Source organism: Snodgrassella sp. B3088 (assembly GCF_026535815.1).
GTDB classification, from domain to species: domain Bacteria; phylum Pseudomonadota; class Gammaproteobacteria; order Burkholderiales; family Neisseriaceae; genus Snodgrassella; species Snodgrassella alvi_E.
This window is the reverse complement of record NZ_JAFNPG010000035.1, coordinates 1-43,731: the sequence shown is the minus strand read 5'-3', so window position 1 is coordinate 43,731 and position 43,731 is coordinate 1. Positions and strand designations below refer to the sequence as shown.

Sequence of the window (43,731 nt, the reverse complement as noted above, 5' to 3'; positions counted from 1 at the left end):
TGCTGTTGGTGCGGGTATTGGGCGAGCCGGTTTTGATTTTGCCATCTTCGGAGGGCGGAAAAAGGCTACTGACCCAGTTGGAGAGGTTGGATACGATGGTATCACCACCTGAAATGGCCATGAGTACGCCGACAAGGACACTTAGGAGTAGTCCGCCGGTGGTGATGGTGCCGAAAATGGCAAAACCTACGGCGGCAGTGATGGCTGCATAGCATGCTATTTCTACAGCCGCACCAACGATGTCTGCGAGCATGGAGGTGTGTAAAAGGATGTCCTCTTCGCGGGCGGCCCAATACGCATTGCCCATTCGTTAAACCCCTTGATGAAAATATAGATGTGTATTGCTATGTTTGTTTTTTGAGTTCGATGCTTTGTTTGTTGTTTACAATAAACTGTAAAATACACTGTTAAATTAACATTACATTACATTTTATCATGTTTGATATTATGTATAAATAAGAATGGTGTTGGTATATGGCTGGTTTGCTGTTCTTATGTTGTTTTTTCTTTATTTGTGATGTTGTGGAGGTGAAGGTAATCAATTTACTTTTTCAGGTATGGCTGCTTGTTTTAGGGTTATGGTTACCAGTATTGGTGGTCTAAGGTCTGAGATTGATATTTCATTAATTAATAGATAAATTTTAAGATTTGGTTGTATGCGAAATGAGGAAGTTTTGAAGTCTGAATTTGCTCCGCGGTTGGTGCAATGGCAGCGGCAACATGGCCGGCATGGTTTACCGTGGCAGACGCAGGAGCCGTATCGGGTATGGCTCTCGGAAATTATGTTGCAACAGACTCAGGTGGCGACGGTGCTGGATTATTACCCGCGGTTTGTGACTACTTTTCCAGATGTGCAGGCACTGGCAGCTGCAGAAGAAGACGCGGTGCTGGGTCTATGGCAGGGACTTGGCTATTACAGCCGTGCCCGCAATTTGCACAAAGCTGCGCAACAGGTGGTAAATGAGTTTGGTGGTGTGTTTCCGTCTGAGCGAAAAGAGCTGCAAAGGCTTTGTGGAGTGGGGCGCAGTACTGCAGCAGCAATTGCTGCGTTCTGTTTTAATGCACGGGAAACTATTTTAGATGGCAATGTAAAGCGGGTGTTGTGCCGTTTGTTTGCGTTGGATGGTGATCCGGCCAATAAAGCTTTTGAGGCAAAACTGTGGACAACGGCTGAAGCTCTGCTGCCACGGAATGCTGCAGATATGCCGGCTTATACTCAGGGGTTGATGGATTTAGGTGCTACTGTATGTAAACGATTGAAACCGGTATGTGCTGTTTGCCCGATGAATGATATTTGTCTGGCACATCTGCAAGGCCGCACGGCTGAGTTGCCACGTAGGAAAGCGGCAGTAGCAGTTAAGGATGTGGCGCTTTACTGGCTAGTATTGCGTAATCGTGCTGGAGCGGTGTTTTTAACTAAGCGGCCGGCTAAAGGGATCTGGGGTGGTTTATGGTGTGTACCCTGTAGCGAGAGTCTGGATGATTTGTATGCACTTGCCTGTGATTTCGGTATACAGGCGGAAGATTTGACTGAAGGCACAGAAATTAAGCATCGTCTGACGCACCGGCAGTTGATGATTCTGCCGTTCGCAGCTGTGGCTGGTGAGCAAGCGCCGGTATCGGCAAGGATAGCAGGTGAGTGGGTGGCACCAGAAAATCTGGCTGTTTATGGTATTCCTAAACCATTGCACAGCTATCTGAATGCGGTGCAAAACAGTCTTTTTTAATCTGATGGTTTTAGGTTTTCTCTGTAATAATGGGTGGTCATACTTATTTTATGTATGTTTGGATTGGGTGAATATACTGTAATGAATTTTGTGTAGTGTGAATAATATTGTTTTTTGTTTTGAATAGCGTAAATTTTGTTGACGCTATCATTGCAAATCCGTATAAACGCTATCTTGCTGAAATATTTCTGTCTTTTAAGTAATTATACGCAAAAGGCATAATGCTTAAGAGATGGATGTTTTAGTATTTGCTGAGCTTAATGCGATGCATTGAGTTTCTGATTATTTAACCGGGAATAAAACAATGGAAGAAGATTCGAGTCGACCGTTTATTTTATTGATACCACAACTGCAACTAGGCCGTTGAGGTTTCCGGGTTAGTCTACAGTATCTACCGACCGGGAAACTGCATGGCCGGTGAGGTACTGTTTATGAAAAAATTAAAAAAAATCATTTCTCAACCAGTGGATATTAAGGCTGTGCTGGAGTCGCGCAACAGTCTTGATGGTACGCTGTCTAATTTACAGACCAGTCTGAGTGGTTTGACCGAGCATGACGTTAAGGAACGGCTGGCCAATTTTGGTCGCAATGATGTGGTGCACGATAAAGCTCCGTCTGCGTATCTGCAATTGTTGCTGGCATTTAAAAATCCTTTTATCTTCGTCTTGCTGGCGCTGGCTGGTGTAAGCTTTTTTACTGATTATCTGATTCCTTTGCGTCATGGTGAAGAAACCAGTTTAAGTGGCCTTTTTATTATTGTGGTGATGGTGCTGCTGAGTGGTTTGCTGAGCTTTTGGCAAGAATATCGTTCTAATAAGGCTGCGCAGGCGCTGAAATCCATGATCAGTACTACTGCCACGGTATTGCGCCGTAGCCACCGTGATATCAGTACTGAGCAGCTAGAAGTACCTATTAAGGAAGTGGTGCCAGGGGATATTATCTTGCTTTCTGCTGGGGATATGGTACCTGCCGATGTGCGCTTAATTGAGTCTCGCGATTTGTTTATTAGTCAAGCTGTGCTGACAGGTGAATCTATTCCGGTAGAAAAATCCGATACGGTGAATATGCATGGCACGGTGGCAGCCGACAAGCCTGTCTCTGCTAATCCGCTGGATGCAGAAAATATCTGCTTTATGGGAACCAATATTGTCAGTGGTAACGCTAAAGCTGTGGTGGTTGCCACGGGCAGTGATACTTATTTTGGCTCACTGGCTAAATCGATTGTGGGTACTCGCAGCCAGACTGCTTTTGACCGCGGTGTAAACAGTGTCAGCCATTTGCTGATTCGTTTTATGCTGATTCTGGTACCGGTGGTGCTGTTGATTAATGGTTTTACCAAAGGTGACTGGGGTGATGCTGCTTTGTTTGCTCTGGCTGTGGCTGTGGGGCTGACACCGGAAATGTTACCAATGATTGTCAGCGCCAATCTGGCCAAGGGGGCGATGGCAATGGCACGGCGTAAAGTGGTGGTGAAGCGTCTGAGTGCCATTCAGAATTTTGGCTCTATGGACGTATTATGTACTGATAAAACCGGTACGTTGACTCAAGATAAAATCATCCTCGAACATTACACTGATATTAACGGTAATAATGATAATGAAGTATTGCAGTTGGCATGGCTGAACAGCTCCTATCAGAGTGGTATGAAAAATCTGATGGATAAGGCCATTGTGCGCTTTGCGCAGGAACCGGAAAACAGCGCAGTGATTAACGATGGTGGTTATCGTAAGATTGATGAGTTGCCGTTTGATTTTGTACGCCGGCGTCTGTCTGTGGTGCTACGTGATGATAAGCAGCGTCATGTGCTGATTTGCAAGGGTGCAGTGGAAGAGATGTTGTCTATTTCCAGCTGTGTGTATGAACAGGGCAAACATCTGACATTGAATGCTGCACGACGTGAACAGTTGCTGGCACTGGCTGAAAGCTACAATAAGGAAGGTTTTCGCGTACTGGCTATTGGTAAAAAGTATATTCCAGAAGGGGAACAGAAGGCACAGTATGCGGTGGCAGATGAAACTGAACTAACTTTATACGGCTTTCTGACTTTCCTTGATCCACCAAAAGACAGTGCGGCACAGGCGATTGCTGCTTTAAGTGAAAATGGCGTAGCGGTGAAAGTGCTGACGGGTGACAATGCTATTGTGACGCGCAAAATCTGTCATGAGGTGGGTATTGAAGCTGGCCAGCCACTACTGGGTAATGAAATAGAAGCTTTGAGCGATGAGGCTCTGAAACCGCTGCTGGAACGGCATACTGTGTTTGCTAAGCTAACGCCGTTGCAGAAGTCGCGTATTATTCGTTTGTTGCAGGAAAATGGGCATACGGTTGGTTTTCTGGGCGATGGTATTAATGATGCGCCGGCTTTGCGTGATGCCGATGTGGGTATTTCTGTGGATACGGCTACTGATATTGCTAAGGAATCTGCGGATATTATTCTGCTGGAAAAAAGTTTGATGGTGCTGGAAGAAGGGGTTATTAAAGGGCGCGAGACCTTCGGCAATATTATTAAATACCTGAATATGACGGCGAGCTCCAATTTCGGTAATGTATTTTCAGTATTGTTTGCCAGTGCTTTCTTACCGTTTCTGCCGATGCTGGCAATTCAATTGCTGATACAGAATCTGCTGTATGATTTTTCTCAGCTTTCCCTGCCATGGGACAAAATGGATGAGGAATTTCTACGCAAACCGCGCAAATGGGATGTTTCTAATATTAGCCGTTTTATGCTGTTTATTGGTCCGATTTCCTCTATTTTTGATATCAGTACGTTTGCATTGATGTGGTTTGTGTTTCATGCCAATGCACCGGAAGTGCAGAATTTGTTTCATTCTGGCTGGTTTGTGGAAGGTCTGCTCTCACAGACGCTAGTGGTGCATATGCTGCGTACGCGTAAAATACCGTTTGTGCAAAGTACCGCTGCTTTACCGGTATTGTTGATGACAGTGCTGATTATGGCTGTAGGTATTTATATCCCATTTTCACCAATTAGTGGCTGGATTGGTTTGACGCCATTGCCATGGCAATATTTCCCATGGCTGGTGTTGACTCTGGGGTGTTACTGTGTAGTGACGCAGACGGTGAAGCGCTGGTATATTCGCCGTTTCGGGCAATGGTTCTAACTATCGGTGTGAATAAGAGCGGGTGAATAACTCGCTCTTTTACTTAGTTGCTATTGGAAAAAAATCGCTGGCTAAGTTTGCCATCCATTTGGCGATGCAGTGTGCACAAAAGTGAATTCAGAAAAAATTAGATTGCTAAGGTCTGGAGAATTTAGTGTATACACAGGTATGTGGTTTTTGCTTTTAGTATTTATCTAACTTTTTAGGCCATACTATTTCATACAGTATGGCCTGATAAATTAGCGGCAGGTGTTAATAATTAAAAAACACTGTTGCCGTTGACCGATTTTATTTTTTCGATATTTTCTTCTATTACGTCCCAGTGTTCGGCTATCTGGCCGTTTTCTAACCGGTAAATATCACAGGTTTTGCTTTGATGACCTTCTTCATCAGTGGTTTTATAGAATACATATACCATATCGCCATCGGCGCTGATGTTTTTAGTGTCATATTGCAGTTTTTGCTGCAACAAGGTATGTAGAAATTTGACGAAGCCTTCACGGCCATTTGCTACTTCCGGGTTGTGCTGAATGTAGTCTTCTTTGACAAATTTATTTATGTTGGATAAATCACCATTTACGAATACCTGTTGGTGAAACGCTGTGACAATTTCTTTATTGGTTTGCATCATTTACTCCAGAAAAATTCGGCATATACCGATAATTCATTGTAGCGAGTAATTTTTTATATAAATAACTGATTTATAATAATTAACTTTTTGTATTGCTAGATTGATTATTAATTAATTATTATTAAATCGATGCTGGAGCGGGCTAAATTTTGTCTGGATTTATTTTTAGAGTATGAGTATGGCGCGGAAGTCGTTGATGTTGGTGCGGGTAGGGGTGGTAATCAGTAATTGTTTGGTGGCGGCAAAAAAATTATAAGCTCGGTGCTGTTGCAACAATTCATTGGGATTGAGGCCGATTTTTCGCGCATGGTGCAGACTCTCAGGAGTGAGCCATGCGCCGGCATTGTCCTCGCTGCCATCAATTCCATCGGTATCAGCGGCCAATGCGTAGATACCGGAGGCGCCATTCAGTGCAATAGCCAGTGCAAGGAGGAATTCGCTGTTGCGTCCGCCGCGTCCTTGATGTTTGAGGGTTACAGTGGTTTCTCCGCCACTGAGAATTAACAGCGGTTTTCTATGTGGCTGCTGGTGATGATACTGGGCAATGCCAGCCATTACCTGAGCTACTTCGCGTGCTTCACCTCCTATGCGGTCGCCCAGATAGAGTACGTCGATACCCTGATTCTGTGCCTGTTTTTGTGCTGCGCTAAATGCCTGATGCGGGGTGATGATGATATGAGCGCTACTGTTGTCCAGCTTTTTGGGGGTTTCTGCTGTGGGTGAATTTAGATAGGTGGCTACGCTTGGCGGCAGTTCGAGCTGATATTGGGTGACGATTTGTTTTATGTCGGCAACTGTGGTGGGATCGGCTACGGCGGCACCAGAGCCGATGGTGCTGATGTCGTCGCCAACCACATCGGAAATAGCCAGTGTGGTGATGTGAGCTGGTGCGGCAGCTTCTGCAAGGCGCCCGCCCTTTATGCGTGACAGATGTTTGCGCAGGGTATTCATGGCTTCGATAGGAACGCCGTGAGTAAGCAGTTGGCGGTTAATGTTTTGTTTGTCTTTCAGTGAGATACCGGCAATCGGTAATGTGGTCAACGCGGAAGCACCACCTGATACTAAATAATAGACCTGATCTTTTGGGTTTAGTCCGCTTACAGCTTGCAGTAATGCTTCGGCAGCCGCCTGCCCTGCGGAATCAGGTAGAGGATGGCTGGCTTCCAGTACTCGAATGTGTTTGGTAGGTACACTATGGCCATAACGGGTTACAACCACTCCGGATAGGGGTGGATAGTTTTCTGGCCAGATTCTTTCCCACTCGGCAGCCATGGCGGCGGCAGCTTTGCCGGCACCGACTACTATTACTTTGCCCGTAGGTTTTTGTGCTGGTAACCATGCTTTCATTTTATTTATTGGGCTGGCTTCTTGCACGGTGTACTGAAAAAGCTGCTGTAGAAAGCTGATGGCCTGGTCGTTTTTAATCATATTATTTCCCCTTTGTATATAAATGTTAGTGGTTTTTTTCATTTGCAAATTTCTGTGCCAGAAAATCGATAAAGCTGCGTACTTTGGCACTGAGAAATTCACGATTCATGTAGGCGGCATAGAGGGTGTGGCTTTCAGGGCAGGCGATGTGATCGATGGTTTGGAGGCGCTGATTTTCGATATCTTCTTTAACCATCCACTCTGGTAAATAGGCTAGTCCCATATGATTGAGTGCCATTTGATGGATCAGCAGGGCACTGTTGCTGGTACAGGCCGGTATCAGGGGTAGATCGAGATGTACGTATTGGGGAAGTAGCCCATAGTGCTGTTTGAGGTCGGCCATGGTATGCGGCATACCATATTTTTTCAGGTATTGCGGGCTGGCAACCCATAGGAAATCGATTTTGGTGATGGGTTTGACTATTAGATTAGGTTCAGGATTATTGGTTACTCGCAGTGCAAGGTCTATTCCTTCAGCTACTAAATCGGCGCGGCGGCTGTCGAGATTAATAGACAGGCTGACTTCAGGATATTGGCGCCGATATTCTGCTAGCAGTTCTCCGAAATGGCGAGAGGCACACCAGTTCGGAGCGGTGATTTTGAGTAGCCCCTGAGGTTTGATGGTGCCAGCCTGAGCGATGTGTTTTGCTTCGGAAAGGGTATCTAGTGCTTCTACACAACGATGATAGTATTCTTGACCGGCTTCAGTGAGGCTGATGCGGCGGCTGGTGCGGTTGAGCAGTTTGGCCTGAATGCTTTTTTCAAGATGATGTAGGTGCTTACTCGCCATGGCTGTGGAAATATCCATGAATTCAGCCGCTTTGGTAAAGCTGCCGAGTTCGACAACATAGCGAAATACCCACATGCTTTGTAAGGTGTCCATTTAGTTTCTTTACAGGAAATAATTATTCTATAAAAATGATATCGTTTCTCAATGGTAAATTCAATACACTGTCGTTATCTTTTCAATAGAGTAATGGAGTGGCCATGATTAATACGAAAACAATTGATACTGATTTCAATGGTTATGCTTTGACTGTGTTGCGTCTGGTTACGGCTTTTTTATATATTCAGCATGCTACAGCAAAATTTTGGCAGTGGCCGTTATCCATGACTGACGGTCATGGGTCTGTGGCACTGTTTTCGCTGATGGGAGCGGCCGGTGTTCTGGAATTAACGGGCAGTGTTTTGTTGCTATTGGGTTTGTTTGTGAGGCCAGCTGCTTTTGTTCTGAGTGGACAGATGGCGGTAGCTTATTTGTTTTTTCATACGCGGTCTGCTGGTTTGCATACTTTACTTACTCCTCAGTTAAATAATGGGGAGCAGGCAGTATTATATTGTTTTATTTTTTTGTTTCTCTTTATGGCTGGTGGCGGGCGACTGGCGCTAGATAACCGGTTTAAATCACTTTTAAAGTAGGTGGCTTTTTGACTATCTGGCTATGATTGGTTCATAAATATTCTGTTTGGCTAGTAGGTTTGGCTTAGACAGAATATTTAATTAGACAGAATATTTAACTAGTATATAAATACGTAATTATGAACTATGGTGATTTTTGTAAATATTTGAGATAATTTTATATTTCAATAGGATATTTTATTTAATCTTGCTCTTGCTTATAGAGTGGCTTTTAAAAATTTAATATTTTAGTGATCTGGGATTAAAGTTTTTTCATACTGGTGTTTACTGAGGCTTAGTGTCTATATTTGAATGTTTGTAGAAACTAATTATGTTTTTGTTTGTTTTCCCTGTATACAGATGCAGTGCAGCAACTCAATAAAATTGCGCTAACAAAATACACCCAAAAATTTATTTTAGTTAGATTGTTGTCTTTAATATCTGCAATTTCAGGAGAATATCTATTATAAAGAATTTTGATTTTCTCTCCTTCGTGAACATTTATCCCGGTTGTAATATCTTTGCTAATAACAACGTTATTGTTTTTATCGAGATATTTGGCTGTTAATTCATAATAATCTGTCCCCTTTTTTTGATATTTATAAACGGTTTCTACAGTGGCTGAGGTTTCTATGCCATGTATATGAACTCTGTAATAATAAGTAGCATAATATATGGCTAGTATACTCAACATAGCGCTTATTAAGGTCCCAATCCAAAAATTTTTATCTTGATTATGTAAATCTAGTTTCTTTAACATAATTAATAATGTGCCCTTGAAATCAAATTTAAAGGTTATATTAATAATATACTATAATTTTTGATGGATACAGCAGTTCGATGCTAAATAAGCAGATTAATTTTCGACATAAATTTAACTTTAATTCAAGTTAATAATTAATCAAAACGTCGTGTATATCGGATTTCGCCACCTGCAGAGCCTGTTCCTACACGTATGATGCTTTGCAGAGCTCGGCTGATCTGATAGGTAATGCTAACTGTTTGCGTAGCACTTTCGATTCCGTAAAGGTAACTAATATACAGGTTGTTGGAAAGATGTTTGCCAATGGTAATGGCTTGTTCGGCCGGATTCATTTCGCCAGTTTGGCTATTGCGGGTTTGCTGGCTGGTTAGGCCAATTTCATCCAGCAGGCCAAGTTTATCGTTGAGACCGCCAGCCAGCCATGCGCTGGCAGCTGCGGCAATGGCTGCTTCATCGCCGGCGCTGCCGCTGCTGGGACGGTTGAGTATCAGCCATGAAAGTTTGTCTTTTTCGCTCATGGCTTCGTTGGCGATAAGGTTGATACGTGGGCTGTCGAGGCGACCCAGTGCTTCAACTCCTGCTCCTACCTGAGAATATCGGCGTTTGGCACGGATTTTCAGGTTGGGGTTGTCCATCGGACCGACGAAGGAAATGGTACTGCCATGCTGAATGACCAGATCTTGTCCGTAGGCTTTGTACTGTCCGCGCACGACATTCACAGTGCCGACAATCTGGATGGTGCTACCGGGATTGGCGCTGGCGTTGAGCTGACCACCTAGTAAAACATCTAATCCTTCGCCGCTGAATCTGAAGGCATTGTTCATATCTAAATCCAGATTGAGACGGATGGATGTGGCGCGCTGCTGTTCGGTGGTTTTTTCACGGCCTAGAACAACTACGTCGTCATCAAGCTGTGGCATGCCGGATTTCTGCATGCCGAATAAACCTTTGTCTACTTTGAGTTTGCCATTCAGGACGATGCCATGGGCGATGGTATACAGCAGCTGCGTATTGCCGCTGAGGGTAAGACGGCGGTTAATCTGGTCAAAGATGTTGTAGTGGTCAAAATGGGCGGTAACGTTAATATCTGGAGTAAGTTTGGTCATGTCAACGACACCATTAAGTTTAATAGTACCGTCGCGGCGGGCGAAGGTGAGGCTGTCTATAAGCCAGCGACGACCCTGAAAATGACTTCTAAGACTGCCATTTTCGAGAATAGTGCCATTAGACTGATCACGATAATAAAGGTTGTTGCCGATGAGTGTGCCGTTTAGTAATGGTTCGTTCAGATGGCCGCTGATGGTTGCGTTGGTGTGCATGCTACCATTGAGTTGCATGCCAATGGGCAGTAGATTGCGTACGCTGCTGAGATCAGGACTGTCTATTTTAATATGGCCGCTGATGGGCGCATTACTAATTTGTCCGTTGGCGGCAGGGGTAATGATGAGTAGGGCATCGGTGGTGCCATAGCGGGTGAGGCCGCTGAGGTGGTTATCGATGTGACCATTCTGGAAACGGGTATCGAGTCGGACATTTTGCAGACCCAGTTTCTGCTGGTGCTGCGGTAGAATGATATCGCCGCCCTGCTGATACAGTTTCAGATAGCCCTGCATGTTGCGGCTATAGCTGAAATTCCAGTCGCCACCAATTATCAGGTTTTGTTCGACGGGCAATTCGACAATGCTGTGTAACTCGCGCAAAGCAAGATTGCTGGCTGTGCCGCGGGTAATCAGTCCTTTGTTTTTGTCCCAATTGAGGTTGTTAAGACTGAGGCTGCCACCAAGTGCTGCCCAACGTGCGTTCTGCATATTGACGCGTTCAGCTCCGGCTTCAAGTTGAATGGGGCTGAGCAGTTTGAGATTGAGGGCACCGTTGATATCTAGTGCGTTGACACGGCCTCGCCACTGATAATTTTTATCCATTCCGCCATAGGCATTAATGCTCAGATGATAGGATTTGCCATCGAGTGACAGACTGCTGTTGCCTTGTAGCTGATGCTGGTTGCCGCGGCCGTTAATTTTGATGCCGGTGTTGTTGATTATAGTTGGTTTGCTGCCGTTGCCACCGGCTATGTATATGTGGTCTGCAGCCATGTTTAGCTGTAATGGCTGGGTAATATCGGGAGAACCAATAATTTTGAAATCCAGCTGGCTGATGTTAAGCAGTTTTGCGATTTGTAGGTTACGGGCTGCACCGCTAAGGTTGGCGGTAATTTTTTTCGGTTCACCGGCAATAAAGCCTTTGGTGTTGAGTAGTCCTTTGAGGCCGAATCCAAAAAGACCGATATCAGGAGCGTTGATATCGAGATTGAGTTTATCGCCGGTTTTGCCGAAGCTGCCATTGGTAAGTATACGGTTGCGGCCAGCGTTGAGATTGATGTTGGCTTGCTCCAGATGCTGGTTGCGATAGCGGATTATGGCTTTGCCGGAAAGTGCTGCACCGGAGAGTATGCTGTTGTGCCACAGCATGTCTGCTTGAATGTCCGGTTGCTGTGCCAGCTGACCGCTGACGTTGATATGGCCATTGATGCTGCCGGCAGGAAAGCTGGAGTTGACTTTGGACGGATTGAAATTATTGCTGTTTATAGCCAGTTGCAGGGCTTGATTTTGATACAGTGCTAGGCTGCCTTTGGCACTAAAGCTACCACCTTTATTCGGGGTGAGGTTCAGTTTGTCGAGTATCAAGGTCTGTTGATGTTTTTGTTCATCGGTAATGATTTGAATGGAACCATCGCTGCTGCCTTTTTCGCTGGACAGCAGCCATTGGGTGTTTAAGCCGTTAAAGCTGCCAGATACGCGGATGTGTCCATTGAGCGAACCAGGCAATGGTGTAGTCAAGACGTCATCTGCGTAGATTCGTAACAACTGGCTATTGATGTCCAGCTGCTTTGCAGCGCTGTCTATGCTGCCGCGGGTAATGATTTGCCCTTGCCGAAGCAGGCGTGTGGTCAGGGCAGGTAACTGAAGCTTGCCATTACTGTCGATGTTGATATCGCCTTCAATATTGCGGATAGGTAAACCGGAGCTTTTAGCATCATTATAGGCACGTGGCTGTTCGTTACCTAGTTTGATGTGGCCGGCCAGTTGGTTCTGGCTGTTTTTAACGGGAGTGAGGTCTAAGTTGAGATTAAGATCAGCAAAAGGAAGGCTGCTGCTAAAGGCAGCAGGATTGATATGGCGGCTTTGTAGGTTGAAGCTGACTATTTTGCGGTTGAGTTGTAAGGCGTAAGGTCTGAGAATGGCATGAGTGCGAAAATGGATATCTCCACCATCCAGACGGGCAAATAGGTCGGGCTGTTGTAGGCTGCCTTTAATCAAGGCGGCACTTTCTACAGCGGTTTTATCCAGCGTGCCGTTGCCATTAAGTTGTCCGTTCAGTGCAAACGGTGTTTGAGTGGCAATGGCAATATTGCCTTGAAGGTTCTGCCATGGAGTATTTAGTTGGTTGAGGACAAGCTGATGCTTGCGGTAATTATATGTATAGCTGGCCTGACTATTGAGCAAAATTGGAGTCTGTTTTTTACCGAGGGTGAAGCTGCCAAGCTGAATGCTATCAATTTGAATTTGTAAAGGCAGATTGATGCTATTGGGCAGTGTGGGAACTGGTTTCGGGGTGGGGACGCTGTGGTCGGTGTAGTTGATTTTGCCAACATCCAGCAGCCGCACGTGAAATCGTCGTTGCCATAATTCGCGGTTGTTCCAGTTTAGCTGGAGCTTATCAATGGTTAAATCAAAATCGCGATGGCTGACATGGATGTCTGAACCGGCAAAGCCTTGCCAAATTGTGCCGTTCAGTTTTTGGGTGCTGATGTGTACACCAAACCATTTAGGTACGGTATGAACGCTGAAACGAAGACCGGATTCGGTGCCGGCCAGCCAGCACATTAAGGTGATGATGATGATTATGAGGCCAAGCAGTGTGAATAGGCTGGCTTTTAGCCAGCTTTTCCAACGTGGCCTGAGCGGTGGCTGTGGAGTGGTTGCGGGTTTGGCTGAAGTTTCGCCTGAGTGAAGTATGGTTTCAGCCATTAGAATTTTGTTCCCAAACTGATAGACCAGCGCCATTTTTTATCATGATGGCCGTAGGCGATATCGAAGGCAAAGGGGGCGACGGGGCTAAACCAGCGTACGCCTAAACCAGAGCCATGACGCCATTGCATGTCGCTGAAATTTTTGGACACTGAACCGGCATCGTGAAATAGAGCCAGAGCAAAATCTTTGTACACCGGAATTTGGTATTCCACGCTGGCTACGGCCAGTGTACGGTTGGGTAATACGGAATTATGTGAGCTTTTGATACCAATGCTATCGAGCTCATAGCCTCTAACGCTGCCGGCACCACCGGCACGAAACATGAGAATCGAAGGGACATTGACAGCATCACCGGTATGCACATAGCCAATTTGACTGCGTAGCACCCAGGTGCCGTATTTTTTGTTTTCCGGTGTGTAGTAATAGCCACCGCTGGCCGTTACCCGCTGCATGGAAGCGGATGCCAATAGTTTTCCCAGCGTTGTGCCGATTTTCCCTTCCAGATAATAGCCATTGGCTGGCCTTAGCTGGGTCTGAATATTCTGACGCTTCCAAGAAGCGGTAAGCATAGTGGCATAGCTATGACCAAGCTCAGGACCATCTTCGATTTTGCTGCTTTCAGTAATATATTCTACGCCAATACGGGAGTCTATGCCGTTGCGATCTCGTACTTTCCAGATGCCGCTAGACAGGGCACGGCTTTCCAGATGCTGTACGGTAGAGTAGGTATAGTTGAGATTACTGGTCCAGTAATGGCCACGGCTGTTGCGCGGCTGGCTCAGGCCAAAACCAAAGGTGGTTTCGTAGCGGTCGGTATCTAGCAAGGTGGAGCCGACAAAGCCTTTATGGAACACATTGTAATGGTCATAGCCACCGCGGAATCCGGGACCATTTTTGGTGTCGTAACGTAAACCAAAGGTCAGTTTCTGACGACGCATTTCGCTTACTTTTACCAGTACAGGTACGTGGTCATTTACCATGTGGTCGAAATCGGCACTGACTACGGCGTTGCCATAATGGCTGTCTTGTTCCAACGCTTGTTGATAATCAAGCAGTTTGTCCAGATCATAAGGTGAACCGGGGCCGAAACCGGCCATTCCGGTAACAATAGACACCGGATAGCGCTCGTTGCCGCTTACCTGTATATCGCCGAAATAGATAGGCTGTTTGCTGTCTACAGTTAGAGAAAGGTCGGCCAAATTTTTTTGCGGGTCAATAGTGGCGCGGCTGGCACTGATGGTGGCCAATGGATATTTTTTACGCACAATGGCGGTGAGTACCGATGATTTGCTGGCTGACCAGTTGCTCTGAGTAAAAGGGTCACCAACAGGCAGCACCCAGTTGTCAACGGCGCTTTTGTAGTAATTGGTCAGGTCGTCATCTGCTGTAACGTTGCCGCTCAACGAAATATTGACATTTTCAATTTGAGTACGGGGGCCAGGGTCGATATGTATCAGATAGCCATCTCTTTGTTTTTCGAGATTGACTTTTGCATTGAAATATCCCTCTGTTTCAAGCATGGTCTGCGTTTGCTGAGGTGCTTCCTCCGCCAAGAATCCAAGCTGCTCATCATCAAGGTCTTCGATCAATTGCTGAGTAATCAGTGGCAGATGGTCTGTAATTAATTTTTGCAGCGCAGAATTATTGACATCAATAGTGACAGGTACCCGCGGAATTTTCGGCGGTTGATGCTTGTGTTCTTCGCGATACTGGTGCGGATGCAGTAATCGGTGCAGTAAGCCGGTTTTCGGTGGTGGAATGTCGTCTTCTATATCATCGCTGTCTGCTGGCAGACTGGCCGCCCATACCATTGAGGTAAGGGTGGTGAGCAATATACTCTGTAGCAGCCCGTGCAGGCGTTTCTGCGAGATATATATCAAGATTAATCCTGTAGGGTTATGTTTAGTGTGGCGTTTTCTAAAGATAAAAGGTATGTCGTGTGATTACTGGCCGGTTATTTTAGCTATTGTAGCGCGAAAATAGTAGTCAAACCTATACTGAAAACGATGGTGATGTTATGAAAATGTAAAACTAACGCTATTTTTGTATGTTAATTTTGAATCGAGTTAACGATTATCGGGGTTAATGAGATTTGGACGCTGAGCAAAGTATTTTGTAGAATGCGGGTTTATGTTGGTCTGGGCACTGATGTCCACGTACCGGAAACTGAGTGAGGATTGATTGTGACCAAGATTGTTCATGTTGGTAATATTTCAGTAGCCAATGATTTACCACTGGTGCTGTTTGGTGGTCTGAATGTACTAGAAAATCTGGATCTGACTTTACGTACTTGTGCGCATTATGTTGAAGTAACTCGGAAACTGGGCATTCCGCTGGTGTTCAAGGCATCATTTGATAAAGCCAATCGTTCTTCGATTCATTCCTACCGTGGTGTGGGTTTGGATGAAGGTATGAAAATTTTTACCGCGGTAAAACAAGAATTTGGTGTACCAGTAATTACGGATGTACATGAACCGTATCAGGCTGCACCGGTAGCAGAAGTGGCAGATGTTTTGCAGTTGCCGGCATTTCTTGCTCGCCAGACTGATTTGGTGGTGGCACTGGCGCAGACGGGTAAAGTGGTGAATATCAAAAAGCCGCAGTTTTTGAGTCCGCACCAGATGAAGAATATTGTTGATAAATTCTACGAAGCGGGCAATCAGCAGCTGATCCTGTGTGAACGAGGCAGCAACTTCGGTTATGACAATCTGGTGGTAGATATGCTTGGCTTTGGGGTGATGAAAAAAGTCTGTGCCGATCTGCCGATTATATTTGATGTTACCCATGCGTTGCAGCAACGGCAGGCAGATGCAGCCGCTTCTGGTGGTCGTCGCAGTCAAGTGCTGGATTTGGCTCTGGCCGGTATGGCCACACGGCTGGCTGGATTATTTCTTGAAGCTCATCCTGATCCAGATAAAGCACGTTGTGATGGTCCGAGTGCCTTGCCGCTAGACATGCTGGAACCATTTTTGGCTCAGGTTAAAGCGGTGGATGAGTTAGTAAAAACTATGCCTGTACTTGAGATTAACTGATTGATCATATATCAATAAAAAAGCAGAGATATTTATCTCTGCTTTTTTGCATCTCAGTAAAACTGGCTTAAAAATTTATTGCTCCACAGAACCTGAATTCTGATACAGGGTAAATAAAGGAACACCTTCATTGCGGATTCTTTTTCCACCAGGTAAATCAGTGAATTCGATTATGGCTGCAGCCTCAACAACTTCTGCACCTAGTTTGCGAATGAGTTTGGCACCTGCAGTCATGGTGCCGCCGGTCGCTACCAGATCATCAACCAGCAGTACTCGAGTACCGGGTTTTACAGCATCTGTATGCATTTCGATAGTAGCATGGCCGTATTCCAGTTCATAACTTTCAGCAATCGTTGTGAAAGGTAATTTGCCTTTTTTTCTGATGGGAACAAACCCAACATTAAGCTGGTAAGCTAATGCTGCACCGATAATAAATCCTCGTGCATCCAGACCGGCTACTACATCAATTTTCTGATCCATATAACGATAGACCATTAAATCAACCAGTAGGCGGAAATACTGCGGACTTTGCAATACCGGTGTAATGTCATGAAATAAAATTCCTTCCTGCGGCCAGTTTGGAATTTTGCGAATTTTTGCAGCCAGCGCTTCAACACCTATGACTTCAGGGTGAGTCTGCATTATAAATCCTTTAAAAATAAAGACTATATGCGAAAGCTATAAACGCAGGACGAGCGAGGTTATCTGCATATAGTGTATGCGAAAGGTGCGCATAATATCACTATTCGAGTTTTTCTACAGCCCATACTGAAGCAGAAACTTGTGGCTTTTGGTACAATTGCCAGCATAATTTACACAAATCAACAGGTTGATAACATGGTTAGCACGCCTGATACTCTTCTCGCCACACCCGCCCATGCGCCATGTGTTTGGTTAGATGAATATATTGCCACTTTGCCTCCAGCTATGGCGACAATGCTACGGCATGCTCAGGCTTTGATGGATAGTGGGTATCCGCAGAATGCAGTTACCTTTTGTGGTGAAAACTTGTGCAGCAATCTGATGATAGCCGCCAAAAGCGTAGCGGATATGGATTTAATGGCCGATGCAGTGGCCGCTACTTTACTGAGTTGCCTGCCCAACTACGTGACTGACTGGAAAACCATCGTAAAAGAGCAGTGTGGTGAGAGTGTAATGCAACTGGTGGCTGGTTTGTATCAGGTGCAGAAGCTAACCTATTTTGTCAGTATCAGCCCGCTGGCTACAACGGAAGAGCGCCAGCAGCAGGCAGAAGCCATGCGCCAGATGCTGCTTGCAATGGTATCTGATATTCGCGTGGTGCTGATTAAGCTGGCAATGCGTGCGCAGACCATGAATTATCTGAGCAAGGTAACCGATGAAGCGTTGAAAAAGGCTGTGGCCAAGGAGACCATGACCGTATTTGCCCCACTGGCCAATCGGCTTGGTGTATGGCAACTGAAATGGCAGCTTGAGGATTTAAGTTTCCGTTATCAGAATCCAGACGAATACAAAAAAATTGCACGTTTGCTAGATGAAAAGCGCACTGAGCGGCTGGATTATATTGAGCACTTTGTAGATACCCTTAAACAACAGCTTAGTCGCCTGAATATGCATTTTGAAGTAGCGGGCCGGCCGAAACATATCTATTCTATTTACCGCAAAATGGTAAAGAAGAAACTAAGTTTTGACGGATTGTATGATATTCGTGCTGTGCGTATTCTAGTCGATACTGTAGCCGACTGTTATGCAACGCTGGGTATCGTACACAGCCTGTGGCAGCCTATTCCGGGCGAGTTTGACGATTATATTGCCCATCCCAAACCCAATGATTATCAGAGCCTGCATACTGTTGTGGTGGGGCCGGAAGACAAAGGGGTGGAAATCCAGATACGTACTTTTGATATGCACCGCTATGCCGAATTCGGCGTGGCTGCACACTGGCGCTATAAAGAGGGTGGTAAAGGCAATGAGGCTTACGAGCACAAAATTGCCTGGCTGCGTCAGCTACTCGATTGGCGTGAAAATTTAGCCGAAAACGGCAACGATCGTGAAGACTTGTCTCGTGCATTTCAGACAGAACTCTTTAACGATACCATTTATGTGCTGTCGCCGCATGGCAAAGTATTTTCTTTACCTGCCGGTGCTACCCCGATTGATTTTGCCTATGCTTTGCATACTGATATCGGTAATCGCTGCCGGGGCGCAAAAGTGGACGGACAGATTGTGCCTTTATCCACACCGCTTGAAAATGGCCAACGCGTGGAAATCATCACTGCACGTGAAGGTAAGCCCTCTGTAAACTGGTTGCATGACGGATGGGTGAAGAGCAATAAAGCTATTAGCAAAATCAGGGCGTTTATCCGTCAGCAGAATGGAGAATCGATACGAGAATCCGGTCGTACAGCACTGGAAAAGCAGCTGGTTAAACTACAGGTACAGCCCAACACGCACAAATTGGCGGAAGCGCTTGGATTTAGCAGTGTAGATGATTTATATCTGGCTATGGGGCATGGAGAGGTTTCCGGCCGCATGATTCAGAAAGCGGTTGATACCATGATGGAAAAACCGGAAACACCGGTTACAGAAAACCATCTGGTCAAACGCAGTAAAATTAAAAACAATTTCGGTGGTGTGCTGGTGGATGGTGAGGCCGGTCTCTATACCACACTCGCCAAATGCTGCAAACCAGCCTTTGGAGATGACATTATCGGTTTCGTGACTCGTGAACGAGGTATCTCCATTCATCGCAGTAACTGCTCTTCATTTCAGTATCTGGCGCAAATTTCACCTGATAAGGTATTACCTGCTTCTTGGGCCAATGATTCAGCTAATCAGGTCTTTGCTATCGATATTGAAATTCGTGCACGTGATCGCAGTGGGCTACTGCGTGATATTTCAGAAACACTGGCACGGAACCGTCTTAATGTTACCGCTGTACAAACCCTTTCACGTGATCTTGAAGCTCAGTTGCGTTTTACTGTTGAAGTACATCAGGTAAATGATTTACCGCGCGTGTTGAGCAGTTTAAGTGATGTTAAAGGCGTATTATCGGTAACACGCTTGTAAAGTAGGGATTGGAATTTAGAAAAGTTGCAGAATTATTAAAAAAACCACGAACCATACCTAGCGGTTCGTGGAATAAAAATAATTGCTTTTAACGTTTTTTTCTATACAGCAATGGCTTATTGTGCAGGTAAATACTTATTTACCAGTGCATATAAAATAGCTGCTGTTTCACAGTCTAGTTTTCCGTCATATTTTTTTGGGCGAAAGTGAAGCTGGAAAGCTCGGATTAACTTACTGAACTGTTCTGCATTGGTATCTGCTCCGGTAATATCATAGCCATAGCGGCTTAACTGTTTTAATACTTCTGAATTGTCTGGAATACCTTGTTTTCTGAATCGAGTTTCGAAATGTAATTTTGTTTTTGTCTCGTACCAAGCGCCTATACCGGCTTCGTACAGTTCTTTCCATGGGAAAGCTGCCCCGGGGTCGCTTTTACGCTGAGGTGCAATATCAGAGTGACCAACAACATTCGTCGGACTGATGTCCGGATAACGCTGCAGAATGTTCAAACAAAGCTCTTTAATCGCTTTAAACTGATTGAGCTTATAAGGTGGAAAAGTAAAAATGCCGTTATTATCAGTAGCTAAATTAACTATTTCGATCCCAATTGATGTATCGTTAAGATTATTACGTCCTTGCCAGCTACTAACTCCAGCATGCCATGCACGGTCTGTTTCTGAGACTAAATTAAAAATCCGCATTTCATTAAAACCTGCTGCTTGATAGCTGAGTTCAGTATCATCAGGTATGAGATAATGAATACTGGTAGCTGAGCCACTCAAAGATTTCACAGAATCTGCAAAATTTTCTGCCGTATAGTGTAATACTAGAAAGCGTACGCGCTGGTTAAAACCGCCAACAGAGCGGTAACTATTGTAATCAATAGAATACATTCTATTTTCTCCTTTGTAATTTGTTTTTCCTTCTCTGGATGCAAACAAGTCTGAAGTTATGTTTTCAAGAAAAGGTAATACATTATATAACTAAAATTATATTAAGCAATATCTAATATAAAATATTATAATTTCAAATTATTTAGCATTATTTTTTTAATATTATGCATTAAAGGTTTATATTCAGTATATTGTCTTAATGCAATATACTATAGGAATTATAAAGTATGTTGAATGTTGATTAACTATAGGATTGTTTGTAACAAATAAAATTAGGCAGGCTGTATGTTTTGGTTTAGTGAGGCAGACATTTATGTGTAATGTGCAGATAAATAGTATTAGCAAGTTTGGCCAGAATCAGCATAAAAGAACTGATACTAGCGCATAAGAAAAAGAAAAGGATTGCCGTAAAAACAAATATTATTATTGAATCTGGGCTGATTTCAAAACCTGACCTGATTATTAAATACTTTCCACCATACCAAGATGAGAAAAGCAGGATGACAGACAGAATCAGACACACAGACAATGTTTTTAAAGTGGGCGATGGATTCATCTCTGATTGAAAAAAAATAGCTTTGAAATTACTGACATTAATAATAATGAGGTAGACAAAAAAACATATTAGTGCGCATATAGCAATAAACGCACAAGAGCCGGCCTGATCACAAGTATCGAAAAAATACCATCCTAAAATACCAATAATAAAAACAGTATAACTAGCAACTAAAATCAGTAATTGTTTAGCTAGTTTTCCTTTGTTAAAAAAGGCCAATATATTTTTGGGCATAATTATCTATTACGAATATAAATAGAAAAAGTAATTATATTTACAAATATGTTTTAATGTAAGGTTATATAAAATGATCAGCTAATGCCTGTTGCCATCTCTGTCTAGCTTCAATCTTGTACACTGGATACATACTCTAAATAAACCGCCAAAATGGGAATATTGTTTTGGAAAAGCGACTTGAGTTTAGCTCGTTTAGGGGATGGCGAATATTCGATAAGATTTTTATGCATTGTCTGTAATATACACGTAGAGTCGAATAGCGCGATTCATCGTGGATATTGCACTGTTGATGTGTAAATATCCTGGCAAAGTGGTTTTACTTTTGGATAGCTTATAAAAAGGCTGACAATCAGGATTTATATACAGAGTTTCTGCCTCTCATCAGTGGCATATGTACCTGACCATTACGGCCAGCAATCCGCATCTGACTATTTTATAAGCTTTTAACATTTCCAGACAGGTACCAAAATAATGGATTAGTATTTTATGATATATGCATAGATATTATCTGCTATTCTGGATATACAGTATCATTTTTAATAAAGTATCCTCCATAGTTGGGAAGTTAACGCATTTTTTAATTTACATTTTTAGTAGCAGTTTTCTTTACTACATTATTAACCTTTTTAAGATTTAGAATTTACATTCTTTAGTTATATTTATTTGGTCAACTCGAGATAACTTTTAATTTTATGTTCGATAAATTTAATGTTTTCATTAAGCTTATCCTGTTCCTGATGTAAAGAATCCAATTGCTCAAAAAGTAGAACTAGTCTTTGTGGTATGGTTTTATTTCCCTGATAGCGCAACCTGGCGTATTCCTGCATTTTTTTTATACTCATATCAGTTTTTTTCAGTCTGAGTATAAACTTTACCCAATCAATATCTTTTTCCGTATACACACGGCGATTATTTTGATCTCTAGTTGAAAATATTAATCCTTGTTTTTCGTAAAAGCGAAGTGTATCAATGGATAGACCACACATTTTTGAAAATTGACCAATTGAATATTGCATATTAGCTATCTATATTTTAATTACTTTATGTAATCGCTATTATATTTTGAAATTTTCAAATTACTAAAAAATGGTGTTGACGTGGAGTGAACTCCAGCATTTATCCTAAATCTGTAATCAAAACTTAAAAGGGAAACAAAATGGCTGAATTAAATCGTTTTGAAACAGGTTTAAAAAATCTGGCAAAAGTGGACGAAGTGGGTGGTCAGGCTGTAATTGATTCATTAGCAGGTCTGTATGAAGATGTAGGTAAATATATCATTGAATTTGCTTTTGGTGACATCTATGAACGTGGGGTTCTGGATTTAAAACAAAGAGAAATGATTACTATCACTAGCTTGCTTACGCAAGGCGATACAGTACCGCAATTACACTTTCACATCAATAGTTCTTTGAATGTGGGTCTGACTCGAGAAGAAATCATTGAAACCTTCATTCAGGCTTTACCATATGTGGGTTTTCCCAGAGTACTGAATGCAGTTAATGTAGCTAAAGAAGTATTTAAGAAAAGAGATGAAGAAGGCAAAGCGGGTATTTAAAATGTCTTTTCTTTTGAATCTATACATTTAGTTCACACAAATCACTTCCATACAACGAAGTGATTTTTTGTTTGAGCTAGCAATCATTTTGATTGATTATAAGCATTTATTTTATAATAATGTATATCAGCAATAATTAAAGATAAATAAATAATCAATCACATGGCACACAAAGAAACAGCAACCAATTTATTCATATCTAACCAAGCAATATGGATAACGGATGAAATAATAAATTTAAATTGCTGACCTGTAATGATTTCTGTGTTTGGCAATATTTTTATATTAGGCTGTTAATTAAAAAGTACTTAATTATTTATGTAATATAAATCTATACTAATTATATGTTTGTATTAATGTAAGGCAGCATATATTTTTTCAGCCAGTGCCTGACTGATTCCTTCTGTTTGGCTTAAGTCATGCACACTTGCAGCTACTACACCACGCAACCCACCAAACCTTGTTAAAAGGGCTTGTCTGCGTTTGCTGCCGATACCAGGAATATTGTTTAGTGAAGAAGTGACTCTGGCTTTGGCTCGTTTCTGGCGATGGCCAGTGATGGCAAAACGATGTGACTCGTCACGTACTGTCTGCAATAAATGAAGTGCTGGATTATGTGGTTCCACACGGATATTGCGCTGTTGATGTGGAATAATAAGTTCTTCGAGACCGGCTTTGCGTTCCGGACCTTTGGCGATACCTACAATCGGAATATGAATACCCAGTTCCTGCCACACATCTAGAGCCATATGTACCTGACCTTTACCGCCATCAATCAATACTAAATCTGGCCAAGCGCCAATGCTGTCATCATTATCAGCCAGCCGTCCATAGCGACGGGTTAATACTTCTCGCATAGCTGCATAATCATCACCGGCTTTTGCTGTAGTAATATTATAGCGGCGGTACTTAGCTGGCTGCATAGCCTCATCCTCATATACTACACAAGATGCAATTGTAGCTTCCCCCTGTGTATGGCTGATATCAAAACATTCAATGCGATTCAGACTTTCTGCATCCATATCCAGTAATTGTGCCAGTGCTTCAATACGGTGTTGTTGGCTATGTTGTTGCAACCGATATTGTTCAATGGCCATTTGTGCATTACGTTCTGCCATCTGTAACCAAACACGTCTTTCTCCGACAGTATTATGTATAAACTGAATTTGCCGGCTGTTTTCTGCATTCAGTGCATCACATAAACTTTTAGGTAATTGAAAGTTACTGATTATAATATCTGGTTTGTTTTTACCTAAATAATGTTGAGCCACAAAAGCTTCACCGTAATGATTGAGCTTTTCAGTGACACGGAAGCGTGTATCTGGGAAAAAATTTTTATCCCCAACATGACGGCCACCGCGGATACTTACCCAATGGATACAAACAATATCGTTTTCTTCAGATAGGGCAAGTATATCAATATCATTCTGATTGGCTTGCTTGCTGTCAATAAATTGCTGGGATTGCATCAGCCCTAATGCTTGAATTTGATCTCGTACTTGCGCCGCTGTTTCAAAATCCAGTTGCTGAGCAGCCTGCTGCATTTTTTCATGTAGTGTGGCTGTTAATTCTCGGGTCTTGCCTTGTAAAAAACTAACAGCAGCTTTAACGCTACTCTGGTAGTCTTCTGCACTGATATGGCCGACACAGGGGCCGGAGCATCGTTTGATTTGATACAGAAGACAAGCACGGTCACGATGTTCAAATACGCTATCTTCACAGGTGCGCAGCCGGAAAACCTTTTGCAAAGTTTGGATACTGTTTCTGACCGCGTAGCCATTCGGATAGGGACCAAAGTATTGGTTTGGTTTTTTCAGATTACCGCGATAATAAGCCATCTGCGGAAAACGGTGACCGGTAAGCATCAGGTAGGGGTAGCTTTTATCATCGCGGAATAAAATATTATATTTGGGAGACAAAGCCTTGATAAAATTATTTTCCAGTATCAATGCTTCGGTTTCCGAATGAGTAGCCGTGACCTCTATTCGTGCTACCTGTTTTACCATTAGCTGAATGCGCGGGGACAGGTCGGTTTTTTGAAAATAACTGCTTACGCGGCGTTTCAAATTTACTGCTTTGCCAACATATAATACTTTGTCATGAGTATCCAACATGCGATATACCCCCGGCACCAATGGCAGGTTTTTTAGAAACAGGGCTATATCAAATTGATTTTTATCTTCAGAGCTGGATGAAGTGTCAGCAATATCGGTCATGGTGGTGATTCATTCAGGTTAGCAACTGTGCAGCCATAAAAAAAGTCCATAAGCTGCATACACAACTTATGGATGATGAGTGAAATAGTCAAGAGTAAAAAATTAATTACAATTCAGCCGCACATCTTCATCATATCGCTGAATCAGCGCATCGCGGTTATTGGTACGTAGGCTGTCGGCCATTTTGCGATTCATCTGTGCTGTTTTACAGGCAGATTCACGGTTTTTCTTATTTTGTGCTTCAATTCTCTTATTCTGTTCATCGGTCTTTTTATTTTGTTCTTCAATTTTGCGGTTCAGTTGTGCTTGTTGCTCAGTTAGGGTGTCCGAACCAGCCTGAGCGCTGGGCTGCGGTGCAGCCAGCGGGGTGACAACTTGTGTGCGTACATTAAAACGCTGGGTTTTGGCCGGAGTCAGTTGTACTGGTGCGTCTGAATATTCATTTACGCCTTTCTTATCACGCCAGGTGTAAACTTCTACCGCACCTGCCATAATCGTGCTGCCCATCAGTACTACTGCCAGTGACATTTTCAGTATTTTGTGACGCATGTTTACTTTTCCTTCGCGTTTGAAAATATATGTTTTGACTATTATACGATAAAAAAACTTTTTGATTACCAATACACCAGATTGTACAGAATGTGTAAAAGTATATTTTGCCAGTATGTCGCGGATTTGTTAGAATTGCACGCCAGTTCTTCCATCTGAATCTTCCTCTTTCTTCAAATAAAGAAGCCCTAAAATGCGTATAGTCGAAAAAGCTTACACTTTTGACGACGTGCTACTCGTACCTGCTCATTCTGAAGTACTGCCGCGCGACGTTATACTTAAAACCCCTCTTACCCGTCATATTAGCCTGAATCTGCCACTTGTTTCTGCGGCAATGGATACGGTAACAGAAGCTAAACTGGCTATTTCTATGGCACAGGAAGGCGGAATTGGCATAATTCATAAAAACATGAGCCCGGAACGGCAGGCACGCGCTGTTGCTAATGTAAAACGTTATGAAAGTGGCGTGGTTAAAGACCCTGTTACTATCAGTCCAGACACGTTGATAGGGGATTTAATCGGCCCTGGTCGCAAATATAAAGTATCTAGCTTACCGGTATTGGAAAACGGTAAAGTAGTCGGACTGGTCACCAACCGTGATTTGCGCTTTGAACGCAATCTACAACAAAAAGTAGCCAGCATCATGACACCGCGTGAGCGTCTGGTTACAGTCAGTGAAACCACCAGCATCAATGATGCACGTGAACTAATGCATACGCATAAAATCGAACGTGTACTGGTGGTTAATGCTGACTGGGAATTAAAAGGTCTGATTACTGTTAAAGATATTCTGAAAAATACTGCTTTTCCTAATGCCAATAAAGACAGTGAAGGCCGTTTGCGTGTCGGTGCGGCTGTAGGCGTAGGTCATGATACAGAAGAGCGCGTAGCAGCTCTGGTACAGGCTGGTGTTGATGTACTGGTTGTAGATACTGCCCATGGACACAGCCAAGGTGTGATTGAGCGTGTACGCTGGGTAAAAGAGCATTATCCAGAAGTAGATGTTATCGGTGGTAATATTGCCACCGCTGCCGCTGCACGCGATCTCGTGGCAGCAGGAGCGGATGCAATAAAAGTAGGTATTGGCCCCGGTTCTATCTGTACCACACGCATTGTAGCCGGTGTGGGTGTGCCGCAATTGACAGCTATTCATAATGTGGCCACTGCGCTGGCCGGAACGGGAGTACCGCTAATTGCTGATGGTGGTATCCGTTTTTCTGGTGATTTGGCCAAAGCTCTAGCTGCTGGAGCATCGTCTGTGATGCTTGGTGGTATGTTTGCCGGTACTGAAGAAGCCCCTGGTGAGATAGAACTGTATCAAGGACGCTCTTATAAATCTTACCGCGGTATGGGTTCAATGGGTGCTATGAGTCAGGGTTCTTCTGACCGCTATTTTCAAGATAATGTATCCAGTGCTGACAAATATGTGCCGGAAGGTATAGAAGGGCGAGTTCCTTATAAAGGGCCTATCAGCCAGATTATCCATCAACTGGTAGGTGGATTACGTTCAAGCATGGGTTATCTAGGATGTAAAACCATTCATGATATGCATGAGAAAGCGGAATTTGTGGAAATTACCGCCGCCGGTATGAGCGAATCGCATGTACATGATGTACAGATTACCAAAGAAGCACCGAATTACCATGTTCGCTGACAAATTGTTGTAAGATTTGATACTCGTGTAAAGGACAGCTTTCGGGCTGTCCGGTAACTTAATAAATATTTTCTCTTTTATTATTGATACCTGCATTGCCAAAGCAGGAAGGATTAGCTAAAATGCATTGCTTTCATGGCAGTGTAAGAAGCAGATTCTGCTGTCATATTCAAGCACGTAGCTCACGTATTTTTGCGTGAAGTGGCGTGTTTTTTTTTGCCTGCAAATGGTAAAGGAAAGCACAATTCATTACCCATAAAAACTGACTGTCGCTATAGCAACAGTCTGATTAAACCAAAGGACTCATCCATGACTACAAACGCAATTTTGGTGTTGGCTGATGGTTCCGTATTTCATGGTGTCAGCATTGGTGCAGCAGGGCAGGCAGTTGGTGAAGTTGTCTTCAACACCAGCATGACTGGCTATCAGGAAATTCTTACTGACCCGTCTTATACTCAGCAGATGGTAACGCTCACTTATCCGCATATTGGTAATACCGGTGTGAACAGTGAAGATACAGAAAGCAAACAAATTTATGCTGCTGGTTTGATTGTTCGTGATTTACCTCTCCTGCACAGTAATTTCCGAGCTGAAGAAAGTTTGGCTGATTATTTAAAACGTCATAACACTGTGGCAATTGCCGATATTGATACACGTCGTCTTACTCGTTTGCTGCGTGATAAAGGTACACAAGCCGGCTGTATTATCACTGGTAATGATACCGGCATTGACCAAGCACTGGAGCTAGCACGAACTTTCGGCAGCATGGCAGGTAAAGATTTAGCGCAACAAGTAAGCTGCACTACTCAGTATGAATTTACACAGGGAGAATGGCAGCTTGGACAGGGTTTTACACAGCCGCCGGCAGCTAAGTTTCATGTGGTTGCTTATGATTTTGGGGTTAAAACTAATATCCTGCGCATGTTGAGTGAACGTGGATGCCGATTAACTGTTGTACCTGCAACCACACCAGCAGCAGATGTGCTGGCGTTGAATCCGGATGGCGTATTTCTCTCTAATGGCCCCGGCGACCCAGAGCCCTGTGATTATGCTATCAATGCAGTGCAAGAGATATTGGTTCATAAACTGCCGCTATTTGGTATTTGTTTGGGACATCAGCTTCTTGGCCTGGCACTGGGTGCTCAGACGCGTAAAATGCCTTTTGGTCATCATGGTGCTAACCATCCTGTACAGGATATGGATACAGGGCGTGTAGTGATTACTAGCCAGAACCATGGCTTCGAAGTGGATGCTGCTACCTTACCGGACAATGTTCGTATCACCCATAAATCATTGTTTGATGGTTCCCTGCAAGGCATCAGCCTGATTAACCAGCCGGCGTTTTCTTTTCAGGGGCATCCTGAAGCAAGCCCCGGACCGCATGATGTTTCCTACTTATTTGACCGTTTTATCGAACACATGCAGACAGCCAGACAGAGCAAATAATTTAATTTTATTCACTACAAAATTGATAATTAGTATAAATAGACAGGAACACCCGTGTTTGGTATTACTGAGCTGGGAACGTACATAGTTGGTGCTGTTGCCATCATTTTGCTTCCTGGTCCTAATTCAATGTATTGTTTGGCCATGGCTGGAAAATATGGCGTGAGAACAGCATATTGTGCCGTCGCCGGTATATTTTTAGGCGACAGCGTGCTTATGCTGCTTTCAGCTACCGGTGCAGCGTCCATCATTAAAACCATTCCTGTCTTGTTTATGTTGCTGAAGCTGGTTGGTGGTGTGTATTTGTTTTATTTGGGGTGTCAGCTTTTACGTTCGGCACTCAGACAATGGCACCACCGTCGGCAGGCTGCCACGGCTTTCAGAGAATCATTGTATGAATCAACCAGTACGGAACCCTCGCCATCAGCACGCTATGTATTTCAGCATGCACTGTTGTTGAGCTTGTTAAATCCGAAAGCCATACTGTTTTTTTTGGCTTTCTTTGTCCAGTTTGTTGACCCGCATTACGCTTATCCTGCAATCAGCTTTCTGCTGCTGGCAATCATTCTGCAGCTATGCAGTATGACCTATCTGAGCATGCTTATTTTCAGCGGATTGTCATTGGTTAAATGGTTTCGTCATTATCAGCGACTGGCTGCGGGTGCAGTAGCCAGCATCGGACTGTTATTTATGGCGTTTGCACTGAAATTATGGATGGCCAGCATAGACTGAAGCACTCTATCAGTAAAAAATGCTGCCGTACTGCTAAATTAAACAGATAATCATTGATAAAGGTATCAATATGCCCAAGCGCACAGACCTAAAATCTATTCTTATTATTGGTGCCGGCCCCATTGTAATCGGTCAGGCATGTGAGTTTGACTATTCCGGTGCACAAGCATGCAAAGCATTACGCGAAGAAGGCTATAAAGTCATCCTTGTGAACTCCAATCCTGCCACTATCATGACCGATCCGGACATGGCCGATGTTACTTATATAGAGCCCATTATGTGGCAAACGGTCGCAAAAATTATCGAAAAAGAACGTCCGGATGCCATCTTGCCAACCATGGGTGGGCAAACAGCACTCAACTGTGCGCTAGACTTAGCGCACCATGGTATCCTGAAACAATATCAGGTAGAGTTGATTGGTGCTTCAGAGGATGCGATCGATAAAGCAGAAGACCGTGGCCGTTTCAAAGAGGCTATGAATAAAATCGGTTTGAATACACCGAAATCCTTTATCTGCCACAGTATGGAGCAGGCACTAGACGCGCAAACACAAGTGGGATTTCCGGCACTCATTCGGCCATCTTTCACTATGGGTGGCAGCGGCGGCGGTATCGCTTATAACAAAGATGAATTTATCAGCATCTGTGAACGCGGTTTTGATGCTTCACCTACACATGAACTGTTGGTCGAACAGTCCGTACTGGGGTGGAAAGAGTATGAGATGGAAGTCGTGCGCGACCGTGCCGACAATTGCATCATCATTTGCTCGATTGAAAACTTTGATCCATGCGGAGTCCATACCGGAGATTCTATTACTGTGGCGCCGGCACAGACTCTTACCGACAAAGAATACCAGCTTATGCGTGATGCATCGTTGGCTGTATTACGTGAAATAGGGGTCGATACAGGAGGTTCTAACGTCCAGTTTGCCATTAATCCGAATAATGGCGAGATGATAGTGATTGAAATGAATCCGCGTGTTAGCCGTTCATCAGCGCTCGCTTCTAAAGCCACGGGTTTCCCAATCGCCAAAATTGCTGCCAAATTAGCTGTTGGCTATACCCTGCATGAATTACAGAACGACATCACCGGTGGCCGAACTCCTGCTTCCTTTGAGCCAGCAATTGATTATGTTGTGACCAAAGTGCCGCGTTTTGCTTTTGAAAAATTTCCTGCAGCAGATGATCGTCTGACTACTCAGATGAAATCAGTAGGTGAAGTTATGGCCATCGGCCGTACTTTTCAGGAATCTATTCATAAAGCTTTACGCGGTCTAGAAGTAGGTTTGAGCGGTTTTACCAGCCGCAGTAATGATAGGGCAGTGATTCAGCGTGAATTGGCCAATCCTGGCCCAGAACGTATTCTGTATGTCGCCGACGCCTTCCGAGCCGGTTTTTCTCTTAACGAAATCCAGCAGATTTGCGCTATTGATCCATGGTTTCTGGCTCAAATTGCTGATTTAATTACAGAAGAACAGAAACTATCTGGCCAGAAGCTTGATAACATTGATTACGCCAGCTTGCGTAGGCTGAAGCGCAAAGGTTTTTCAGATAAACGTCTGGCTCAGTTGCTGGCTTCTGATGAAACTAGCGTGCGACAGCATCGGCATCAGCTGAAGCTCCATCCAGTATACAAACGTGTTGATACCTGTGCAGCTGAATTTGCTACCGACACTGCCTATCTGTATTCCACTTATGAAGAAGAGTGTGAGGCTGAGCCGAGTCAGCGAAAAAAAATCATGATTCTGGGTGGTGGACCAAACCGTATTGGGCAGGGTATCGAATTTGATTATTGCTGTGTGCATGCCGCTTTGGCTTTGCGTGAATCTGGTTTTGAAACCATCATGGTTAACTGTAATCCTGAAACTGTGTCTACAGATTACGATACTTCCGATCGTCTGTATTTCGAACCACTCACACTCGAAGATGTGCTCGAAATTTGCCATACTGAGCAACCAGACGGCCTGATTGTACATTATGGTGGTCAAACGCCCCTTAAACTGGCGAATGAACTAGTAGCCAATGGAGTAAACATCATCGGAACTTCGGCAGATGCCATTGATGCAGCAGAAGACAGAGAACGTTTCCAGAAGATTTTGTATACTTTGAAATTGCGTCAGCCGGAAAACCGTACCGCACGTACTGAAGGCGAAGCATTACAGCTAGCAGAAGAAGTTGGTTATCCGTTGGTGGTACGTCCTTCTTACGTACTTGGTGGCCGTGCCATGCAGGTGGTACATTCAGCTAACGAACTACAAACCTATATGCGCGAAGCTGTGCAGGTATCCAACGACAGTCCGGTATTACTCGATTATTTCCTCAGTCATGCCATCGAAGTAGATGTAGATTGTGTCTGCGATGGGCAGCAGGTGGTAATTGGCGGCATTATGCAGCACGTAGAACAGGCTGGCGTACATAGTGGTGATTCTGCCTGCTCCATTCCGCCATATTCTTTGTCGCCTGCCATTCAGGATGAAATTCGTCGTCAAACAGCTGCTATGGCTAAAGAATTAAAAGTTGTTGGGCTGATGAACGTGCAATTTGCGGTACAGGATGATGTTGTCTACGTTTTAGAAGTCAACCCGCGTGCTTCACGTACCGTACCTTTTGTATCTAAAGCCACCAGCGTATCACTGGCTAAAATCGGTGCACGGGTTATGGCTGGCATATCACTTGCAGAGCAGGGCTTCACGCAGGAAATTATTCCAGAATTCTATGCAGTGAAAGAAGCTGTGTTCCCATTCATTAAATTCCCCGGTGTCGATACCATTCTGGGGCCAGAAATGCGTTCAACTGGTGAAGTGATGGGCGTAGGTGAAACTTTTGCCGAAGCTTATCTGAAAGCACAGCTTGGTGCTGGTGAACGTATGCCGGCCATCGGCAAAGTTTTCTTAGCTGTACGGGATGAAGACAAGTCCTCTGTCGTGCAGGTAGCCACTAATTTTCAGTCACTCGGCTATGGCCTTTGTGCCACGCGCGGTACTGCAGCTTTTCTGGCACAACATGGGATTAATGTACAGGTAGTTAACAAAGTTACCGAAGGCAGACCGCATATAGTCGATGCCATCAAAAATGGCGAAATTGCACTGGTAGTAAACACTGTTAGCAGTGATATGCAATCCATCCAAGACAGCCACTCGATCCGCCGCAGTGCACTCAATATGCGCGTGCCTCTGTATACTACTATTGCAGGCGCGCTGGCCATGAGCGAAGGTGTCAGCCAGTTGTCTCATACCCAAGTGTACAGTATTCAGAATCTGCATCAACGTGTTAAATAAATCATAATTTAAGATAATTTTATAAAGAATAAGGCCATTAGCTGTATTTATAACAGTTAATGGCTTTTAAATATAAGTTATACATATCCAATTTATATTGGTTTATTTTGTGTTCAATTAATAAATTAGCTCTCATAATATATAAAGCATTTAAATGCTAGAAAAAGCTTTGTATGTATTAATTGAAATAAGCTTTTATGTATGCTTTTGTCAATGCTGCATGATGTATAAGATTGGCTTGTACATGCAAGTTTGAATTTTCGAAATTACCGGTAGACTTATATACTATTGTCAGGTCAACTGTTTTACCAGATTTGCAGCAGGAAATGATTACAGTGTTCAGTGTGTTTTCTTTTAATTATAAATACGCTTTTAGATGTATTTTCATACTAGTTTAATCCAAACTTTCCTAATATGTTTGTTTTATAAAAAACTCAAAAATTTAAATCAGTAGTTTTTCCCTGAAAACATTGAGGCAAAATAAGAGCAAGATTTTTGTAACTGTTTAAAGATGTAGATAGTATTGGTGTAGTTTTTGTCATAGTAAGTTTATCCTGTAGTATTTATTTTTGCGTTTCGCTACTGCTATTAATTTAGCTTATTAAGTAAATAAAATTTATGCAAACCCATTACATTTCCTTTTAAACAAGAATTTTTTAAATTGTATTTGTAGATCAATGTATTGAAATTTATTTATATGTTATTCAAAACATGATTTTAAAATTAATACATGAAATTTCTTTGTACAATTTATAAAATGAATAATATAGCCAGCGCTATTAGGTTTCAATTCAATCAATTGTTTAACCTAGAATATATTATTAAGAAAAAGTCGTATTCATATTGATATAAGGTAATTCATGGCCAATAGAAATGAGATTTTAGACTGGTGTGCTACGCAACTTGATATAAACCAGTTTCGTGATTTTTGCCCGAATGGACTGCAGATAGAGGGCAAGAATGAGGTGAATAGGATTGTTTGTGCAGTCACTGCCAGTCAGGCTGCGATTGATTTTGCCGTCGCTCAGCAAGCAGATATGCTACTGGTACATCACGGTATGTTTTGGAAAAACGAAAATGTGGTGATTACCGGCTGGAAAAAACGTCGCATTCAGACGCTGTTATGCCATGATATTAATCTTGCTGGCTATCATTTGCCACTGGATGCACACCAACGCTGGGGTAATAACGTGCAATTGGGGTTACGTTTGGGCTGGCAGCTTGACGGATGTGGTGGGGAACAGAACCTGCTGCAATTTGGTAATCTGACTCATCCACAAACTCCGGTAGAGCTTGCTGAGCAGCTGGCACAAAATCTTGGTCGAAAACCGTTGCTGTTAAGTACCAAGCCACAACAGCAGATTCGTAAACTGGGCTGGTGCACTGGTGGGGGTCAAAGTTTTTTTCAGCAGGCCATTGATACAGGAGTAGATGCTTATATCACCGGTGAAGTATCCGAACCACAATACCATTTGGCACAGGAGTACGGTGTTGTGTTTATCGCTGCCGGGCATCATGCAACTGAACGCTATGGTATTCAGGCTCTGGCGCAGGCTTTGGCAGCACAGTTTAACATCCACCAACAGTTTTTTGATGAACCCAATCCTGCATAGGTGCTATAGTTGTACAGAAGTAAGTTTTTTTGGAAAAAATTTTAATAAACATAAACTTAAGCTATTTTTCTGGTAAAAATAGAGTCATTTGTCTATAATTAGATAATTTTTTTGACACCACACTGTATTGATATTATACGGTAATTCTGGGAAATTAATCATGATGACATTATATGCGGGTATTACCTGCCCGTTTAGTCAGCGTTGCAGCTTTGTCCTGTATGAAAAGGGCATGGATTTTGAAATAAAAGATGTAGACGTTTACAATAAGCCTGAAGATTTGGCTGTGATGAACCCTTATAATCAGGTACCCGTGCTAGTGGAGCGTGACCTGATTCTGTATGAATCCAATATTATTAATGAATACATTGATGAACGCTTTCCTCATCCGCAGCTGATGCCGGCAGATCCGGTTATGCGTGGCCGCGGCCGTCTGGTTTTGTATCGGCTGGAAAAGGAACTGTTCAGCCATGTACTGGTATTGGAAAATCCAGAATCCAGTAATAAAGAAATGAATAAAGCCCGCGAAGCCATTACACAGGGGCTGACTATGCTGGCACCAGCATTTAGCAAGAATAAATACATTATTGGTGATGATTTTTCCATGATTGATGTGGCACTGGCGCCGTTGTTATGGCGCTTGGATCACTATGACATTAAGTTGCCAAAATCGGCAGCACCTTTGCTGAAATATGCAGAACGTATTTTCCAGCGTGAAGCCTTCATTGATGCATTAACACCGGCAGAAAAGGCCATGCGTCGTTAAGCATTCTTGATAAAGGGAGAACACAATGAGCAAACTGAGTACTAAACCTTACATTCTACGCGCTCTGTACGAATGGGCGCTGGACAGTGGTTATACACCGCACATTGTTGCATGGGTAAATAATAAAACCCAAGTCCCTCTTCAGTATGTTCGAGATAATGAGATTGTGCTCAATATCGGTGCTGTGGCAGCGCATAATCTGAATATTGATAATGAGTGGGTAAGCTTTGCAGCTCGTTTCAATGGTATATCGCATGATATCTGGATTCCAGTTGGACATGTTACTAGTCTGTTTGCTCGGGAAACTGGTGAGGGAATGGGCTTCGAATTAGAGCCGCTTACTGATGAAAAAGCATCGATTTCTACATCCGAAGAGACTTTTGATACGAAAAATAGCTCCGAAAAAATTCCGGCTGCTGAAAGTAATCAGTCTGGCGGGAAAAAAGGGCTAAAAATTGTCAAATAAATGAATTTATTTACTAATTTTTGAGACTATCAGATGCAAAAGGCTGAAATGGATTAATTTCAGCCTTTTTTGATTTTTATATTCAAATGTTTTTTCCAGCAAGTGTTACACTCTAATCACTCAAAAATATTTAAGTAATCGGAAATAAATTTATTTTTAATAAATTTTTTACAATCACAATCAAATCAATTAATACTAAACATTTTGATTTCAAGCAACTAGTATTTTTGATGGTTGTTTTCACGACAATTTTTAATCATCACTATGAGGAAGTAAAATATATATTATTGCCTGTTTTTAAAATCATATTTAAATGAATGATACTTCATTGTAAAAGTAATATAGGTTAGAATAAGTACCATTAAGTAATTAAATTTTACAATTGATTTCCTCTGCTTTACATGTACTGGAGTTTGAACTTATGAACCAAACTACTGAATCTGCTGCAGTTGGTAAGGATTTAAGTGAACAGCTGACGCATAAAGAAAAAAAATTTAAACGGGTAAAATTTTATTTTAATGCAATTTTTGCTTTATGCTTTATCGTTTTTGCTTTGGGTTTGGTGTGGATGAATGTTATGGCTATAGCCAGTTCATTTATCACAGCGATGATGTTTGGTATGGCTTATCTGGGGGTGATTATGATTTTTGAAGAAGATATCAAAGAAATCAAAATCAAGCTGGAAAAAAGTGCATCAGTTAATATTTGACTCTTTTTTGATTAGTGGATATTGTTTCTGTACTCTTATTTGAACAAAATAGAGCATAAACTATTTTAGGATAAATAAACATTATTCACTTGGATACATGGAGTGGAAGGTTTTTTCTTCGTTCTCTGGCTGTAAATGACGTTTACTGAAGTAGAGATAAATCAGCATGCTGCTGGCGCCGATTAGACACCATAGCATATCTTTCTGAGTATCCCATACATCGCCTTGTGTACCCAGAAAAGCGACAGCTTCCTGATTACTGATTTCTGCTACCATCCATTCGAATAGCTCATAAATGGCACTGATAGCCATACATACACAGCCACTTAGAAAGACTACCCAACTACGTTGGCGTACGATGTGTAAGCCCCAGAGTAATTCGCTGGCGATAATGGCTGGTGAGAAACCCTGAAAAAAATGGCCTAATTTATCGTAATTATTTCGTGACCAGCCAAACAAGCTGCACAGGTAATTAAATAATGGTTCTTGTGCATAGGTGTAATGACCTCCGACCAGTAAAATTAATGCATGAATCAGTACGACCCAGTACATCAATTCACTGAAGCGGAAACGGGAATAGGTACATATAAGTATTGTAACACCTATCAAAGCCGGAAATACTTCTAGCCCCCAAGTGGGATAGTCATGTGGCTGATAGCCAGACCACACTAAAACTACTAGGAATAAGGCTAATTGCAGAATATGACTTTTCATAGGTTTCAGCCCCTGCATATGACTGGTTAGGATGTACAGTCAAGTCTGTCCCGTACTGATCTAAACCAATACCTATATTTTTCAATATGTAATCAAATATATAGGCTTGATTAATTATTATAGTCTGGTTTTAATTGTGAGTGAAATACTCAGAAAAACAATGATTTCAAAAGTCGTCTTAGTTTCAGTTTCCATTATCTTCTCAGTAGAATGGATTAAATAATCATTTTCTCAATGCTTTTTGATAATTGTCAGGGGTTAAAAAAATCAAATATATGATTTTTATAAATAAAAAAAACTATCGCTTACATAAAATCATTTGATTATATTTATTAAGGAATTTTGTGTACTATACCTTCATTAATTAATTCAACCTTTTTTAAGGAGATACTTATGGTTGCTAATGTAAATACCGAAATTAAACCTTTTAATACCACTGCTTTTCATAATGGTAAATTTGTTGATATCAGTGATGCTGATGTGAAAGGTAAATGGTCTGTTTTCTTTTTCTACCCAGCTGACTTTACTTTTGTTTGCCCGACTGAATTAGGTGATCTAGCTGATCATTATGATGAATTGCAAAAAATGGGTGTGGAAGTTTACTCTGTATCTACCGATACACATTTCACTCATAAAGCTTGGCATGATACTTCTGATACCATTGCTAAAATCAAATATTTTATGCTGGGTGACCGTAATGGTACGCTGGCTACCAATTTTGGTGTAATGCGCGAAGGTCAAGGTTCTGCTGACCGTGCTACTTTCTTGGTAGACCCTCAAGGTATCATTCAGAGTGTGGAAGTGACTGCTGAAGGTATCGGACGTGAAGCATCTGATTTGGTACGTAAAGTTAAAGCTGCCCAGTATGTAGCATCTCATCCGGGTGAAGTATGTCCGGCTAAATGGAAAGAAGGCGATAAAACACTGGCTCCTTCTTTGGAACTGGTTGGTAAAATTTAAGCACTTAAACACACACATCTTATCTGCTGTTAATTAGCAGCCATTCAGTCCGGATACCGGCTGCGGTATCTGGGCTTTTTAGTAAAATAAATATACAGGCTATCAAAAATAGAATATCGATTGTTATTTTTAATGTAATGGAGCAGTAATATGTTAGACGACACCCTGAAAAGCCAATTAAAAGCTTATTTAGAATATGTAACCAGACCGGTTGAAATCATAGCAACTCTGGATGAAAGTGCAGGTGCTCGCGACATGCTGGCACTGTTACAAGAGGTAGAAACACTTAGTGATAAAATTTCCTTACGCACTGATGGTGAGTCTGAACGTAAGCCCAGTTTTGAAATTACCAATCCGGGTACACATACCGGACTGATATTCGCCGGTAACCCAATGGGGCATGAGTTTAGTTCACTGGTGCTGGCCTTATTACAGGTAGGCGGACATCCTTCTAAAGAAGCAGAATCTTTGCAGCAGCAGATTAAAAATCTGCAAGGCAACTATCACTTTGAAACTTATTATTCAATTACATGTCATAATTGTCCAGATGTAATTCAGGCGCTGAATCTGATGACTATTCTTAATCCGAATATCACACATACAGCAATTGACGGAGCTCTGTTTCAGGATGAAATTGAAGCCAAACAGATTATGGGTGTGCCGGCAGTTTTTCTGAATGGCGAATCCTTTGGTCAGGGGCGGATGGAGCTTGCTGAAATAGTAGCTAAACTGGATAGCAATGCCGCCAGTGATGTTGTAGATGAATTGAATGCCAAGGCACCCTTTGATGTGTTGATTGTTGGTGGCGGACCAGCGGGTGCAGCAGCTGGAGTATATGCTGCACGTAAGGGTATCCGTACAGGAATAGTGGCAGAACGTTTTGGTGGGCAGGTACTGGATACGCTTGAGATTGAAAATTATATTTCGGTATTGACAACAGATGGTCCGCGGTTTGCTCGTGATCTGGAAAGCCATGTCCGCAGTTATGATGTCGATATTATGAATCTGCAAAAAGTCAGTGCACTGGTACCGGCTAAAACTGAAGGTGGACTGATTGAAGTACATACCGAAAGTGGTGCTGTGCTGAAATCTCGTACAGTAATTCTTTCTACAGGTGCTCACTGGCGTTCGATGAATGTACCGGGTGAACAGGAGTACCGAACTAAAGGTGTTACCTATTGTCCGCATTGCGATGGCCCGTTATTTAAGGGTAAAGATGTAGCTGTAATAGGCGGTGGTAATTCTGGAGTAGAAGCTGCCATTGATCTGGCTGGTGTGGTGAAGAGCGTCACCTTGCTCGAATTTTCCGATAAAATGCGTGCAGATGAAGTTTTGCAGCATAAACTAAACAGTTTGCCCAATGTAAAAGTTATCTTAAATGCCCAGACAACTGAAGTTACCGGTGCTGAAGGTAAGGTTAATGGTTTGAATTATCAGGACAGAACTACCAATACAGCTCATCATCTAGCTTTAGAGGGTATTTTTGTTCAGATTGGTCTGCTGCCCAATACCAGCTTTTTGCAGGGTACCGTTGAGTTAACTGAACCAATGCATGAAATTGCGATTGACCGCTATGGTAAAACGAGCGTACCCGGTGTTTTTGCTGCCGGTGATTGTTCTAATGTACCTTATAAACAAATTATTATTGCTGCCGGTGAAGGGGCAAAAGCAGCCTTAAGTGCTTTCGATTATCTAATTCGCACCAGTGCACCACAATAACTGTTTTTTATTATTTATCCCTCAAAATTTGCTGTTTTGAGGGATATTTCTATTCTAGCCAAATAAAGATTGTTTCGGATTGCCTGCAGCTTTCCGAGAGTATTCAACAAACCTTGTTTGAAAAAAATCGCAGCAGTAATAAATCTATTCTCGTATGTGCAACTGAGTAGCGAAGATATGATAATAATATTTATCAGCTGTGTTCTTTCGTTTCTAATTTAGTATAAATTGTTCCATTTTTTGAAGTTATTATTTGATTCATACTGTAAAACTTAGCATCATGCCAGTATCCTCATGTTCGAGTATATGACAATGTGCCATGTAGGGAAAACTAGATGGAGCAGGGTGGTTGAATTTGACCAATACTTTGCTTACAGCACCTTCTACACTGACTATATCTTTCCACCCTGCACGATGAGCTGGCGGAATTTTACCGTTTTCACTTAATATCCTGAATTGAGTACCGTGTATATGGAAGGGGTGTAGCATCATATCGCCTACACCGGATATTTCCCAGCATTCATACTGTCCTTTATTAGCTTTAAAGGCTGGTTTGTGGATATCAAAAGTCTGTCCGTTAATCCGATTTGCATGCATCAAATCTAAATCAGCCATGTTTGCCTGCATATTATGATGCATCACAGCCATATGTCCGTGGTTTGCAGGCATGTGATGCATGGATGAGTCGCCAGAAAGTTGCTGTAAAGCCTGCATACCCAGAGTGTCCAGCTGTGAATCCATAGACAATTTAAATTGTCTATTAGTTAGAATATCTACAGAGGGGATGGCTGGTAGCTTATTGTTAAGCTGTTCCGGCAAACTGGCGTTGTTTCGAGTAGATACGGTGGCCACTTGGATAATTGGGTAGGGTTGATCAAAGGGAGCAAGATTCATACCCATTTGCTTTACTGGCAATGTCAGTAGGTCAAATGCCTGTGCGTTGCTTGTATCAATCAGTACTTCAAAACGTTCAGCCGGCAACATGTACAGATTCTGCACTGCTACCGGTTCAGGCAGAAAGCCTCCATCACTGGCAATAACATACATCGACCGGTTATCACTGCATGCCAGATTCAGGCTTCTGGCGTTACAGCCGTTGAGCAGACGCAGTCGTAGCCAGCCACGTGGCGCATAATGTTGAGGATACAGCTGCCCATTACACAGCAGAGTATCGCCAAACCAGCCCACAGCAGCACTTAGTACATTAAGCTGATAATCAATCTGCCCATTCTCATCAAATTTTTTATCCTGAATTATCAGCGGAATATCATCTATTCCCCAGTTTTTAGGTAATGGCAAGCTGGTGCTGTTGGCATCTTCTAGCAAAAGCATACCGGCCAGCCCCATGGCTACTTGTTTTCCAGAATGCATATGCGGATGCGGATGATACCAGCAGGTTGCAGCCTGTTGTATTGAAGTAAGGTTGATTTGCCGTGTTTGTCCGGCTTCAATGCTTGCTTGTGGCCCACCATCAGCGATACCTGATATTTCCATTCCATGCCAGTGTACTGTAGTGGCTTCGTTAAGACGGTTATGTACTGTAATCTGCACAGGTTTGTTTCGGTACAAGCGAATTACAGGGCCGAGTAAAGCACCATTGTAGCCCCATGTGGTAATCAGATTTTTGCCAAACTGGCTTTGGCCTTGCTGTACCGTAAGTTGAATTTTAGTTTGTTTGGCAGTGTCCAGCAAAGGCGGGATTATCAGCTTCGGTAAGGCTGCATTTCCCTTGGCAAAAGCCGGCCATGGCAGGCCGGCTGCTGCTCCTAATAATGTGGAATATCTGAGAAAATCACGTCTGTTCATGATAATTCCTCTATAAAAATAAATAGCTTAAACCTTTACGTGTAGGTAAGGTCAAGCTATTCTGCCAAAATTTTTTCTGAAATTAAAAAAACAGGACAAAACCTTTTGCAGTTTTGTCCTGTTGCGAACCTTTTATTGCATCATACTGTCAATTTTGCAATTACAGGTTTATAACCAGGTATATTTATAACCCATTGTGCCCTTGAAACCTTTGCGTTTGTCGCTACCGAAGTTTTTCTCGTAACGTACATCTCCGTAAAAATCACTCTGTTTGGTAATTGGCAGTTGAATACCCAAACCGAGCTCTCCCCAGGTTTTAGCATATTCTTCTTTCAAGCTATCGCGGCCAATATCAACAGATTTTGGATTAACAAAATCATGCCAGATATTCGCAACGCCATAGAATGATGAAGGTGGTAAATTATCCGTTACATCACCGTTATAGCCAAAGCGCATACCTACACGACCGCGCAATGCAGATGGGTCGTGCTGATCAACATGGCGAATACGGTCATTAAAATCATCCAGAGACAAATACTGATAAACCAACTGAGCCTGTGGTTCGATAAACCAGTTGTTACCATAAACAATGAAGGATTTTCCAGTTTCAGCGGATAATGCTGCACCCCAGCCATTTTGATGCTCGGACTCATTAGAGCGTGCACTATATTTATTACGTAGATAAGTTACCTGGCCTACAAGATCTACATAGCCACCATTAATACCGTAGAATGTACCATAGCCACCAACACTTACTGCATCCGTACGGCCTTTACCATTGTAGTGGTCATCTACAACTCTACCGTTTTCTGCGCGATATTGATCTCGGAAGTCATTTTCATTATGACCATAAGCTACATAGCCACCAACATGTCGGCGTGTACCATTTTTATCGTTTTCATCCAATATAAAATCGTGACCAATTTGAAGAACAGACTGATTTCCGGCAGTATCCAAACGTTTCTTACCATCTTTATCCAGATGTTTTACAACTACTCTGGCCCAAGTTTGCTGTTGGTCTTCACCTAGAGCCGTATTATTGGAACCGTTGATATTGTAAGTCTGATTTTCACTACGACGTTCATGCAATGTACCGATCGTAGTAAAGCCTAGTTCCATATCTGCTGTAGGCATTTGTACATAGCCTGATACCGGTTCTGCATAAATGGGTACTTCAGGTGGATTGGGTTTGTCTGGAGCAGTTTTGCCCTTAGCTTTTAAAGTCCATGCATAATCTGTTCCTGCTGAACCATCCGCACGGGTGGTGTTGATTTTTTCAAGCTGTGCTTCACCGGCATTTGTAGTTGGAGCTTTACCTGTAAAGTCACTTCCTGTTGTTTGTCCGTCTACGTGTACAACGACAGCAGAATGGATAGGTATTTCTTTCTGCGTTACATCACCATAGATTCCATTTTTATTGGCTGTATGTACAGTTGTCGGTTTATTCCCGATTACATTTCCAGCAATGTCTACACGGTCACTGTAAGTGGTGCCATCCTTATTCCAGAACGTATTAACGTACATCTGACCACCACCCGTATAGTCACCTTTTACTGTTATGCTATGGTATTTATCTTTATCAGCAGCATCTACTGAAGGAATCTCTGGAAATTTAATCGTTCCTTTGCTGTTTGTCAGATTGGTAAGCACAGAATTGCCGGTATTTGTCCAAATACCCTGGTTATCAAGATCAATTTTTCCGTTTTTGGCAAAACCTGAATTACTGGTGGTACCGGTAAAGTTTCCAGTGTTTACGCCTATAATTGAACCAGAATTGGCATTGATAAGATTACCATCAAAATCAGCGGTGTTACTAAATGATATCAAACCGGAACTAGTTGCATCATTAGTTACATCTGTTCGAAGTATATGATTATTGATGACCGAAACTTCACCAGTTCCAGAGTTGGTAATCTGTGCAGGAGAGCTTACCCCCTGATTGATAAAACTGATCTTACCAGAGCGGTTATTAATAATATTACTGCTGAGATTACCTGAGCTTTCATTGCTGATTTTGATTGCCCCTGAAGCATCGTTACGGATAGTACTTGTTAGTGTCTTTCTATTGATAATCTCAATATTATTTTCATCTGATCCTTTGCGTTCACCCAAATTAGCTATTAAACCACCCAAAACATCATCGTTTGTAATTTGGATATTACCTTTTTTGGTATTCGTAATTTCGCTATCAAGATGACCACTCAGATTATTATGAATTTCTATAGTACCTTCATCATTGTTAGTAATCTTATTTCCATTCATTTGACCATTATTTTCTACTATAAGCGTACCGGTACCATTATTATCAAATGCTCTGCTCATAGTATTGTTATTGGTAATCTTTAAAGTGCCGTTATTCAAATTGTTAATTTTTCCGGTACTGCTGCTGACTCCTGTAGCTTGGTTATCAATATTACCGTTGTTTATCAGAGATATCATTCCGGAACTTTCATTAGAGATATCACCATCTAGCTCACCATCAGCATTATTGGTAACCTCAATACTACCCGTTCCTTGGTTAGTGATATTGCCGGTAATTTTTCTGTTATTAATAATATTAATATTATTAGTATCAGAAAGCCCTTTAGCCCCAGTATTCGTTATAGTGCCGCCCAGAACATTATCATTAACAATCTTAATAGCACCGGTGGAAGAGTTACTAATCGCACTATTAATTACACCAGTG

Annotated in this window: 32 protein-coding genes; 16 read left to right on the top strand and 16 right to left on the bottom strand. The window is 42.6% G+C overall.

The features are described 5' to 3' along the window. A partial coding sequence (locus J3U75_RS09875) for a hypothetical protein (protein WP_267391960.1) occupies window positions 1–253 on the bottom strand: 253 nt, incomplete at its 3' end. A 403-nt stretch (window positions 254–656) separates the two neighbouring features. Between J3U75_RS09875 and mutY the strand changes: the two genes are divergently transcribed. Continuing rightward, window positions 657–1,727, top strand: coding sequence for an A/G-specific adenine glycosylase (mutY, locus tag J3U75_RS09870; protein ID WP_267391958.1), 1,071 nt, complete (start codon window positions 657–659; stop codon window positions 1,725–1,727). A 431-nt stretch (window positions 1,728–2,158) separates the two neighbouring features. After that, on the top strand, window positions 2,159–4,846 hold the full coding sequence (mgtA, locus tag J3U75_RS09865; protein WP_267391957.1) for a magnesium-translocating P-type ATPase: 2,688 nt from the start codon (window positions 2,159–2,161) through the stop codon (window positions 4,844–4,846). Between the two features lie 259 nt (window positions 4,847–5,105). Here mgtA and J3U75_RS09860 read toward each other — a convergent pair whose 3' ends face one another. The 3 genes from J3U75_RS09860 to J3U75_RS09850 all read right to left on the bottom strand — a co-directional run bounded on the left by J3U75_RS09860 (window position 5,106) and on the right by J3U75_RS09850 (window position 7,788). Then, window positions 5,106–5,474 (bottom strand): nuclear transport factor 2 family protein, encoded by a 369-nt coding sequence (locus J3U75_RS09860; RefSeq protein ID WP_267391956.1) that lies wholly within the window; start codon window positions 5,472–5,474, stop codon window positions 5,106–5,108. A 168-nt stretch (window positions 5,475–5,642) separates the two neighbouring features. Continuing rightward, window positions 5,643–6,905 (bottom strand): glycerate kinase type-2 family protein, encoded by a 1,263-nt coding sequence (locus J3U75_RS09855; RefSeq protein ID WP_267391955.1) that lies wholly within the window; start codon window positions 6,903–6,905, stop codon window positions 5,643–5,645. 25 nt (window positions 6,906–6,930) lie between these two features. After that, window positions 6,931–7,788: a LysR family transcriptional regulator gene (locus J3U75_RS09850; RefSeq protein WP_267391954.1), complete on the bottom strand. Its 858-nt coding sequence runs from the start codon at window positions 7,786–7,788 to the stop codon at window positions 6,931–6,933. A gap of 104 nt (window positions 7,789–7,892) precedes the next feature. Between J3U75_RS09850 and J3U75_RS09845 the strand changes: the two genes are divergently transcribed. Beyond that, window positions 7,893–8,324 (top strand): DoxX family protein, encoded by a 432-nt coding sequence (locus J3U75_RS09845; RefSeq protein WP_267391953.1) that lies wholly within the window; start codon window positions 7,893–7,895, stop codon window positions 8,322–8,324. A 304-nt stretch (window positions 8,325–8,628) separates the two neighbouring features. Here the strand turns inward: J3U75_RS09845 and J3U75_RS09840 are convergent, their stop codons facing one another. From J3U75_RS09840 to J3U75_RS09830, 3 genes are all read right to left on the bottom strand, one after another. Next, window positions 8,629–9,063 (bottom strand): hypothetical protein, encoded by a 435-nt coding sequence (locus J3U75_RS09840; protein ID WP_267391952.1) that lies wholly within the window; start codon window positions 9,061–9,063, stop codon window positions 8,629–8,631. A gap of 137 nt (window positions 9,064–9,200) precedes the next feature. Further along, window positions 9,201–13,094, bottom strand: coding sequence for a translocation/assembly module TamB domain-containing protein (locus J3U75_RS09835; protein ID WP_267391951.1), 3,894 nt, complete (start codon window positions 13,092–13,094; stop codon window positions 9,201–9,203). Next, window positions 13,094–14,908, bottom strand: a complete 1,815-nt coding sequence (locus J3U75_RS09830) for an autotransporter assembly complex protein TamA (RefSeq protein WP_416384701.1) — start codon at window positions 14,906–14,908, stop codon at window positions 13,094–13,096. Before J3U75_RS09830 ends, J3U75_RS09835 begins: the two co-directional genes overlap by 1 nt. A gap of 381 nt (window positions 14,909–15,289) precedes the next feature. On the opposite strand from J3U75_RS09830, the gene kdsA reads away from it, so the two are divergent. After that, window positions 15,290–16,129 (top strand): 3-deoxy-8-phosphooctulonate synthase, encoded by an 840-nt coding sequence (gene kdsA / locus J3U75_RS09825; protein WP_267391961.1) that lies wholly within the window; start codon window positions 15,290–15,292, stop codon window positions 16,127–16,129. 75 nt (window positions 16,130–16,204) lie between these two features. On the opposite strand, the gene J3U75_RS09820 is transcribed toward kdsA, so the two are convergent. After that, window positions 16,205–16,771 carry an adenine phosphoribosyltransferase gene (locus J3U75_RS09820; protein ID WP_100141203.1) on the bottom strand — a complete coding sequence of 189 codons (567 nt, stop codon included), beginning with the start codon at window positions 16,769–16,771 and terminating at the stop codon, window positions 16,205–16,207. Window positions 16,772–16,966: 195 nt separating this feature from the next. On the opposite strand from J3U75_RS09820, the gene J3U75_RS09815 reads away from it, so the two are divergent. Next, window positions 16,967–19,177, top strand: a complete 2,211-nt coding sequence (locus J3U75_RS09815) for a RelA/SpoT family protein (RefSeq protein WP_267391949.1) — start codon at window positions 16,967–16,969, stop codon at window positions 19,175–19,177. Between the two features lie 116 nt (window positions 19,178–19,293). Here J3U75_RS09815 and J3U75_RS09810 read toward each other — a convergent pair whose 3' ends face one another. The 3 genes from J3U75_RS09810 to J3U75_RS09800 form a co-directional block, all read right to left on the bottom strand. Then, the gene (locus tag J3U75_RS09810; RefSeq protein ID WP_267391948.1) at window positions 19,294–20,070 is read right to left on the bottom strand and encodes an N-acetylmuramoyl-L-alanine amidase; all 777 of its coding nucleotides are present in this window, start codon (window positions 20,068–20,070) and stop codon (window positions 19,294–19,296) included. Between the two features lie 295 nt (window positions 20,071–20,365). After that, window positions 20,366–20,860: a hypothetical protein gene (locus J3U75_RS09805; protein ID WP_267391947.1), complete on the bottom strand. Its 495-nt coding sequence runs from the start codon at window positions 20,858–20,860 to the stop codon at window positions 20,366–20,368. 662 nt (window positions 20,861–21,522) lie between these two features. Beyond that, a complete protein-coding gene (locus tag J3U75_RS09800) occupies window positions 21,523–21,879 on the bottom strand; it encodes a MerR family transcriptional regulator (RefSeq protein ID WP_267391946.1) in 357 nt (118 codons plus the stop codon). A 140-nt stretch (window positions 21,880–22,019) separates the two neighbouring features. Between J3U75_RS09800 and J3U75_RS09795 the strand changes: the two genes are divergently transcribed. After that, window positions 22,020–22,418: a carboxymuconolactone decarboxylase family protein gene (locus J3U75_RS09795; RefSeq protein WP_267391945.1), complete on the top strand. Its 399-nt coding sequence runs from the start codon at window positions 22,020–22,022 to the stop codon at window positions 22,416–22,418. Between the two features lie 353 nt (window positions 22,419–22,771). On the opposite strand, the gene uvrC is transcribed toward J3U75_RS09795, so the two are convergent. Continuing rightward, a complete protein-coding gene (uvrC, locus tag J3U75_RS09790) occupies window positions 22,772–24,634 on the bottom strand; it encodes an excinuclease ABC subunit UvrC (protein WP_267391944.1) in 1,863 nt (620 codons plus the stop codon). Window positions 24,635–24,736: 102 nt separating this feature from the next. Next, window positions 24,737–25,183, bottom strand: coding sequence for a DUF4124 domain-containing protein (locus J3U75_RS09785; protein ID WP_267391943.1), 447 nt, complete (start codon window positions 25,181–25,183; stop codon window positions 24,737–24,739). Between the two features lie 193 nt (window positions 25,184–25,376). Between J3U75_RS09785 and guaB the strand changes: the two genes are divergently transcribed. The 8 genes from guaB (at window position 25,377) to J3U75_RS09745 (ending at window position 35,846) form a co-directional block, all read left to right on the top strand. Then, a complete protein-coding gene (gene guaB / locus J3U75_RS09780; RefSeq protein WP_267391942.1) occupies window positions 25,377–26,837 on the top strand; it encodes an IMP dehydrogenase in 1,461 nt (486 codons plus the stop codon). Between the two features lie 309 nt (window positions 26,838–27,146). After that, on the top strand, window positions 27,147–28,283 hold the full coding sequence (carA, locus tag J3U75_RS09775; RefSeq protein ID WP_267391941.1) for a glutamine-hydrolyzing carbamoyl-phosphate synthase small subunit: 1,137 nt from the start codon (window positions 27,147–27,149) through the stop codon (window positions 28,281–28,283). Window positions 28,284–28,337: 54 nt separating this feature from the next. Further along, the gene (gene leuE, locus J3U75_RS09770; protein ID WP_100151944.1) at window positions 28,338–29,015 is read left to right on the top strand and encodes a leucine efflux protein LeuE; all 678 of its coding nucleotides are present in this window, start codon (window positions 28,338–28,340) and stop codon (window positions 29,013–29,015) included. Window positions 29,016–29,085: 70 nt separating this feature from the next. Then, a complete protein-coding gene (gene carB, locus J3U75_RS09765; protein ID WP_267391940.1) occupies window positions 29,086–32,292 on the top strand; it encodes a carbamoyl-phosphate synthase large subunit in 3,207 nt (1,068 codons plus the stop codon). Window positions 32,293–33,152: 860 nt separating this feature from the next. Continuing rightward, a complete protein-coding gene (locus tag J3U75_RS09760; RefSeq protein WP_267391939.1) occupies window positions 33,153–33,905 on the top strand; it encodes a Nif3-like dinuclear metal center hexameric protein in 753 nt (250 codons plus the stop codon). A gap of 160 nt (window positions 33,906–34,065) precedes the next feature. Beyond that, entirely contained in the window at window positions 34,066–34,671 is a 606-nt protein-coding gene (locus J3U75_RS09755) for a glutathione S-transferase N-terminal domain-containing protein (RefSeq protein ID WP_100141216.1), read from the top strand. Window positions 34,672–34,696: 25 nt separating this feature from the next. Continuing rightward, window positions 34,697–35,137, top strand: a complete 441-nt coding sequence (locus J3U75_RS09750) for a ClpXP protease specificity-enhancing factor (protein ID WP_267391938.1) — start codon at window positions 34,697–34,699, stop codon at window positions 35,135–35,137. A 421-nt stretch (window positions 35,138–35,558) separates the two neighbouring features. Beyond that, on the top strand, window positions 35,559–35,846 hold the full coding sequence (locus tag J3U75_RS09745) for a hypothetical protein (protein ID WP_267391937.1): 288 nt from the start codon (window positions 35,559–35,561) through the stop codon (window positions 35,844–35,846). Window positions 35,847–35,927: 81 nt separating this feature from the next. Here J3U75_RS09745 and J3U75_RS09740 read toward each other — a convergent pair whose 3' ends face one another. After that, window positions 35,928–36,560: a DUF2238 domain-containing protein gene (locus J3U75_RS09740; RefSeq protein ID WP_267391936.1), complete on the bottom strand. Its 633-nt coding sequence runs from the start codon at window positions 36,558–36,560 to the stop codon at window positions 35,928–35,930. Window positions 36,561–36,953: 393 nt separating this feature from the next. On the opposite strand from J3U75_RS09740, the gene ahpC reads away from it, so the two are divergent. Continuing rightward, window positions 36,954–37,520 (top strand): alkyl hydroperoxide reductase subunit C, encoded by a 567-nt coding sequence (ahpC, locus tag J3U75_RS09735; RefSeq protein WP_100141220.1) that lies wholly within the window; start codon window positions 36,954–36,956, stop codon window positions 37,518–37,520. Window positions 37,521–37,670: 150 nt separating this feature from the next. Then, a complete protein-coding gene (gene ahpF, locus J3U75_RS09730) occupies window positions 37,671–39,239 on the top strand; it encodes an alkyl hydroperoxide reductase subunit F (RefSeq protein WP_267391935.1) in 1,569 nt (522 codons plus the stop codon). Between the two features lie 258 nt (window positions 39,240–39,497). Here the strand turns inward: ahpF and cueO are convergent, their stop codons facing one another. After that, complete coding sequence (gene cueO, locus J3U75_RS09725) at window positions 39,498–41,045, bottom strand: multicopper oxidase CueO (protein ID WP_267391934.1); 1,548 nt, start codon at window positions 41,043–41,045, stop codon at window positions 39,498–39,500. A gap of 168 nt (window positions 41,046–41,213) precedes the next feature. Then, on the bottom strand, window positions 41,214–43,731 hold a 2,518-nt coding region (locus J3U75_RS09720; protein WP_267391933.1), incomplete at its 5' end, for an autotransporter outer membrane beta-barrel domain-containing protein.

What these genes read in the sequence shown, in the direction of transcription:
- mutY (WP_267391958.1), top strand. Translation starts at nt 657, where the DNA reads ATGCGAAATGAGGAAGTTTTGAAGTCTGAATTTGCTCCGCGGTTGGTG.
- mgtA (WP_267391957.1), top strand. Translation starts at nt 2,159, where the DNA reads ATGAAAAAATTAAAAAAAATCATTTCTCAACCAGTGGATATTAAGGCT.
- J3U75_RS09860 (WP_267391956.1), bottom strand. Translation starts at nt 5,474, where the DNA reads ATGCAAACCAATAAAGAAATTGTCACAGCGTTTCACCAACAGGTATTC.
- J3U75_RS09855 (WP_267391955.1), bottom strand. Translation starts at nt 6,905, where the DNA reads ATGATTAAAAACGACCAGGCCATCAGCTTTCTACAGCAGCTTTTTCAG.
- J3U75_RS09850 (WP_267391954.1), bottom strand. Translation starts at nt 7,788, where the DNA reads ATGGACACCTTACAAAGCATGTGGGTATTTCGCTATGTTGTCGAACTC.
- J3U75_RS09845 (WP_267391953.1), top strand. Translation starts at nt 7,893, where the DNA reads ATGATTAATACGAAAACAATTGATACTGATTTCAATGGTTATGCTTTG.
- J3U75_RS09840 (WP_267391952.1), bottom strand. Translation starts at nt 9,063, where the DNA reads ATGTTAAAGAAACTAGATTTACATAATCAAGATAAAAATTTTTGGATT.
- J3U75_RS09835 (WP_267391951.1), bottom strand. Translation starts at nt 13,094, where the DNA reads ATGGCTGAAACCATACTTCACTCAGGCGAAACTTCAGCCAAACCCGCA.
- J3U75_RS09830 (WP_416384701.1), bottom strand. Translation starts at nt 14,908, where the DNA reads ATGGTATGGGCGGCCAGTCTGCCAGCAGACAGCGATGATATAGAAGAC.
- J3U75_RS09820 (WP_100141203.1), bottom strand. Translation starts at nt 16,771, where the DNA reads ATGCAGACTCACCCTGAAGTCATAGGTGTTGAAGCGCTGGCTGCAAAA.
- J3U75_RS09815 (WP_267391949.1), top strand. Translation starts at nt 16,967, where the DNA reads ATGGTTAGCACGCCTGATACTCTTCTCGCCACACCCGCCCATGCGCCA.
- J3U75_RS09810 (WP_267391948.1), bottom strand. Translation starts at nt 20,070, where the DNA reads ATGTATTCTATTGATTACAATAGTTACCGCTCTGTTGGCGGTTTTAAC.
- J3U75_RS09805 (WP_267391947.1), bottom strand. Translation starts at nt 20,860, where the DNA reads ATGCCCAAAAATATATTGGCCTTTTTTAACAAAGGAAAACTAGCTAAA.
- J3U75_RS09800 (WP_267391946.1), bottom strand. Translation starts at nt 21,879, where the DNA reads ATGCAATATTCAATTGGTCAATTTTCAAAAATGTGTGGTCTATCCATT.
- J3U75_RS09795 (WP_267391945.1), top strand. Translation starts at nt 22,020, where the DNA reads ATGGCTGAATTAAATCGTTTTGAAACAGGTTTAAAAAATCTGGCAAAA.
- uvrC (WP_267391944.1), bottom strand. Translation starts at nt 24,634, where the DNA reads ATGACCGATATTGCTGACACTTCATCCAGCTCTGAAGATAAAAATCAA.
- J3U75_RS09785 (WP_267391943.1), bottom strand. Translation starts at nt 25,183, where the DNA reads ATGCGTCACAAAATACTGAAAATGTCACTGGCAGTAGTACTGATGGGC.
- guaB (WP_267391942.1), top strand. Translation starts at nt 25,377, where the DNA reads ATGCGTATAGTCGAAAAAGCTTACACTTTTGACGACGTGCTACTCGTA.
- carA (WP_267391941.1), top strand. Translation starts at nt 27,147, where the DNA reads ATGACTACAAACGCAATTTTGGTGTTGGCTGATGGTTCCGTATTTCAT.
- carB (WP_267391940.1), top strand. Translation starts at nt 29,086, where the DNA reads ATGCCCAAGCGCACAGACCTAAAATCTATTCTTATTATTGGTGCCGGC.
- J3U75_RS09760 (WP_267391939.1), top strand. Translation starts at nt 33,153, where the DNA reads ATGGCCAATAGAAATGAGATTTTAGACTGGTGTGCTACGCAACTTGAT.
- J3U75_RS09755 (WP_100141216.1), top strand. Translation starts at nt 34,066, where the DNA reads ATGATGACATTATATGCGGGTATTACCTGCCCGTTTAGTCAGCGTTGC.
- J3U75_RS09750 (WP_267391938.1), top strand. Translation starts at nt 34,697, where the DNA reads ATGAGCAAACTGAGTACTAAACCTTACATTCTACGCGCTCTGTACGAA.
- J3U75_RS09745 (WP_267391937.1), top strand. Translation starts at nt 35,559, where the DNA reads ATGAACCAAACTACTGAATCTGCTGCAGTTGGTAAGGATTTAAGTGAA.
- J3U75_RS09740 (WP_267391936.1), bottom strand. Translation starts at nt 36,560, where the DNA reads ATGAAAAGTCATATTCTGCAATTAGCCTTATTCCTAGTAGTTTTAGTG.
- ahpC (WP_100141220.1), top strand. Translation starts at nt 36,954, where the DNA reads ATGGTTGCTAATGTAAATACCGAAATTAAACCTTTTAATACCACTGCT.
- ahpF (WP_267391935.1), top strand. Translation starts at nt 37,671, where the DNA reads ATGTTAGACGACACCCTGAAAAGCCAATTAAAAGCTTATTTAGAATAT.
- cueO (WP_267391934.1), bottom strand. Translation starts at nt 41,045, where the DNA reads ATGAACAGACGTGATTTTCTCAGATATTCCACATTATTAGGAGCAGCA.